This is a genomic window from Pseudomonas sp. CAU 1711 (assembly GCF_039888625.1).
In the GTDB taxonomy this organism is placed as follows: domain Bacteria; phylum Pseudomonadota; class Gammaproteobacteria; order Pseudomonadales; family Pseudomonadaceae; genus Aquipseudomonas.
The window spans coordinates 163781-214050 of sequence record NZ_JBDQQT010000008.1 but is presented as its reverse complement, the minus strand read 5'-3'; the positions used below and the strand labels follow the sequence as shown (position 1 = coordinate 214050).

The following is a 50270-nucleotide window of genomic DNA, read 5'->3' as shown; positions in this document are numbered from 1 at the left end:
AACTCAGCAGTGAAACGACGCATCGCCGATGGTAGTGTGGGGCTTCCCCATGTGAGAGTAGGTCATCGTCAAGCTCCTATCCCCAAACCCCCAGTCGAGACATCGGCTGGGGGTTTGGCTTTTGCGCGCGGGAAAAGCGACGAGCAGGCTAGTGCGCTATGCGTTAGGCTTGCGCCAGCCCTGTTGTCAGCCAGTGAGACTAAAAGCGGCTAACGAGACGCCTCCAGGCCTGCACTCTGGAAAATGGAGCCTTCCTGCATGACCGAGCTAAGTTCAGCGAAGACCCGCCGTACCACCAACTGGTCTGCCATCTGGATACTGCCGTTGATCGCCCTATTGATCGGTGGCTGGCTGGCCTGGCGGGCCTACGCGCAAGCGGGTATCGAGATTCAGATCTTTTTCCCGTCGGGGGATGGCATCCAGGTCAACAAGACCGAGGTCATCTACAAGGGCATGTCGATAGGCAAGGTGATCGGCATGGAGCTGGACGATCAGGGACAGCAGCGCGGCGTCAGGGTCACTCTGGAGATGGACAAGCGGGTCGAGCTGCATCTGCGCAGCAACACGCGCTTCTGGCTGGTCAAACCCAGCGTTTCCCTGGCTGGCATCACAGGCCTCGAGACCCTGGTCTCGGGCAATTACATCACCGCCAGCCCCGGGGATGGGGAACCGACTCGCAAGTTCGTTGCGCTGACCGAGGCGCCGCCACTGGCCGATAGCGTGCCCGGCCTGCATCTGACCCTCAAGGCCGAGCGCTTGGGGTCTCTCAATCGCGACAGCCCGGTGTTCTACAAGCAGATCCAGGTCGGCCGGGTGAAGAGTTACCAACTGGCCGAAGACCAGAGCACGGTGGAGGTCAAGGTCTTCATCCAGCCCGAGTTCGCCGGCCTGGTGCGCAAGCACACGCGCTTCTGGAATGCCAGTGGTGTGTTCATCGATGCCGGGCTGTCGGGGGTCAAGGTTCGCACGGAGTCGCTCACCAGCATAGTGGCCGGCGGCATAGCCTTCGCCACGCCGGAGCACCGCAAGGACAGTCCCCCCACCGATCCGGCCCTTCCTTTCCGCCTGTATGAAGACTTCGATGCCGCCCAGGCCGGCATCAAGGTGGCGCTCAAGCTGGCGGATTATGAAGGTGTCGATCCGGGCCGCACCCCTGTCATGTACAAGGGGGTGCGTGTGGGCACCCTGAAGACCATCAAGGTGGCCGAGGATCTCAACTCGGCTTCGGTCGAGCTCACCCTCGATCCGCGCACCGAGGACTATCTGACCGAGGGTGCCGAGTTCTGGATGGTCAAGCCCTCGATCTCCCTGGCGGGCATCACCGGGCTTGAGGCGCTGGTCAAGGGTAACTACATCGCCATCAAGCCAGGCCCCAAGGGCGGCACGGCGCTGCGCGACTTCGTCGCGCGGGCCAAGGCGCCGCCGCTGGATGTCGATGCGCCGGGGCTGCATCTGGTGCTATTCGCCGACAACCTGGGCTCCCTCGAGGTCGGCAGCCCGATTCTCTACCGTCAGGTCCGGGTCGGTTCGATTCAGAGTTACCAGTTCTCCCGGGATCGCAAGCGGGTGGTGCTGGGAGCTCATATCGAGCCGGAGTACGCCAGTCTGGTGAACAGTTCCACGCGCTTCTGGAACGCCAGTGGAATCACCCTCAAGGGCGGCATCTCCTCCGGGATAGAGGTCAAGAGCGAGTCGCTGCAGACCCTGCTGGCCGGAGGCGTGACTTTCGAAACGCCTAATCCCAAGGCATCGGTTACGCGCAAGGTGCAGCGCTTCACCCTGCATTCGAGTCGGGAGGCGGCGGTGCAGGAGGGGGTGGCGATCCAGATTCGGGTGCTCAGCGGGGATGGCATCAATCCGGGCACTGCGATTCGCTACAAGGGCATAGAGGTCGGTAAGGTGGAGAGCGTCGAGCTGACCGACGATCTGCAGGCCGTGCTGCTCAACGCTCGCATCGTCAAGGCGAGCGGGCGTATCGCCAGCGTCGGCAGCGAGTTCTGGGTGGTCAAGCCGGAGCTCGGTCTGATTCGTACCGCGAACCTCGACACGTTGGTCAGCGGCCAGTATCTGGAGGTTTTGCCGGCGCCCAAGGCTGGCAAACAGCAGCTCTATTTCGAGGCGCGCAAGCAGGCCCCGAGCCTCGAGGTGCGCGAGGACGGGCTGCGCCTGGTCCTCAGCACGCTGCGCCGGGGCTCGATCAAGCCCGGCGTGCTGGTGAGCTATCGCGAGGTGCCGGTGGGCAAGGTCACCGACTTCGAGCTGGGGCCGACTTCCGACCGGGTGCTGATCCATGTGTTGATCGAGCCGCGCTATGCGCCCCTGGTGCGCTCCGGAACGCGCTTCTGGAATGCCAGCGGCATAGGTGTGGAGGCGGGGCTGTTCAAGGGCGTGAAGGTGCGCACCGAGTCCCTGGAGGCACTGCTGGAGGGCGGCATCGCCTTCGCCACGCCGAACAATCCGGAGATGGGCGGGCCGGCCCAGCCGGGGCAGACCTTTGCCCTGCACGATGAGCCCCAAGAGCTCTGGCTGCACTGGGCGCCGAAGATTGCGTTGGAGAACAAGTAGCCAGCTCGGGCAAGCAAAGTGACAAGGGCCGCATTAGCGGCCCTTTTCGTTTACCTGAAACTCAGGCCGGCTCGGCTTCCTCGACCGAGGCCGTGCGCGTCTCGCGACGCTTGATGAACTTCCAGTCCGCTTCGTCGATGTAGATGCCGTTCGGCCCGCTGCCGCCTTCCAGGTCGATGGCCACGTGGGCCGAGACCTGCGGCTTCACCGAGGCGAGGATCGGCACGAAGCCCAGCTGCAGGCTGGTCTCGATCAGTGCCTGCTGGTTGCGCTCGTCGATATCCGCCGCCTCATCCAGGTAATACGGCAGACGGACCTTGCCGGCCTGCTCGCGGTCCATCAGGTGCAGCAGCAGGTACATGTTGGTCAGTGCCTTGATGGTCATGGTGGTGCCGTTGCTTGCTGCGCCATCGATGTCGGTGTGCATCACCGGTTGACCACCGACCTTGGTGATCTCGAAGGCCAGCTCGAACAGGTCCTTGAGGCCCAACTGGTTGCCGTTGGCGGCGACCAGGCGCGACAGGTAGTCCTTGGCCTCTTCGTTCCTGGCGTCCTGTTCGGCCGACTGCGACAGGTCGAACACCGACAGGGTCTCGCCTTCCTCGTACTGGCCGGCGCTGTGGATGATCTGGTCGATGTGCTTGAGCGCGTCGCGGTTGGGCGCCAGGACGATGCGGAAGCTCGAAAGGTTGGAGACCTGGCGCTTGTTGATCTCGCGGTTGAACAGCGCCAGCTGGTGTTCCAGGTTGTCGTAGTCGCTGCGGATGTTGCGCAGGGTGCGGGCAATATCGGTGACCGCCGCTCGTCTGGCCTTCGCTAGAGTGAGGGCCTCGTCCTGGCGATGCGCATAGGCGTTGACCAGCAGCTGCAGGCGGCGCTCCGGGTCTTCCTCGCTGTCGAACTTGGCCACGCCCTTGAGACGCACCTGGGCGTACAGTGCGTCGATCTGGCCGTCGATGCGCTGCAGCGCCTGCCAGGTGTCCTGATAGTCGTTGAGTAGTGGCAGCAGGTTGTCCAGCGAGTCGTCCACCGGCTCAAGGAAGGGCGTGCCGAATGGCAGGTCGGCCGGCAGCAACTGGCGACGGCGCAGGGCGTCTTCCAGGGTGCGTTCCTTGGCTTCCAGATCGGCCAGTTGGCGGCCGATCAGCTGCAGCTTGGCGGACAGCTGCTGCACGCGCTCGGCGAAGGCGTCGGCGGCGCGCTTGAGTTCGTCCTGCGCCGCTTCGGCCTGGGCCAGCTGTTCCAGCTTGGTAGGCTCCTCGACCGAGAGGGTCTGGCACTTGCGGAAATCTTCCAGGGCCTTCTGTGCATCCAGCACGGCCTGGTACAGCTGCTCGGCCTGGGCCTTGCTCGCCGCGCGGTCGCCCGCCACCGCCTGCTGGGTCTTGAGCTGCTTGAGCTCGCGTTCCAGGCGATCCTTCTGGTCGCGCAGGGCTGCGCGGTCGGCCAGGGCCTGCAGGGCCGGCGGCTCGATGTGCGAGAGGTCGATGGACAGGCCCGGCACGGCGAAGGTGTCGCCTTTGAAGCGATCCAGCACCGCCTCGACGGCCTTGACCCAATCCTCGCCCTCGGCCTGGATGCCTTTCTCGCCGAGCGGCAGGCTGAACAGCTGGCCATTGAACAGGCGCATCAGGCGATCGACGTCGGCCTGGCTGAACTCCTCGCGCAGGCGCGAGTAGCTGTTGTTGTCGGCGTGATCGAGCTGCTGCCTGACCGACTTCAGGCGCTTCTCCAGATCGCGCACGCGCTCGTCGAGGTCCTCGCTGGAGAACTGACGTGACTGGGCCAGGGCGCCGGCCAGTTCGTCGTGGGCGTCCTTGGCGGCGAGCAGCTGCTCTTCCAGTACCTTGGCATCCGTGACCAGGGCGAAGCGGTTCTTCAGCACCGCCAGCTCGCCGAGCCAGCGCTGGATCTCGCTGATCTCGCGCTCCAGGCGCATCAGTTCGGCGGTGCCGCCGCGCTGTTCGTTCTGCAGGCCGTCCTGCTCGCGCCTGTAGTGTTCGGCCTGGATCACCAGCTCTTCCTTGCGCGCATCGGCGTAGTCGTGCCAGGTGCCGAGAAGATTATCCAGCAGCGGCGAGAGGCGATGCAGCTTGCCGCGCAGCACTTCGCGCTGGGCCACGCCACCGGACAGCGCCTCGACCAACGGGCCGGCAGCGACCAGCGCCTGGTAGTCCTGCTCCATGCGGCGCACATCGCGGAAGGCCTCTTCGGTGGCGGCGATATAGTCGACGCTGCCCGAACGCAGGCTGTGTTCGAAGGCATCGAGGAACAGCTGCTTCAACTTCGCAGCGGTGATCTCGCGCATATGCAGCAGGTTGATAAACAGCGCGCGGAAGGTCTTCAGGCTCTGCTCGCTGGTGGAGCGCAGCGGGATGAGGCACAGGTCCAGCGGGATGCTGGTATGCCCGCCGACCAGCAGGCGACGCAGTTCCTCGGGCTTGAGCTCATAGGGGGTGATGCCGGCCTGGCCGAGGTTCTTGAACAGCTCGCGTTGGCGCAGGCACACGCCGTCCTGCTGGTAATGCTGCAGGTCCAGCTCGCCCTGGTAGGCGAAGAACTGGTGGCCGAAGCCGCCGCCCGGGCCGCGCCCGGCCACGCCGATCACGTGCGGGCCGTGGGGCAGGGCGACCTCGACCAGGATGTAGCTGGTGTCGGAAGCGAAGTAGAACTTGCGCGACTGCTCCAGGCTGTACTTGCCGAAGCTCATGTCGGACATGCGCGCCAGGATCGGGAACTGCAGCGCGTTGATCGACGCCGACTTGCCCAGGTTGTTGGCGCCATACACCGACAGCGGGTTCTCCAGCGGGAAGATGCCGAGGCTGTAGCCGGCGGTGTTCATCAGGGCAAAGCGGCGGATGCCGTAGCGTTCCTGGCTCATGCGTCGATCTCCTGGGCTTCACGTTCCTCGGCCATGGCGCGGGCCAGGGCGTCTTCCTCGGACTCTTCTGCAGTGGCGGCGACGGGCTCGGCCGGCGGCTCGATGCGCACGATCTCATCCTCGGCCTCGTCCACCACCAGTTCCGGCGTCGGCAGCGGCAGGTTGCTGTGCAGGCTGGCCGCCAGGTCGCGGTCCTGCTGCACCGACAGGCACACGTCGAGGAAGCGGTGCATCGGCGCGAGGAAGCGATACACGCCGTTTTCTTCAATGGCGAAGCCGAGCTGGGTCAGGCGGCGCATGACTTTTTCCTCCAGCTCCTCAACGCTGATCACTTCGGCCTGGAGGAACAGGTCCTTGTACTTGTCCAGCAGCGGCGGCAGCTCGTCGCGGCCCAGGCTGCCGCCATCGAGCACGGCCAGCGGGTCGCGGCCCTGGTCGGCCAGGTGCTCGACCAGGATGAAGGTGAACAGCGCCAGGCGCTGGGCGGTCTTGTTGACCTGCGCGCCCATCTGCTCGGGGACGAAGTAATAGAAGCCGCGGCTGTCGCAGACCAGTTCGTAGCCGAGCGACTTGAACAGCGCGCGGTAGGCGTCCTGCTGGGCGCTGAGCTGGGTGTACAGCTCGGGGGCGGCGCGGCTGATGTGGTAGCCCTTGAACAGCTCGCGGAAGATCGGGGCGAGCTGGGTGAGTTCTTTCAGATCGATGTTCATGCGGTCACTCGCAGGTGCGACTCCCCTCTGCCGTCGGGAGAGGGGCTGGGGGTGAGGGACTTCGAGGCGGGCGGCTGGCCCTCACCCCGGCCCTCTCCCAGGGGGAGAGGGAGGCAAGCGGTGTGGAGCTCAGGCATGGGGGCGGCCCACCAGGGCATAGGAGCTCAGGCTGACCTGGTGCTCGCGGGTGAGGTAGTCGCGGCGCTCGAGGCGCTCGCGCTGGAAGCGGCTGTCGCGCGACAGGCGCGAGAACCAGTAGAGCAGCTCGTCGGTGGCGCCTTCCGGTTCCTGCTCCAGCAGCCAGGTCATCAGGTCCGGCAGCGGCAGGGCCTGCTCGCAGCGCTCGATCATCTCGCGCGCGGTGCGTGGCGCCTGCGGTGCGGCGCCCTTGCGGGTGCCGCTGGCCTTGGGGAACTGGTTGGGCTTGGGCTGGAAGCGCGCCAGGGCGTAGACGTAGCTTTCCACCTGGCTGGCGGTGCCGAGGAAGGTGCTCTGCGGGCGGCTGAACAGCGGCATCGAGGCCTGCGGCAGGGCGTCCAGGCCCTTCTTGCGGATCACCGACAGGGCCAGCGCGGCGCCACGGGTCACGGCGTTGTGCCGGCGCGCTTCCTCGCGCAGCGGCAACAGCAGCTCGCGGGCCTTGCGCAGGGTCAGCTGGGCGACGGTCTGCATTTCCAGGATGCGCGCGTGGGTGCGCAGCAGCAGGTCGTCGTCGACCAGCTGGCCGAGGCGCTGCTGCTCGCCGAGCAGCTTGAGCAGCACCTGCTCGACGCGGCGCACGCCCTGTTCGAAGGCGCCATCGGCGGAGACCAGCTGGATCATCGGTTCGACGTATTCGTCCCAGGTCGCCAGCACTTCGGCGTAGCGTTGGCGTAGCGGAATCTGCCGATCCGAGGTCTTGGCCCGCTCGGCCACGCCGACCAGGGCCTGTTCGTCGTTGCCTAGCTTCTTCAGTACGTCGCGCACGCGCATATCGAGCAGGCGCAGCTGGCGCGCCAGGTCGTTGCCGTCGCGCACTTCGAAGGCGTCCTGGATATAGCCGGCCAGGCGTTCCAGGTGGCGCAGGTAGGCCTCGATCTCCAGGCACAGGCCCAGGCGGTGCTCACGTCGCAGGTAGGCGAGGAAGTCGTGGATCTGCGCATTGAGCTCGAAGCGGTTGGGGCTCTTGGCCACCGGCACCAGGATGTCCAGGCGAATCCACTGGTCGAGCAGGGCGGTGATGTCGGCGGCAGAGCCTTCGGGCAGCTGCGTGCCGAGCTGGTTGCGCAGCTCGACCAGGCTCAGGGTGCCGGTGTCGAAACGCTCGCACAGCGGTTCGAGCAGCGTCCAGTGCTCGGCGAGGGCGCGCAGTACGCGCTTGGGATCGATCATCGCGAGGCCGTGATATCCGTCAAAAGGGGGCGATTGTAGCGTATCGATCCGGGGGCGATACCCGCGTCCGTCATGTCGCGGTCATGCCCCTGCGGCAGGCTGAAAATACGCCCCCATTGATCGAAAAATGCACACTGCTCTTTCGATATGCGCCGGTTGTCGGCACAATTCGCGTCCTCTTTTTCTTGGGGGGGCCAAAACCCTCCTTTGGTCGACCTTGCCGGGGCTACGAGATGATCAAGACGCCGTACTACTTCATCGACAAGCAGAAGCTGCTGGTCAATCTGGAGAAGATCGCCTACGTGCGCGAAAACTCCGGGGCCAAGGCGCTGCTCGCGCTCAAGTGCTTCGCCACCTGGTCGGTGTTCGACCTGATGCAGCAGTACATGGACGGCACCACGTCCTCCTCTTTATATGAGCTCAAGCTCGGCCGGCAGAAGTTCGCCGGCGAGACCCATGCCTACAGCGTGGCCTGGGCCGACGACGAGGTTGAGGAGATGGTCGCCAACTGCGACAAGATCATTTTCAACTCGATCGGCCAGTTGCAGCGTTTCGAGGCGCAAACCTCCGGCACCATCCGCGGCCTGCGGGTGAATCCGCAGGTGAGCAGCTCCGACTACCTGCTGGCCGACCCGGCGCGGCCGTTCAGCCGCCTGGGCGAGTGGGACCCGGAAAAAATTGCCGGTGTGATGGGCAAGATCAGCGGCTTCATGTTCCACAACAACTGCGAGAACGGCAGCTTCGAGCTGTTCGACAAGATGCTCGGCACCATCGAGGAGCGTTTCGCTCATCTGCTTGAGCGGGTCGAGTGGGTCAGCCTCGGCGGCGGCATCCACTTCACCGGCGAGGGCTATCCGCTGGATGCCTTCTGCGCGCGGCTGAAGGCCTTCTCCGAGAAGTACGGCGTGCAGGTTTACCTGGAGCCGGGCGAGGCGGCGATCACCATGAGTGCGTCGCTGGAGGTCACCGTGCTCGACACCCTGTACAACGGCAAGAATCTTGCGGTGGTCGACAGCTCGATCGAGGCGCACATGCTCGATCTGCTGATCTACCGCCTCAACGCCAAGATGGCGCCCAACGAAGGCGAGCACACCTACATGGTCTGCGGTAAGTCCTGCCTGGCCGGCGACATCTTCGGCGAGTACCAATTCGATCGTCCGCTGGCCATCGGCGATCGGCTGTCGTTCATCGACGCGGCAGGCTACACCATGGTCAAGAAGAACTGGTTCAACGGCCTGAAAATGCCGTCCATCGTGGTGAAGCAGCTCGACGGCAGCGTCGAGGTGGTTCGCGAATTTACCTTTGACGATTACCTCTCCAGCCTCTCCTGAGGCTGGTGTACGGGTAAAGGAGAGATAACGAATTGAAGAAGAACGTTCTTATCATTGGTGCAGGAGGTGTTGCCAAGGTGGTGGCCCATAAGTGCGCGCAACACAATGACGAGTTAGGTCGCATTGCAATTGCGTCGCGCAACATCTCCAAATGCCAGGCCATCATCGACAGCGTGCAGGCCAAAGGAAGCCTGAAGCAGCCCGCGGAAATCCGGGCCTACGCGCTGAATGCTCTGGACGTGGAAGCGACCAAGGCGCTGATCCGCGAGACCGAATCGCAGATCGTCATCAACGTTGGCTCGGCCTTCCTCAACATGTCCGTGCTGCGCGCCTGTATCGATACCGGCGTGGCTTATCTGGATACCGCGATTCACGAAGATCCGAGCAAGATCTGCGAAACCCCGCCGTGGTACGGCAACTACGAGTGGAAGCACCTGGCCGAATGCCAGGACAAGGGCATCACAGCGATTCTCGGCGTCGGCTTCGACCCGGGCGTGGTCAACGCCTATGCCGCTCTGGCGCAACAACAGTACTTCGACAAGATCGAGTCGATCGACATCCTCGACGTCAACGCCGGTTCGCACGGCAAGTACTTCGCCACCAATTTCGACCCGGAAATCAATTTCCGCGAATTCACCGGCACGGTCTGGAGCTGGCAGAACAGCCAGTGGACCGCCAACAGCATGTTCGAGGTCAAGCGCACCGACGACCTGCCCGTGGTGGGCGAGCAGAACCTGTACCTGACCGGCCACGATGAAGTGCACTCGCTGTCCAAGCATCTCGATGTGCCGAACGTGCGCTTCTGGATGAGCTTCGGCGACCACTACATCAACGTGTTCACCGTGCTGAAGAACCTCGGCCTGCTCTCCGAGCAGCCGGTGACCACCGCCGAAGGGCAGCAGGTTGTGCCGCTCAAGCTGGTCAAGGCCGTGCTGCCGGATCCGGCCTCGCTGGCCCCGGGCTACAGCGGCAAGACCTGCATCGGCGACCTGGTCAAAGGCACCAAAGACGGTAAGCAGACTGAGCTGTTCATCTACAACGTGGCCGACCACGAAGAGGCCTTCGCCGAGACCGACAGCCAGGGCATCTCCTACACCGCCGGCGTGCCGCCGGTCGCCGCTGCCCTGCTGGTGGCGCGTGGCGAGTGGGATGCGCAGCGCATGGTCAACGTCGAGGAGCTGCCGGCCGAGCCGTTCCTCAAGCTGCTTGATGTGATGGGCCTGCCCACCCGCATCAAGGACGAGCACGGCGACCGTCCCTGGGATCAGGCGCTCTGATCCGCCGAGCAAGGCCCGCCCCATGGCGGGCCTTGTGCATTCTGAGCCGTTCCCCTCCCCCTGCGGGAGAGGGGCAGGGGTGAGGGTGGCTGGAGCCACTCACCGCTTCCCCTCACCCCAGCCCTCTCCCAAGGGGAGAGGGGGAAGGTATTGTCCGCACCCTCTTCGTAGCCTGGATGCAATCCGGGAAGCCGGCAACTCCGCCCCAGATTTCATATGGACTAAGGTGCTAGATCCTTCCCCTCTCCCCTTGGGAGAGGGCCAGGGGCGAGGGTGTCTGGAGCCACTCGCCACTTTCCCTCACCCCAACCCTCTCCCGGCGGGAGAGGGGGGGTCAGTGCCGTCTGCACCCTCTTCGTAGCCCGAAGCCGGCAACTCCCCGGGCTACAACGCTTATCTCCCCTCGCCCGTGTACGGGAGGGGGGCGGGGGAGAGGGGCTTTGCTTTGGGCGGCTTTCCGCTCGCCGCGTTTCACGCGACAATGGCCGCCTTTGTGTCATCCCCGAGGCCCGAGCCTTTGAGCCGCATCCCCTTGACTCCGCGTCCGCAGGTTCGCTCTTGATCAGCGAGCTGCGCCGCCGTGCCTATCTGAGCGCCATGCAGGTGGCCAGCTGGCTGCCGCGTGTGGAGCTGCCCTTCGCCGCACCCTCGCGAGCCGAGCTGTTGCAGCCGCCCGAGCCGGAGCTGGAAGTCGCGCCTGTCGGTTCTGTTCCCGAGCCGGCCGCCGCGCCCGCTCCTGTGCAGCAGCCGGCGGCCCGCCCGGCCATCGAAGTGCCGCGCCCGACGTCGGCGGCCAAGGTGTTCGCCAAGCCCGAAGCCAAGCCCGAGCCGGAACAAGCGCCGGCCGTCGAGGCCAAGCCTGTCGCCCCGCCGCCACGCTTCGCCCTGCAGCTGTTGCGTGCCGGCGACTGCGCGCTGCTGGTCGAGCTGGCCACCGGCGAGCCGTTCCAGAGTCGCGACCCGTCCTACTTGCTGCTCAAGGACCTGCTGCGCGCCGCCGGCCTGCCGGATGCGCCGCAGCAGGTCGGCGACGGTTCGCCGATCCGCTGGCCGCTGCTGGCGCGCGGCAACATGGATCAGGGCCCGGACGCCGCCCGCGACTATGTGCAGGGCGTGCTGGCCGGGCAACTGGAGGCCGAGCCGTGCCGCTGCCTGTGGCTGATCGGCCTGCCCGCCGTGCGTTTCGCCGGCGAGGCGGACGAGGAGGCCTACTGCCGCGAGCTGCAGGTCGAGGGCCTGGGCGCCGCCTGGGCACTGCCGAGCCTGGAACTGCTGCAGGACGAGCCCGAGCGCAAGGCCGATGTCTGGCGTGCCATGCGCCGCATCATGCCGCGCTGGAAAGCATCCGTATGAACGGCGCCATCAGCTTCCGCCCGATGACCGAGGCGGACCTCGACCGCGTGGTGCAGATCGAGAACGCCGCCTTCAGCCATCCCTGGAGCCGCAGCCTGTTCGCCGACGGCCTCAAGTCCTACGACTGCTGGCTGATGTTCGACGGCGACGAGCAGATCGGCCATGGCATCATCCAGATCATTCTCGACGAGGCGCACCTGCTCAACATCACCGTGCGCCCGCAGAGCCAGGGCAAGGGCCTGGGCCTGCTGTTGCTGGAGCACCTGATGCGCCGCGCCTTGGAGCTCCAGGCTGGGGTGTGCTTTCTCGAAGTGCGTGCCAGCAACCAGAGCGCCTACCGCCTGTACGAGCGCTACGGCTTCAACGAAGTGGGCCGCCGCCGCGACTACTACCCGGCCGCAGGCGGGCGCGAGGACGCCCTGGTGATGGCCTGCACCCTGCTCGACTGAGCGCTACCGACACTGAACCGAGCGAGCGGTGGCGCATGGCGCCGCTGTCGCTCCGGAGTTCGCTTGTAAATCCCCGACGCCCTTCGTAAGGTGCCCGGCGAACCCGGAGGTGAGCATGAACGATGCGCAACAGCCAGCCCGAACCCTGGTCGCGGGCCTGAGCCGCGGTGCCGTTCTGGCCTGGGCCGGGCTGGCCATGGCGAGCCTGTTCTGGGCCGGCAACTCGCTGGTGGCGCGCGCCTTCACCGGCGCCATTCCACCGCTGTCGCTGGCCTTCTGGCGTTGGGCCGTGGCCCTGGCCATCCTCCTGCCGCTGGTCACGCCCTCGCTCTGGCGGCATCGGCACAGCCTGCGCCAGGCCGGCTGGCGCCTGTGGGTACTGGCCGCGCTGGCCATCACGGCCTACAACTGCCTGCTCTACACCGCCGCGCAGAGCACTGCGGCGATCAACCTGAGCCTGGTCAGCACCTGCCTGCCGCTGGCCACTTTCATCGGCGCCGGCCTGCTGCTCGGCGAGTGGCCGGCGCGCAAGGCCTGGCTCGGCCTGCTGCTGGCGCTGCTCGGCCTGCTCTGGCTGATCGCCCAGGGCGACTGGCAGGTGCTGGCCAGCCTGTCCTTCGCCGAAGGCGATCTGCTGATGGTGCTGGCCACCCTCGACTGGGCCCTGTACTCGCTGCTGCTGCGGCGCTGGAGCGCGCACTTCCAACTGCCGCCCCTCACCCTGCTCGGCGCGCTGGTGCTGCTCGGCCTGCTGATGCTGGCGCCGCTGTACGCCTGGGAGCTGTGGCAGGGGGCGCGCTTCGAGCCCAACCTGGCCAACCTCTCGGCCATCGGCTACACGGCGCTGTTCGCCTCGGTGCTGGCCTACCAGCTATGGAACATCGGCCTGCGCGAACTGGGCCCGGCCCGCACGGCCATGAGCAACTACCTGATGCCGGTCTTCACCGCCATCCTCGGCTGGCTGTTGCTGGGCGAAAGCCTGCAGTCTTATCACTGGCTGGGCGGTGCGCTGATCGTCAGTGGCTTGCTGCTGGCCGGCCGTGGCGGTGGTCGCTAGGCCGCGCGCCACCGTCATTTCGCGTCTTTACTCGGGGAGAGCGTTCACCGCGTGGAGGTCCGTCATGCCTGCTTCACTCATTCGTACCGCCCTGGCCTGTCTCTTTCTGCTTCAGGCAGGCTGCGTCTATTACCCGGCAGACTCGCGGCATCGCGATCAGCATGGCTACGAGTCGGATCGCTGTTATGACACCGAATATGGCCGGCGCTGCCGATCCGAGCGGGAGAACGAGCAAGGAGAGAATGAGCAGAACTAGCGATCACTGCCGCCGCGCACGGGGCAAGCAGCGGAAGGAACAGGCCATGCCCCACGCCTGCGCATTGCTGTTGAGCCCGTGGAGCGACGAAGGGCATTACTCCTGGTCTAGCAGGTCGGCCAGGACCGGCGCGAAGCTGAAGTTGTATTGCTGCAGCGCAGGGTTTTCGGCCTTGGAGAACTGCCGGAAATTAATCTTATGGAAGTTCTCCGGCGTGAAGGCGCGTAGATATGCCGCGCTGTCACGCTGGGACAGCGCGGTCATCTTGGTCTTGAAGCTTACGGCTTCGCTGGCAAAGTCGCGCTGCTTGAAATAATCGTGCAGCAGCACCATCACCCAGCCGGCTTCCATGAAATGGCCACCCTGGGTGGTGACCAGGCGATTATTGGCCACCTCATGCAGGGCCTCGGGAACCCAGTCGATAGAGCCCACGAGCATGTCCTTGCCTGGCACCAGGCCCCGCTCCAGCATGCCATCCAGGGCGCCCAGCCCCATCGGGTCGTTGGCCGCCCAGACCGCCTTGGCTTGCGGGTAGCGCCGGCTCAGGCCGAGGAACACCAACTTGCCTTGCTCGCGCTGCCAGTTAGCCGAGGTGAGTTGCTGCAGCGCGATACCCGGCTCTTGCTGCATGGCCAGTTGCAGGCCGGCTGCCCGCTCGATAGCCGCGCCATCCGCCACCGCGCCGTTGATCGCCAGGAATTGCACTTTTCCCGCATGGTCGACCAGCCCTCTGCTGAGCGCCTCGCGGTAGAGCGTTAGAGCCAGATCATGGCCGGCGGCCTGATCATCCGGCAGCATCTGCCCGATCCAGTACTTGAAGCGCTCGCGCGGGCCACCGTGGCTCCGGGTCTGCTCCGCCGTCAGGCCGGCGTTGAACATAAAGGCGGGAATCTTGCCTTGCTCGGCAAGTTTGAGCATCCCGACTCCATTTTTCTTCAGGCTCTGAAAGACCACCGCATCGGGGCGGAGCGAGCCGTTGATGACGGACTCGAAGTGCTCCAGCATGCCGATATGGTTGCGGTTTACGTAAACGACCTCAAGCTCCAGGCCCAAGTCGTCGCAGGCCGCCTGCATGATCTCGGATGTGGTGTGCCACCAGTGATCCTCTGGTGTTGCCGAGTTGTAGTAAAGAATGCGTGGCCGCTGGTCCGGAGCCTGGGCTTTCTGCGCCATGGCCGCCTCCGGCATTTCGCAGAGCAGCAACGCGCAAACGAGCCCGAGCATGCGCTGGCACTGGTAAAAAAAACGCCCCATGAGCACGCCTTCAACCCTGAGTATTCATAACGGGCGATATCCTTTCCCTGCGTTTGAGAAGAGCACTCACACTGCGGCACAAGCTGCCCCAGTGTTTGGCAGTTTAGAGCAAGAGCGGGAGCGTGGCTTTCGTAGGGCGCATCGGCGGTTAGTCCGCGTTTCGCAGCGCACAGCCAACCCTGGGCCATTTCTCGATCAGCATGGCAGATGACCCATATCCTGCGTCATACCTTTGCCAGTCATTACATGATGGTGGGTAGCGATATTCTCGGCTTGCAGCGGATCTTGGGCACTCATTGATCACGATGTCCATGCGCTGCCGGATCATCTGGAGTCTGCGTTACGCCTTTCGCCTCTGCATTAGAGTGGTCCTGCCGCATGCATGTGACCTGTGTGCATGTATGATATCAATGATTGCACTGATTTCATCGGAGGGCGAAATGGCCAGCATCACAATTCGCAACCTAGACGACGACCTCAAGGCGCAGCTGCGTGTTGTGGCTGCCAGTCATGGCCGTTCTATGGAAGAAGAGGCCCGTATGATTATTCGCCAAGCGCTCTCTCGTCATCAGAAGCGCGGTGGTTTGGGGAGCCGTATCCATGCTCGCTTCGCTGCTGTGGGTGGTGCCGATCTGGCAGTCCCTGAGCGCAAGGATAAAGCCCGAGCAGCGAGCTTTGATGAATGATCCTGCTCGATACCAACGTACTGTCCGAGCTCATGCGAGCGAAGCCAGATCCTCGTGTTCTGGAGTGGGCAGATGCTCAGCCAGCCAATGAGCTGGTCATCTGCTCGATTACTGTTGCTGAGATTCTGTATGGCATCGCACGTATGCCGGATGGGAAGCGCAAGCAAGGTCTGTTGGATCTGGCGTCGGCAATGTTCGATGAAGACTTTGCGGGCAATATCCTGCCCTTCGATGCCGATGCTGCGGTTCATTACGCAGAGATCGCGGCAGAGAGTGAGGCGCGGGGTAGGGTGGTTGAAATGGCGGATGCGCAGATTGCCGCTATTGGCCGGCTGCATGATGCGGTAGTTGCTACTCGCAACACCCGTCATTTCGAATCGCTTGGTGTGAATCTGGTCGATCCCTGGACAGCCTAAAATAGCCCGGTAGTCTGTTTGTAGTCTGGATCCAGAAACGACAAAGGGTTAGCCGAAGCTAACCCTTTGATTTGTATGGTGGCTACACCGGGACTTGAACCTGGGACATCAGCATTATGAATGCTGCGCTCTAACCGACTGAGCTATGTAGCCGAGTGGCGCGCATTATTCTCTTGTCGGGGTTGGCTGTCAACCCCTTCTGGGGGATAAATTGATGCTTTATCAAGCGCTTAGCTGTTGTGGCGGTAGAAATGCAGAGCCCCGCGATAGCGGGGCTCCGGTCGGGCTCAGACGTTGAAGCGGAAGTGCATCACGTCGCCGTCCTTGACGATGTAGTCCTTGCCTTCCAGGCGCCATTTGCCGGCTTCCTTGGCGCCGCCTTCGCCCTTGTATTGGATGAAGTCGTCGTAGGCCACCACTTCGGCGCGGATGAAGCCCTTCTCGAAGTCGGTGTGGATCACGCCGGCGGCCTGCGGGGCGGTGGCGCCGATGCGCACGGTCCAGGCGCGGACTTCCTTCACCCCGGCGGTGAAGTAGGTCTGCAGGTTGAGCAGGCCGTAGCCGGCGCGGATCACGCGGTTCAGGCCCGGCTCTTCCATGCCCATGGTCTCGAGGAACATCTGCATCTCTTCCAGATCGTCCAGTTCGGCGATCTCGGCCTCGATCTTGTTGCATACCGGCACCACCACGGCGCCTTCTTCCTCGGCGATGGCGCGCACCACGTCGAGGTGCGGGTTGTTCTCGAAGCCGTCCTCGGCGACGTTGGCGATGTACATCACCGGCTTGGTGGTGAGCAGGTGGAAGGTCCTGGCCAGGCGTTTCTCGTCGTCGCCCAGGTTCTTCAGCAGGCTGCGCGCCGGTTTGCCTTCGGTGAAGTGCGGGATGAGTTTCTCCAGCAGGCCTTTCTGCGCCACGGCTTCCTTGTCGCCGCCCTTGGCGGCGCGGGTGACGCGCTGCAGCTGCTTCTCGCAGCTGTCGAGGTCGGCCATGATCAGTTCCAGCTCGATGATCTCGATGTCGCGCTTGGGGTCGACGCTGTTGGCCACGTGGATGACGTTGTCGTCCTCGAAGCAGCGCACCACGTGGGCGATGGCATCGGTCTCGCGGATATTGGCGAGGAACTTGTTGCCCAGGCCTTCACCCTTGGAGGCGCCCGCCACCAGGCCGGCGATGTCGACGAATTCCATGGTGGTGGGGATGACCTTCTCCGGTTTGACGATGGCCGCCAGGGCGTCCAGGCGCGGGTCGGGCATCGGCACTATGCCGCTGTTCGGCTCGATGGTGCAGAAGGGGAAGTTCTCCGCGGCGATGCCGGACTTGGTGAGGGCGTTGAACAGGGTGGACTTGCCGACGTTGGGCAGGCCGACGATGCCGCAGTTGAATCCCATGGTGTATCCCTCGCGCAGATGAAGTCGTGAAAAGGGGTCAGGCTTTCTGGCTGTGCAGTTTCTGCATGGCGCGGGTCCAGTCGCCGGCGAGCATCTCGGGCAGCACGCCGAGGGCGTGGTCGATGCTCTTGTCCAGTAGCTCCTGCTCGCTGCGCGGGGCGCGGCCGAGGACGAAGCCGGAGACCAGGCTGGCGTGGCCGGGGTGGCCGATGCCGAGGCGCAGGCGGTGGAAGCCGTTCTGGTTGCCGCACTGGGCGATGATGTCGCGCAGGCCGTTGTGCCCGCCGTGGCCGCCGCCGGTCTTGAGTTTGGCGGCGCCGGGGGGCATGTCGAGTTCGTCGTGGGCCACCAGCATGGCGTCGACCGGGATGCGGAAGAAATTCGCCAGCGCCGCCACGGCCTGGCCGCTGCGGTTCATGTAGGTGGTGGGGATGAGCAGACGAACGTCGCGGCCCTGATGGCTGAATTTACCCACCAGGCCGAAATATTTCTTGTCGAGGGCGAGGCTGATGCGTTGGCTGTCGGCCAGGCGCTCAACGAAAAGGGCCCCTGCGTTATGCCGGGTCTGGTCGTATTCGGGGCCTGGGTTACCCAGGCCGACGATCAGTTGGATGGCAGTCACGTCAGGGGCCCTTTTACGGGAAGCAGCGGTCGAGTATTACTCGGCGCTTTCTTCCTTCACGCGGGAGGCGTGGATGTTGGCGACTGCCAGGTCGTTGCCGTGGGCCAGGGCCACCAGCTCGACGCCTTTCGGCAGCTTGATGTCGGACAGGTGTACGGTCTGACCGACTTCAACGGCGGCCAGGTCGACTTCGATGAATTCCGGCAGGTCTTGCGGCTGGCAGGAAACTTCGACTTCGCTGACGGTGTGGGAGATCTCGCCGCCCTGCTGCTTGACGCCAACCGAGGTGGCTTCGTTGATGAAGTGCAGCGGAACGTGGGCGCTCAGCTTCTGGCCGGCGACGACGCGGACGAAGTCGGCGTGCATCACGTAGCCTTTGGCCGGGTGGCGCTGCAGGGCCTTGATCACCACGTTCTCGGTGGCGCCGGCGACGTTCAGGGCCAGCACGTGGCTGAAGGCGGCTTCGTTTTCCAGCAGCTTGGCGATGTCCTTGGCCAGCAGGCTGATGGACTGGGCCGGCTTCTCGCCGCCGTAGATCACGGCGGGAACCAGGTTTTCGTTACGACGCAGGCGGCGGCTCGCACCTTTCCCCAGGTCGGAACGCACTTCGGCATTCAGGGCAAAATCAGTCATTACAGTTCTCCAAAATAACCACTCCGTCCTAGGCGCTTGCGACCAGCGTTCGGGCGGTAGGGCAAAAAGCCCCGCGCGGGGCGGGGCGCTTGTCGTACAGGCATGTTCCGCTTAGCGGAACATCGCGCTGATCGATTCTTCGTTGCTGATGCGGCGAACCGCTTCGGCGATCACCGGGGCCATGTCCAGCTGACGGATGCGGGAGCAGGCCTGGGCGGCGGCGGACAGCGGGATGGTGTTGGTCACCACCAGGGCGTCCAGCACGGAATTTTCCAGGTTCTCGATGGCGCGGCCGGACAGCACCGGGTGGGTGGCGTAGGCATAGACCTTCGAGGCGCCGTGCTCCTTCAGTGCCTTGGCGGCATGGCAGAGGGTGCCGGCGGTGTCGACCATGTCGTCGACCAGCACGCAGGTGCGGCCTTCGACATCGCCGATGATGTGCATGACTTCGGAGTGGTTGGCCTTCTCGCGACGCTTGTCGATGATCGCCAGGTCGACGCCCAGGCTCTTGGCCACGGCGCGGGCGCGGACCACGCCGCCGATGTCCGGGGAGACGATCATCAGGTTCTCGAAGCGCTGGTCCTGGATGTCGTCGGTCAGCACCGGGGAGCCGTAGATGTTGTCCACCGGGATGTCGAAGAAGCCCTGGATCTGGTCGGCGTGCAGGTCGACGGTGAGCACGCGGTCGATGCCGACCACGGTCAGCATGTCGGCCACCACCTTGGCGCTGATCGCCACGCGGGCGGAGCGCGGGCGGCGGTCCTGGCGGGCATAGCCGAAGTAGGGGATGACGGCGGTGATGCGTGTGGCCGAGGAACGGCGGAAGGCGTCGGCCATCACCACCAGCTCCATCAGGTTGTCGTTGGTCGGTGCGCAGGTCGGCTGGATGATGAAGACATCCTTGCCGCGCACGTTCTCGTTGATCTCGGCGCTGATTTCGCCGTCGGAGAACTTGCCTACGGAGGCATCGCCCAGCGGGATGTGCAGTTGACGCACGATGCGCCGGGCCAGATCGGGGTTGGAGTTCCCCGTGAAGACCATCATCTTGGACACGCGCAGTACCTGCCTGGGAGTGGTTCCGATGAACAAAAAGCTGTTCAGAAAGCGGGCTTCCTGAACAGCTTCCGAGTGTATGGCAGGGGCGGCTGGATTCGAACCAACGCATGGCAGGATCAAAACCTGCTGCCTTACCGCTTGGCGACGCCCCTAGAGTATAAGTCGAATGCTGGGAGGTTAATGGCAGGGGCGGCTGGATTCGAACCAACGCATGGCAGGATCAAAACCTGCTGCCTTACCGCTTGGCGACGCCCCTGTATCGCGTCCCGCATTCACTTCCGAGTTGCCGTTTCGAGCCTGCGGTGCAAGGGAGACCTGTTGCAGCCGCGAGCGACGAAGCTCGGCAGGGTGGCCGGAAGTTGGCGCGAGACTTTATCAGCATCGGCCTGGTTTGGGAAGCTCCCAAACACGCAAGCTCCGGTTCCGGTCATCTTGGCTGCAACAAATTTGTTGAGCGTTATCAAAGCGTTACGCACTTCGGGGTAGCGCTTCTCGACAACCGGTTGGCAGTCGTTACGACCGCCCCCCTCGGGAAGGCTGCGAACTGTAATGGCGGGGGTATCACGTGTCAACTCGGGGTCGGCAAAAACTTCCGCGGTGCTGATGCTGACCTGCGGGATGGCCACCAGAAACCAGGGCTCGGGGAGCTCGACCGGTTGCAGCTGCTCGCCCACGCCTTCGGCGAATGCCGCGCGGCCACGGACGAACACCGGCACGTCGGCGCCCAGCTCCAGGCCCAGCTGGGCCAGGCGCTCCTCGCCCAGGGCGGTGCGCCACAGGTGGTCGAGGCCGACCATGGTGGTGGCCGCGTCCGAGCTGCCGCCGCCGATGCCGCCGCCCATGGGCAGGCGCTTGTCCAGCCAGATATCGGCGCCATAGGCGGTGCCGCTCTCGGCCTGCAGCTTTCTCGCGGCGCGCACGATCAGATTGCTGTCGTGCGGCACGCCGGGGACTTCGCTATGCAGGACGATCTCGCCGTCGTCGCGGCGCGAGAAACCCAGTTCGTCGCCGTGGTCGAGGAACTGGAACAGGGTCTGCAGCAGGTGATAGCCGTCGGCGCGGCGGCCGAGGATATGCAGCATCAGGTTGAGCTTGGCCGGGGCGGGCAGGAGCAGCTCGGCGTGGGCGGGGATGGCGGTGGTGGTCATGGGGTGTTCGATGTGGTGGCGGCTGTGATCACCCCTCTCCCGCTCGCGGGAGAGGGGTTGGGGGAGAGGGTTGATGTGCAGCCCCCTCTCCCTGGCCCTCTCCCCGAGGGGAGAGGGAATAACGGATTACTGACCCAGCTGGCGCGGCTGCCAGTCCTTGATCACCAGGGTGATGTCGAGGTCCTTGCCGTGCAGCTTGATGCGTTCGGGCAGGCGGTAGCCGTTCTGTTCGACATAGCTCAGGTACTGCAGCTGCCAGCCGTCCTGCTCCAGGCGCGCCAGCTGGCTGTCGCTGTCGAGGGTCACGCGGCTCTGGCTGTCCGGCGCGGGCAGGCCGCGCACCCACCAGAACAGGTGGGAGACCGGCAGGCGCCAGCCGAGCTGTTCTTCCAGCAGGGCCTCGGGCGAGGCGGCCTGATAGCGGCCCTGGTTGGCCACTTCCAGCAGCACGTCGCCCTCGCGCCCGGTCAGGCGCGCGGCGCCCCGGCCGAGTGGCCCGGACAGGCGGATGTCGTAGTAGCCCTGGCGTTGCAGCCAGAACAGCGTGCCGCTGCCGGAGTCCTTCGGCGCGCGGATGCCGACCTTGCCGCTGATCTGCCAGGCGTCGAGGCTGGCGATCCGGCCCTTGTGCGCCTGCCAGAGCTTGGCGTCGCCCTGGCCTTCGACGGCTTCGCGGCTGGTGAGGCCGGCGCAGCCGGCGAGGAGGGCGATGAGGCTGAAAACGAGGAGGTGACGAAACATGGATCAGAGTTTCTCGGAACCGGTCAGGCGCTGGATGGTGGAGCGCAGTATGGGGCTGTCGGGCTGGGTCTTCAGGGCGCCGGACCAGACCTTGCGGGCCTCGCGCTGCCGGCCCTGGGCCCAGAGCACCTCGCCCAGGTGGGCGGCGACCTCGTGGTCGGGGAACTTGGCCAGGGCCGCGCGCAGGTAGCGCTCGGCCTCCTCCAGGTTGCCCAGGCGGTAGTTGACCCAGCCCAGGCTGTCGAGGGTGGCGGCGTCCTCCGGGTTGAGCCGGTGGGCGCGCTCGATCAGGGCCTTGGCCTCGTCGTAGCGGGTGGTGCGGTCGGCCAGGGTGTAGCCGAGGGCGTTCAGCGCCGTGGCATTGTCCGGTTCGCGTTCGATGATGTCGCGCAGGTCGCGCTCCAGGCCGGCCAGGTCGCCACGCTTCTCGGCGAGCATGGCGCGGGTGTAGAGCAGGTTGGTGTCGCCGGGGAACTGCTCCAGGGCCTGGGCCATGACCTGCCAGGCCTGCTCGTGCTGCTGGCGGTTGGCCAGGGCCTCCGCTTCGATCAGGTACAGCTGGATGGCGTAGTCCGGTTGGCTTTCGCGGCTGCGCGCCAGGCGGTTGCTGGCTTCCGCGGCGCGCTCGCTGGCGAAGAGGATCTCGGTCTGGCGCACCTGGGCGGGCAGGTAGTCGTCGCCCGGGCCGACCAGGGCGTACTCGATCAGCGCGCTCTCCGAGTCGCCGCGCCGCTCGTAGAGGCGGCCCAGGTTGAAGTGCGCGGCGTCGGCATGGGCGCCGCGCGCCACCAGCTCCTCCAGGTAGGCGGCGGCCTCGTCCCAGGACTCGGCCTCCATGCACACCAGGGCCAGGGAGTAGCGCAGGTCGTCGTCGTCCGGGAACTGCTGGACCAGGCCGGAAAACTCGCGCTTGGCGTCGTCCAGGCGCTTGGCCTCGACCAGCTGGCGGGCATAGGCCAGGCGCAGGCGTTTTTCGTCGGGGTGCTTCTCCAGGCCGCTCTCCAGCAGCGGCAGGGCTTCCTCGCCACGCCCCAGGCCCTGCAGCAGGCGGGCGCGCAGCAGCAGCGGCGGCACCTGCTGCTCGCTGGCCTTGTTGCCTTCGAGCAGCTCCAGGGCTTCCTCGGGGCGACCGTCCTGGTGCAGCAGCAGGGCCTTGCCGAACAGCAGCTGGCCGTTGTTCGGGTGCTTCTGCAGCAGGCGCTCGAAGCTCTGCATCAGGCCGGCGCGGGTGTCCGGGTCGGTCTCGGCGGCGGACAGGGCGAGGAAGTCGAAGTGGGTGTCGCCCTGGCCCTGCAGGACCTTCTCCATGTGGAGCATGGCTTCGTCGTAGCGACCGGCGCGGGCCAGCTGTACGGCGGCGGCGCGCTGGGCGTCGACGCTGTCCGGCGCGCTCTGCGACCAGATCAGCGCGCTGTCCAGGGCGGCCTGCTCGGCGCCCAGGTATTCGGCGATGCGGAAGGCGCGCTCGGCCACGCCGGGGTCGCGGGTGGCGTTGGCCTGTTGCACGTAGTTGCCCAGGGCGATGTCGAAGCGGTCGCGCTGCCCGGCCAGCTCGGCGGTGAGCAGGGCGTACAGGGTCTCCTCGCTGAACGAGGCGTACTGCTTGGGCTGCGCTTTGCTCGTCGCGCTCTCGGCGCTCTCCACCGGCGGGCTGCCGTCCGGCGTGGGGGCCAGGGTCTGGCAGCCGGCGAGCAGGAGGGAGGCGGTGAGCAACGCGAGGGATTTGTTCATAAGGAAAGCTGCGGTCCGTGGCGTGGCCGCATCATGACATAAAAGCCCGGAGTACAGGCCTAATGCTGTTCACTTGGCGACATCGCGTTCGGCCGAACCTTGATTGAGTCGGCACGGTGGCTGTTGTTCTCCCTCTCCCTCTGGGAGAGGGTCGGGGTGAGGGCCAGGCAACGAGTAGGCGATAGTCCCTCACCCCCAGCCCCTCTCCCGGCGGGAGAGGGGGCGCTCTCAAGGCGCCGCGACATCCAGGCCATGGTATTGCGCAGTGTCCTTCCGCTGCTGGCCAAGCCAGAAAACGCCGCGGCTCTGTAAAGAAATCGCGGCGTTTTCTTAAGTGAGCAGCATTACGTAGTACAGGCCGGTTTCTCGGGGCTTTGCCTATTGGGTCAATTTGTCGCGCCAGTTGTCCTGCCTCGGGTGACGTAGGACAATTGCCGGTCTTTCGAACCTGTCTAGCGACCCTGCATGGCCTTCCTCGCCCTCGGCATCAACCACAAGACCGCCTCGGTGGACGTCCGCGAACGCGTGGCCTTCACCCCCGAGCAACTGGTCGAGGCCCTGCAGCAGCTGTGTCGCGTCACGCCCAGTCGCGAGGCGGCGATCCTCTCCACCTGCAATCGCAGCGAGCTGTACCTGGAGCAGGACCGCCTGGACGCCGACGAGGTGCTGCGCTGGCTGGCCGACTACCACCGCCTGAGCCTCGACGAACTGCGCGCCTGCGCCTACGTGCACGAGGACAACGAGGCCGTGCGCCATATGATGCGGGTGGCCGCGGGGCTGGACTCGATGATCCTCGGCGAGCCGCAGATCCTCGGCCAGATGAAGTCCGCCTACGCCGTGGCGCGCGAGGCCGGCACCGTCGGGCCGCTGCTCGGCCGCCTGTTCCAGGCTACCTTCAGCACCGCCAAGACGGTGCGTACCGACACCGCCATTGGCGAGAACCCGGTGTCGGTGGCCTTCGCGGCGGTCAGCCTGGCCAAGCAGATCTTCGCCGACCTGCACCGCAGCCAGGCCCTGCTGATCGGCGCCGGCGAGACCATCAGCCTGGTCGCCCGCCACCTGCACGACCAGGGGGTCAAGCGCATCGTCGTCGCCAACCGCACCCTGGAGCGCGCCAGCCAGCTGGCCGAGCAGTTCGGCGCGCATGCCGTGCTGCTGGCCGACATTCCCCAGGAACTGGCGCACAGCGACATCGTCATCAGCTCCACCGCCAGCCAGCTGCCCATCCTCGGCAAGGGCGCGGTGGAGCGCGCGCTCAAGCAGCGCAAGCACAAGCCCATGTTCATGGTCGATATCGCCGTGCCGCGCGACATCGAACCGGAGGTGGGCGAGCTGGACGACGTCTACCTCTATACCGTCGACGACCTGCATGAGGTCATCGAGGAAAACCTCAAGAGCCGCCAGGGCGCCGCCCAGGCCGCCGAGGAACTGGTGGCCGCCGGCGCCGAGGACTTCATGCTGCGCCTGCGCGAACTGGCCGCGGTGGACGTGCTCAAGGCCTACCGCCAGCAGGCCGAGCGCCTGCGTGACGAGGAACTGAGCCGCGCCCAGCGCCTGCTGGCCAATGGCGCCAGCGCCGAGGAGGCCCTGGCCCAGTTGGCCCGCGGCCTGACCAACAAGCTGCTGCACGCGCCCAGCGTGCAGCTGAAGAAAATCTCCGCCGACGGCCGCTTCGAAGCGCTGGCCGTGGCCCAGGAACTCTTTGCCCTCGACGAGGGCCCGAGCAAGCCATGAAAGCCTCACTGCTGAAGAAACTCGACACCCTCCAGGACCGCTTCGAGGAACTCACCGCGCTGCTCGGCGATGCCGAGGTGATCAGCGACCAGGCCAAGTTCCGCGCCTACTCCAAGGAGTACGCCGAAGTGGAGCCGGTGATCCTCGCCTACCGCGAGCTGCGCAAGACTCAGGACGATCTGGAGGGCGCCCAGGCGCTGCTCAAGGACAGCGACCCGGACCTGCGCGAGATGGCCGAGGAGGAGGAGGCCCAGGCCAAGGAGCGCCTGGCCTCCCTGGAGGACAGCCTGCAGCGCATGCTGCTGCCCAGGGACCCCAACGACGGGCGCAACGTGTTCCTGGAAATCCGCGCTGGCACCGGCGGCGACGAGGCGGCGATCTTCTCCGGCGACCTGTTCCGCATGTACTCGCGCTACGCCGAGCGCCAGGGCTGGCGGGTCGAGATCCTCTCCGAGAGCCTCGGCGAGCACGGCGGCTATAAGGAAGTGATCTCGCGGGTCGAGGGCGACAATGTCTACGCCAAGCTCAAGTTCGAGTCCGGCGCCCATCGCGTGCAGCGCGTGCCGGAGACCGAGTCGCAGGGGCGCATCCACACCTCGGCCTGCACCGTCGCCGTGCTGCCCGAGCCGGACGAACAGCAGGCCATCGAGATCAACCCGGCCGACCTGCGCGTGGACACCTACCGCGCCTCGGGCGCCGGCGGCCAGCATGTGAACAAGACCGACTCGGCGATCCGCATCACCCACCTGCCCACCGGCCTGGTGGTCGAGTGCCAGGAGGAGCGCTCGCAGCACAAGAACCGCGCCAAGGCCATGGCCTGGCTGGCGGCCAAGCTGCAGGACCAGCAGGACGCCGCCGCGCACAAGGAAATCTCCGACACGCGCAAGCTGCTGGTGGGTTCCGGCGACCGTTCCGAGCGCATCCGCACCTACAACTTCCCGCAGGGTCGGGTCACCGACCACCGCATCAACCTGACCCTGTACTCGCTGAACGAGGTGATAGGCGGCGCGGTGGAACAGGTGATCGAGCCGCTGCTGCAGGAATACCAGGCCGACCAGCTGGCGGCGCTGGGCGATTAAGAGCAGCTTCAAGCCACAAGCTGCAAGTGACTTGAAGCTTGGAGCTTGAAACTTGAAGCTAACCGCTATGCCCACCATCCAATCCCTGCTCGACAGCGCCGACCTGCCCGCCTCGCCGAGCGCGCGGCTGGATGCCGAGCTGCTGCTGGCCGCCGCCCTGGGCAAGTCGCGCAGCTACCTGCGCACCTGGCCCGAGCATGAGCCAACGGCCGAGCAGCTGGCTGCTTTCGAGCAGATGCTCGAGCGTCGCCGCTGCGGCGAGCCGGTGGCCTATATCCTCGGCCACCAGGGCTTCTGGAGCCTGGACCTGGAGGTGGCGCCGCACACCCTGATTCCCCGCCCGGATACCGAACTGCTGGTGGAGACCGCCCTGCAACTGGCCCCGGCCACGCCGCGGCGGGTGCTCGACCTGGGCACCGGCACCGGCGCCATCGCCCTGGCCCTGGCCAGCGAGCGCGGCGGCTGGCGGGTGACCGGCGTCGACCGGGTCGCCGAGGCGGTCGAGCTGGCCGAGCGCAATCGCCTGCGCCTGGGGCTGGGCAATGCCGAGTTCCGCCGCAGCAGCTGGTTCGCCGCCCTGGCCGGCGAGCGCTTCGACCTGATCCTCGGCAACCCGCCCTATATCGCCGCGGACGACCGCCACCTGGGCGAGGGCGATGTGCGCTTCGAGCCGGCCAGCGCCCTGATCTCCGGTGCCGACGGGCTGGACGATATCCGCCAGATCGTCGCCGAGGCGCCCCGGCATCTGCAGCCCGGCGGCTGGCTGCTGCTGGAACACGGCTTCGATCAGGCCGGCGCCGTGCGCGCGCTGCTCGCCGCCGCCGGTTTCGTCGCGGTGGAGAGCCGTCGCGACCTGGGCGATCATGAACGCATCTCACTGGGACAATGGCCGCTATGACCCTGGAACTCACCGACGACGAACTGCTGCGCTACAGCCGGCAGATCCTCTTGCCGCAGATCGACGTGCCCGGCCAGCTGCGCCTCAAGCAGAGCCGCGTGTTGATAGTCGGCCTCGGCGGCCTCGGTTCGCCGGTGGCCCTGTACCTGGCCGCCGCCGGTGTCGGCGAGCTGCACCTGGCCGACTTCGACCGGGTCGACCTGACCAACCTGCAGCGCCAGATCATCCATGACTGCGAGCAGATCGGGGTGAGCAAGGTCGACTCGGCCATGGCTCGCCTGGCCGCGCTCAACCCGCAGGTCAGGTTGCTGGCGCATCACGCCGCACTGGACGAGGACTCGCTGGCCGCCGCGGTGGCGGCGGTGGACCTGGTGCTGGACTGCAGCGACAACTTCGCCACCCGCGAGGCGGTCAATGCCGCCTGCGTGGCCGCCGGCCGGCCGCTGGTGAGCGGCGCGGCGATCCGCCTGGAGGGCCAGCTCGCGGTGTTCGACCCGCGCAACCCGGCCAGCCCCTGCTACCACTGCCTGTACGGCCACGGCAGCGAGGCCGAGCTGACCTGCAGCGAGGCCGGGGTGGTCGGCCCGCTGGTGGGCCTGGTCGGCAGCCTGCAGGCGCTGGAGGCGCTCAAGCTGCTGGCCGGTTTCGGCGAGCCGCTGGTGGGCCGCCTGCTGCTGGTCGACGCCCTCGGCTCGCGCTTCCGCGAGCTGCGCGTCAAGCGTGACCCGGCCTGCGCGGTGTGCGGAGGGCGGTCATGAGTCGAGCGCCGGTCGGCGTGTTCGACTCCGGCGTCGGCGGCCTCTCGGTGTTGCGCGAGATCCGCGCGCGCCTGCCGCAGGAGGACCTGCTCTACGTCGCCGACAGCGGCCATGTGCCCTACGGCGAGAAGAGCGCGGAATTTATCCGTGAGCGCAGCCAGCACATCGCCGAGTTCCTCCTGGCGCAGGGCGCCAAGGCGCTGGTGCTGGCCTGCAATACCGCCACCGCGGCGGCGGTGGCCGAGCTGCGCGAGCACTATGCCGAGCTGCCCATAGTCGGCATGGAGCCGGCGGTGAAACCGGCGGCGGCGGCCACGCGCAGCGGCGTGGTCGGCGTGCTGGCCACCACCGGTACGCTGAAGAGCGCCAAGTTCGCCGCCCTGCTGGATCGCTTCGCCAGCGACGTGCGGGTGGTCACCCAGCCCTGCCCGGGGCTGGTCGAGCGGATCGAGGCCGGCGAGCTGGACGGTCCGCACACCCGCGCGCTGTTGCGCGGCTGGGTCGAGCCGCTGTTGGCCGAGGGCTGCGATACCCTGATCCTCGGCTGCACCCACTATCCCTTCATCAAGCCGCTGCTGCGCGAGCTGGTGCCGGAGTCGGTACGCCTGGTGGACACCGGCGCGGCGGTGGCGCGGCGTCTGGAACAGGTGCTGGGCGAGCGTGGCCTGCTGGCCGAGGCGGGTGGCGAGAGCGCGGTGCGCTTCTGGTCCAGTGGCCGGGCCGAGCAACTGGCGCGGGTGCTGCCGGCGCTCTGGGGCGAGGCCTGTGCGGTGTCGTCGCTGAGCTGATTCTTTGGCGGGAAACGGCTTTCCTTAAGAACCTCGGCTTCTATACTCTCCCACAGCGACAATACCGTTACCTCTCAGTACAGGACGTATAAGAATGAAGAAGATCCTTTCTCTGGCCGCCGCTGCGGCCCTGGCAATGGGGAGCCTGTCCGCCCAGGCCGTCGACTTCAGCGCCGCCATCGGGCAGAGCGGCGATTCCACCATGGTCTATCGTCTCGGCGCGCAGTGGGACTGGAACACCAGCTGGTGGCAGAGCGGCGTCGGCCGCCTGACCGGCTACTGGGATGCCGGCTACACCTACTGGGACGGCGACGACACCTCCAGCAACCACAGCCTGTCCTTCACCCCGGTGTTCGTCTACGAGTTCGCCGGTGAGAGCGTGCGGCCCTATATCGAGGCGGGCATCGGCGTGGCGGCCTTCTCCAGCACCGAGCTGGAAGACAACGACCTGGGTTCCTCCTTCCAGTTCGAGGACCGTATCGGCGCCGGCCTGCGCTTCTCCGGCCAGGAGATCGGCATTCGCGCCGTGCACTACTCCAACGCCGGCATCAAGCAGCCCAACGACGGGGTCGAGGCCTACACCCTGCATTACCGCACCAGCTTCTGAGGCGGCGGTAAGTCGACAAGCCGGGCCCAGTGCCCGGCTTTTTCATGGGCGAGTTCTGTGCACAGGTGTGAGCGGCGTTTGTGGGTTAGCCGCAAGCCGGCGCAACCCACCAGCGCTGTCGCGCGCTAGCCAGGGGCGTCGCGCAGGCGCTTGCGGAAGGCGCCGGGCGTCTCGCCACAGAGCTGCTTGAACAGCCTGGCGAAGGTGGCGCGGTCGGCGTAGCCGACCTGCGCGGCGACCCGCTCCAGCGAGTGCGCGGGATTGCGCAGGGCGTGCTGCGCGGCGTCGATGCGCAGGCGCTGCAAGTAGTCGTTGGGCGTCAGCCCGGTGGCCGCCTTGAAGCGCCGCAGCAGGGTGCGGGTCGAGCAGCTGGCGCGTTCGGCCAGGCAGGCCAGGTCGATGGGCTCGGCATGATGCCGGGCCATCCAGCGCAGCAGCGGGGCGATCTGCGCATCGTCCTGGCCTCGGCTCGGCAGCAGCGGGGCGTAGCGCGACTGCGGGCCGCGCCGCTGATCCACCACCAGTGCGGCGGCCACCCGCTGCGCCAGCCAGTCGTCGGCATGGCGGGCGATCAGCCGCAGGCACAGGTCGAGGCCGGCCTGGGCGCCACCGGAGCAGAAGCGGTTGCCGTCCTCGGTAAACATCGCCTCGATGTGCAGTCGCACCCGCGGGAAACGCCGGCGAAAGGCGTCGGCCAGGGCCCAGTGGGTGGTGGCGCGGCGACCGTCCAGCTGGCCGGACGCGGCCAGCAGGCAGGCGCTGCTGCACAGGCTGGCCAGGCTCTGCCCGACGGGGCGCGCGGCCAGCCAGGCGACCAGCTCGGCGTTGTCCTCGAGGCTCTTGTCCAGATCGCTGCCGGTGGCCGGAATCAGCAGCAGCTCGGCGCTCTCGGCCAGGCGCAGATCGCCGTCGACGCTCAGCTGTGCGTAGTCCAGCTGTACCGGCCGGCCGTCGGCGCTGATCCGTACCGGCTCGAACAGCGCCTCGCCGGCCAGACGATTGGCCAGGCGGAAGGCGTCGTCGGCCATGCTCAGGCTGGACAGCACGGTCTGTGGACAGGTGTAGAGGGCGATGCGCGGCATATGGCTATTATGAACACAAAGTTGTCATTAGCGCCAATCGTCGCCCGTCGTCGCCCCGGCCATACTCTGTCCCATCCTCATCCATCGCGGAGTCCACCATGGCGCACCCCAATGCCGAGCTGATCGAGCGTTTCTACCAGGCCTTCCAACGGCTCGACGCCGAGGCCATGGCAGCCTGCTACGCCGCCGACGTGCAGTTCTCCGACCCGGCCTTTCGCGACCTGCGCGGCCGCGACGCCGGCGACATGTGGCGCATGCTCTGCGCGCGGGCCAGGGACTTCTCGCTGAGCTACCAAGTGCTGGAGGCGGACGAGCGCCAGGGCCGTGCGCGCTGGGTGGCGAGCTATCTGTTCAGCGCCACCGGGCGGCGGGTGGAGAACCACATCGAGGCCAGCTTCCGTTTCGCCGACGGCAAGATCGTCGAGCATCGCGACCATTTCGACCTGTGGCGCTGGATGCGCCAGGCGCTGGGCGCCAAGGGCCTGCTGCTGGGCTGGCTGGCGCCGGTGCAGGCGGCGGTCGGCAGGCAGGCCATGGCCGGGCTGCGCGCCTGGCAGGCGGGACGCTGACTGGGTAAGCTCGGCGGCCATGACCGATATGCCGCCCGCCAAACCCTGGTTCGTCTACCTCGTCCGCGCCGAAAGCGGCGCGCTCTACTGTGGCATCAGCGACGACCCGCAGCGGCGCTTCGAGCAGCACCGCAGCGGCCGGGGCGCACGCTTCTTTCATTCCAGCCCGGCGCTGGCCCTGGTCTACGTCGAGGCCTGCACCGACAAGGGCGCCGCGTTGCGCCGCGAGATCGCCATCAAGCGCCTGAAGAAGGCGGCCAAGGAAGCGCTGATAGTCGCCGCCCCGGGGTAGGCCGCGGCGCCCGCTGCGGCTAAGCTGCGACCTCGACTCAATTGCAGCGGAGCCCTGTCATGTCCGAACTGATCCTGCACCACTACGACGCCTCGCCCTTCGCCGAGAAGGCCCGCCTGATGCTGGGCTTCAAGCAGCTGTCGTGGCGCTCGGTGGAGATCCCGCGGATCATGCCCAAGCCCGATCTGCTGGCGCTCACCGGCGGCTATCGCAAGACGCCGGTGCTGCAGGTCGGTGCCGACATCTACTGCGACACCGCGCTGATCGCCCGCCGCCTGGAAGCGGAGAAGGCCATTCCCAGCCTGTTCCCCGAGGGCCAGGAGTGCGTCGCCGCCAGCTTCGCCCAGTGGGCCGATGCCGTGGTGTTCCAGCACGCCGTGGCTCTGGTGTTCCAGCCCGAGTCCATCGCCGTGCGCATGGGCCAGCTGCCGCCGGCGGCGCAGAAGGCCTTCGTCGCCGACCGTGCCGCGCTGTTCTCCGGCGGCAGCGCCAGCCGCCTGCCGATCGAGCAGGCCAAGCTGCAGTGGCCGGTGCTGATGGCGCGGCTGCAGCAGCAGCTGGCGCGCGAGGAGGGCGACTTCCTGTTCGGCGAGCCTTCGGTGGCCGACTTCGCCATGGCCCACCCGCTGTGGTTCCTCAAGGGCACCCATGTCACCGCGCCGCTGGTCGATGGCTACCCCGAAGTCGCCGCCTGGCTGGGCCGCGTGCTGGGCTTCGGCCATGGCGCGCACAGCCCGCTGAGCGGCGAGGAGGCCATCGCCATCGCCCGCGAGGCGACGCCGGCGCCGCTGCCAGAAGAGGACTTCAGTCAGGCGCTGGGCTTGACGCCCGGTCAGCGGGTCAGCGTGGCGGCCACCGACTACGGCGTCGACCCGGTGCAGGGCGAGCTGCTCTGCGTGGCGGCCGAGTCCATCGTCCTGCGCCGCGAGGACGAGCGCGCCGGCACGGTGCATGTGCACTTCCCGCGGCTGGGCTTCCGCATCGACGCGCTGTAGCGGTTGCCCCTCTCTCTTTGGGAGTGGGTTGGGGTGAGGGAGCGGAGTCGCCTATGAGCTCCCTCATCCTACGCGGCCCGCCCCGGCCCCTCTCCCGGGGGAGAGGGGAGTGCGAACGCCGGGCAGTGCCTGGCGTTTGCGTTTCTGGGCGGCGCCGGGCTCAGTCCTTGCGGCGCTTGAGCTGGTCTTTCAGCTGGGTCGGCAGCTGGCGGATGATCAGCATGTCGCGGCCCTCGTCGTACTCGATCTTCGAGCCCAGCAGATGCGCCTCGAAGCTGATCGACAGGCCCTCGGCGCGGCCGGTGAAGCGGCGGAATTGGCTGAGGGTGCGCTTGTCCGCCGGAAATTCCGGGGCCATGCCGTAGTCCTTGTTGCGGATATGTTCGTAGAACGCCTTGGGCCGGTCTTCGTCGATCAGCCCGGAAAGTTCTTCCAGGGTGATCGGCTCGCCCAGCTTGGCCTGGCTGGTGGCGTAGTCGACCAGCGCGTCGGTCTTCTCGCGGGCCTTCTCCTCGGCCAGGTCCTCGCTCTCGACGAAGTCGCTGAAGGCCTTGAGCAGGGTGCGGGTCTCGCTCGGCGCGTCGACGCCCTCCTGGCAGCCGATGAAGTCGCGGAAGTAGTCCGAGACCTTCTTGCCGTTCTTGCCCTTGATAAAGGAGATGTACTGCTTGGAGTGCGGGTTGTTGCGCCACTCGCTGATATTGATGCGCGCCGCCAGGTGCAGCTGGCCGAGGTCCAGGTGCTTGGCCGGGGCCACGTCGAGCGCCTCGGTCACCGCCACGCCCTCGCTGTGGTGCAGCAGGGCGATGGCCAGGTAGTCGGTCATGCCCTGCTGGTAGTGGGCCAGCAGCACGTGGCCGCCGGTGGACAGGTTGGATTCCTCCATCAGCTTGCGCAGCTGCTCCACGGCCTGGCGGCTGAAGGCGGTGAAGTCGCGTTCACCGTCCAGATAGGCCTTCAGCCAGCCGCTGAAGGGATAGGCGCCGGATTCCTCGTGGAACAGGCCCCAGGCTTTGCCCTGCTTGGCGTTGTAGCTCTCGTTGAGGTCGGCCAGCAGGTTTTCCATGGCCTGCGAGGCGGCAAGCTCCGAGTCGCGGGCGTGCAGCACGGCGGGGGAGCCGTCGGGCTTCTTGTCGATCAGGTGGACGATGCAGTGGCGGATCGGCATGGGTGTTCTTCGCGCGGGTACGGAATGGGGAGCGCAGAGTCTACCCGAGTGCGGCGCGGGCTTCAGGTCCCGGGGCGGCAGCTGGGTGCGGATGCTGGCGCTTTACTGGCTTTATCGGCCATCTCCGGTGATTCAGTGCAAATTTCTGCAGAAAACTTCGCGCGTTCGCAAATCAGCGTCTAGTTTCTCTTGCGTCCAAACGACGCAGTAAAGGGACGACTCGTGGTGGCGCCACAAGTGCTGCCGCATCCACATGCTCCAAATACGGAATTGGAGAGACAAACCCATGCATCACAAGAAACGTCAGTTGCTGTTCGCTTCCCTACTGGCCAGCGTCACCGCACCGGCCATGGCCGCCGAGACACAAGACCTCTCGCAATTGTTCGACAAGCTCTGGAGCCCTTCGCGACTGGGGCCGATGGAGTGCCGCGCCGGTCTGCTCAACAGCTCGCCGCTGCTGCTGCCGCGCTGCATGCAGGCGCAGAACACCCAGCAGCACCTGCAGATGCTCCACGACGTGGCGCTGGCCAATGGCGGCAATCGTGCCGCCGGCCTGCCGGGCTACAACGGCTCGCTGAACTACGTGAAGGAAACCCTGGAGCGCGCCGGCTACAGCGTCAGCCTGCAGGCCTTCCCGTTCAGCGCCTTCTACCCGCAGGGCCCCGGCCAGTTGAACGCGGTGGCGCCGACTCCCGTGACCTATGAGTGGGACGTGGACTTCACCTACCTGTCGCAGACCGATGCCGGCAATGTGACCGCCGCGGTGGCTCCGGCGGACCTCGCCCTGGGCCTCGGCAACGCCTCCACCAGCGGCTGCGAGGAGGCCGATTTCGCCGGCTTCCCGGCCGGTGCCATCGCCCTGCTGCAACGCGGTGCCTGCAGCTTCCAGGTCAAGGCGGAGAACGCCGCGGCGGCGGGGGCCTCCGGGGTGATCATCTTCAACCAGGGCAATACCGAGGATCGCAAGGGACTGATCAACGCCACTCTGGGCGATGGTTATTCCGGCGGCATCCCGGTGATGTTCACCACCTATCAACTGGGCGAGAGCCTGGCGCAGACCGCCGAGTTGCAGCTGCACATGTTCACCGACGTGGTGCGCGAGCGTACCGAGACCCACAACCTGGTGGCCGAGTCGCGGCATGGCAACCCGGACAACGTGGTGATGGCCGGCGCTCACCTCGACTCGGTGTTCGAGGGCGCGGGCATCAACGACAACGGTTCGGGCAGCGCCGCGCTGCTGGAGCTGGCCGTGCAGATGCGCAAGGTCAAGCCGAAGAACAAGCTGCGCTTCGCCTGGTGGGGCGCCGAGGAATCGGGGCTGGTGGGCTCGACCTACTACGTGACCCAGCTGCCGCCGGAGGAGAAGGCCAAGATCAAGGCCTATCTGAACTTCGACATGATCGCCTCGCCGAACTTCGCCTACTTCATCTATGACGGCGACGGTTCCGACTTCGGTCTCGAAGGCCCGCCCGGCTCCGCCGCCATCGAGCGTCTGTTCGAGGAGTACTACCGGCTGCGTGGCCTGCCGTCCGAGGGCGACGAGATCACCTTCCGCTCCGACTATGCACAGTTCTTCACCGACGGCATCGCCTTCGGCGGACTGTTCACCGGCGCCGAGGTGCTGAAGACCGAGGAGCAGGCGGCGCGCTACGGCGGCACCGCGGGTATCGCTCTCGACCCCTGCTATCACGCCGACTGCGACAACCTGAACAACATCGAGATGCGCGCGCTGGAGGTCAATGGCGATGCCATGGCCTTCGTCACCAGCTGGTTGTCGCACTCCACCAAGGTCATCGACGACGAGATCGAGGGGAGCAAGGCCGGCGCCGGCAAGAGCCTGATGCGGGCCGCCAAGGCCTACGACATCACCCACTGGGGCAAGCACTGGATCAAGTGATCCGCGCCTGAACCGAGCCCCGCCACTGGCGGGGCTTTTTCATTGCGCGGCCAGGCGCCGCCGCTGCACGGCATACAGGCGCTCGATCATGTAGCGCAGGTGCATGTGCAGTTCGTACAGTTCGCTGGAATAGGACAGCGGCACCTCGATGCGCGCCAGCTCGTCCTCCAGCGTTTCCAGGCGTTCTATCTGCGCGCCCAGCTCGCCGTCCAGGCTGCCCTGGTAGAGCTGCTGGTCGATTTCGCGCAGGTGCTTGTACCAGCGGTAGATGCGCGCGCGGATGCGCCACTGGTAGATCGGCCCGATGGCCTTGAACAGCGGAAACAGCAGCAGCACCAGCGGGATGGCGAGAATGATGTAGCGGTCGGCCAGCGAGGCGATGCGAAACGGCAGGTAGCGCTGCAGGATCGGCAGGCCCTTGGCGTAGTAGTACTCGGCCTCGGGGAGAGTCGCCAGCGAGCGTGGTGGGCGCTGCGGATAGCTGCCCGCCGGGTCGAGCAGGCTGCCGTTCTCCAGCACCTTGCGCGCGGCTTCGAGGATCAGCGGGGTGAGCGAGGGGTGGAAGTCCTCGCCGGCCACCAGGGTGGCCACCGGGCCGAGGGTGGCGATGGCGCGGTTCGGCGTGTTGTGGGCCAGGTCGAGCATGCCTTCGCCGACTTCCAGCCGGCTCAGGTAGGGCAGGCGCGCCAGGTAGGCGTCGATGCGCCGCAGGCCGACCAGGCGCACCCGGTGCTCGGCGGCCAGGCGCTGGATCAACGGGTTCTCCGCCGGGCCGACGAAGAAGGCGGCATCCAGCCGGCCTTCGATCAGCGCCTCGGCGGCGCGGCTGCCGCCCAGGGCCTGCCAGCGCTCGGGGTAGTCGGCCGGGGCGATGCGGTTGGCCTGGAGCAGGGCGGCGGTCACCGCCTGGGTACCGCTGTTCGGCGAGCCGATGGCCAGACGCAGCTTCATCAGGTCGGCCAGGCGCTCGAACCTGACCTTGCGCCCGGTGAACAGCCACAGGGGTTCGCGGTACATCACGCCGAGGCCGGCCAGCCTGTCGCGTTGCTGCGCATCGAGGCTCTGTTCCTGGCCGCTCTGCACCAGGGCCAGTTCCACCGAGCCGTCGACCAGCCTGGCCAGGTTGTCCTGCGAGCCCTGGCTGGGCACCAGTTCGAGCTCGAAGCCGTCCTTCTCCAGTTCGGCGCGCAGGCGCTCGGCGAAGGCGTGGTAGCCGCCGCCGGCGGCGCCGGTGGCCAGGCGCGCGTGCATCGGCGGCGGCGGGGCGACGAAGTAGAACAGTGCGCCGACCAGGCCGGCCAGCACCGGCACCAGCCACAGGTTGGCGAGGATGAGGATCTTCAGGTCATGGAGCAGGCGGCGCATGGTCGGTCCTTGTGGCTATCCGAAGGGTGAGGATAGCCGCAACCGTCTCAGCCCTGCAGATTCGGCAACCCCGTGCGGCGCTCGCGCCAGCGGTCGAGCAGGGCGATGGCGCCGAGCAGGCCGAGGGCGTACAGCGCATCCAGGCCCAGGGCCAGCAGCACCAGGGCGCAGAGCAGGGCGCTGAAGGCCGCGATCCAGCGCCAGGGCCCGCGCAGCAGCAGCACGCCGGCGGCCATGCTGAGCAGATAGACCAGGATGAAGTTGCCGTTGGCGTAGCGGATCAGGTCGTCCACCGACAGCTGCAGCACGGCGGCCAGCGCGGCGCACAGGGCGCAGATCGCCACCACCAGCAGCAGGGCGCGGGCCGGCACGCCATGGCCGTTGCGCGTGGCCAGCGGCGCCGGCAGCTTGCCCTCGTCGGCCAGGCTCCAGATCAGCCGGGCGAAGCCCTGCACATAGACGTTCATCGAGGCGAAGCAGGCCAGGTAGCCGACCACCGCCACCAGCCAGCGCGCCTCATCGCCCAGCAGCATGTGCATCAGGCGCGGCAGCGAGGCGGCGTCGCTGTGCTCGTCGCCGTACACGCCGAAGCTCAGCACCGCCACCGAGAAGGCCCAGTACACCAGGCCGGCGAGCAGCACGCCGAGCAGCAGGGCCAGGGGGAAGTCGCGCTGCGGGCGTTTGAATTCCTCGCCCAGGTGGGTGAAGGCCTCGATGCCGACGAAGCACCAGAACATCACCCCCAGGGCGGCGGTAATCAGCTGCCAGGAGTCGCCGATCCGTGGCAGCAGCGGCTGGCTGGCGCGCGGCAGCTCGCCGGCCCACCACACCAGGGCCACGGTGGCGAGGATGGCCAGGGCGATCAGCCCCTGGACCCAACCGCTGGCGCGCGGTGGGCGCTGGCCGAGCAGCAGCATGGCGGCGAGGGTGGCGAACTGGACCAGCAGCGCCTCGCCGCGCCCCATCGGCAGCACGGCCTGCCAGAAGCCGGTGGCGATGTTCAGCGCGGCCGGCAGGCCGACCGGCAGGACGGCGAGGAACAGCATGGCGATCAGCCGTTCGCTGCGCGCGCCGAAGGCGCGGCCGATCAGGTGCGGCGCACCGCCGGCGTGGGGGAAGCGCTTGCCCAGCTGGGCGAAGGTGAAGGCCACCGGCAGCACCAGGGCGATCAGCAGCAGCCAGGCCCACAGCGAGGCCTGGCCGGCGGCGGTGGCGGCCAGCGCCGGCACCACGAAGATGCCGGTGCCGAGCAGCGAGGTGCTGAGCAGGGCGACGCCTTGCAGCAGGCCCAGTTCCTTGTTCAGACGGCTCATGAGGTATGCTCGTGCGATCCTTTCGATCCCGCCATGTTAAGCCCGTCGTTGCGGCCAGGTTGCCGCCGATCACCGGCGAAGCGGCGGAATCGCCCGTCAGTTCGCCGGAGCCCTTCGTGGACAAGTTCGACCGCCAGATTCTCGCCCTGCTGCGCAGCGACGCGCGCACCCCCGTCAGCCAGATCGCCCGCGAGGTCAACCTGTCGCGCTCGGCGGTGGGCGAGCGGATTCGCCAGCTGGAGCAGGCCGGGGTGATCCGCGGCTATCACGCCCGGGTGGTGGAGACGGAGGGTGCCGCAGTGAAGGCCTTTCTCGAGCTCTTCTATACCAACGGTCGCTGCCAGGACTACGTCGAGCGCATGCGCGCGCACCCGGAGATCCGCCAGTGCTGCGGCATCAGCGGCGAGACCGACATGCTGGTGCAGGTGGAGGCGGCGAGCATGGCGCGCCTGGCCGAGATTCGCGGCGAGATCGAGAACTACCCGGGCATGCAGCGGGTGAAGACGCACATGGTGGTCAACGAGTGGGCGATGTGAGCGCGGCCGGGCGCGTCAGGGGCCGGTCGAGGCCTGTTCCGCGTCTTCCTCGGTGAGCATGTACTTGCCGGCCTGCAGGTCGCGGAAGTAGCGGTCGTAGCGACCGCTGTCGCGCATGGCCTGCAGGCGCTGGTTGAAGCGCTGCATCAGCTCCTGGCTGGCGGCCAGGCGTTTGGGCAGCATCAGGTAGCTCTGGTTGACCAGCAGCGGTTTCGGATGGTGGGTGATGCGCGCCCGCTCGGCCGGGGTGAAGTGGCTGCGCAGCGCCGCGTAGCCCACGTTCATCTCCTGCGGATAGAGCACGATGCGCTCCTTGAGCAGTTTGTCGAAGTTCTGCTGGTCGCTGGAGACCCGCTCCATCTTCACCTTGCCCTGGGCCAGGAAGGCGTCGAAAGCGGGGCCGTAGCTATATTCCAGGCCGCCGCCGAGGGTCATCCCGGCCAGGTCGTCGAAGCTCTGCCAGTCGAAGGGTTGCGACTTCAGGTGGAAGAACACGAACTGCTCGTCGAGCAGCGGCGCGCTGAACAGGAAGTCGTCCTCGCGTTCGTCCTTGTGCATCCACACACCGGTGGCGTCGTACTGGCCCGCCGCCGCGGTCGAGTAGGCGCGGGGCCAGGGCAGAAAGCGGAAGCTGACCTGGTAGCCTTCCTCGGCGAACAGGTCACTGATGATATGGGCGATCACGCCATTGTGGCGCTGGTCGGTGGACAGGTAGGGCGGCCAGTCGCCGACGCTGATCTGCAGCTCGCGCGGCTCCGCCTGGGTACTCAGGCACCAGGACAGGCAGCAGAGGGCCAGCAGACTCTTCCAGCGCATGGGGACTCCCGGACTCCCGAAGCTGTGCGACAGCACACCGTTAGCATAGTCATGTCGGGGCTCCGCTGGCGATAGCGCTGAGCCAGGCGCGACGCGCGGCGACCTCCTGAAAGGTCCAGGCGACGAAACGGCTCTGCTTGTTGCCCTGGGCCATGTCGACTTGCCGCACTTCCAGTGCCCCGGCGCGCTGCAGGGCGGCCTTGAAGGCGGCCAGATTGGCGGCCTTGGACACCAGGCTGCTGAACCACAGCACCCGATCGGCCACGCCCGCGCTCTCCCGCGCCATGCGGGCGAGAAAGGCCGCCTCGCCGCCGGCGCACCACAGCTCGTTGCTCTGCCCACCGAAGTTCAGCTGGGGCAGCTTGCGTCTGGGGTCGAGCTTGCCGAGGTTCTTCCACTTGCGCGTGCTGCCGCTGGCCGCCTCGGCGGCCGAGGCGTGGAAGGGCGGGTTGCACAGGCTCAGGGCGAAGCGCTCCTCGGCGCCCAGCAGCCCCTGGAAGATATGCTCGCAGTCGCGCTGCCGGCGCAGCTCGATGGCCTGCGTCAGGCCGTTGGCGCGCACTATGGCGGCGGCCGACTGCAGCGCCAGCGGGTCGATGTCCGAGCCGAGGAAGCGCCAGCCATAGTCGCTATGGCCGAGCAGCGGATAGATGCAGTTGGCGCCGGTGCCTATATCCAGCACGCGCACCCCGGCACCGCGTGGTATGACGCCGGCATTGCTCTCGGCCAGCAGGTCGGCCAGGCCGTGCAAGTAGTCGGCGCGACCGGGGATCGGTGGGCACAGGTAGCCCGGCGGAATGTCCCAGTGATGGATGCCGTACAGCTGGCGCAGCAGCGCGCGGTTGAACACGCGCACCGCCTCGGGGTCGGCGAAGTCGATGCTCTGCTTGCCATAGGGGTTGAGGATGACGAAGCGGCTCAGCTCGGGGCTGGCGGCGATCAGCCTGGGGAAGTCGTAGCGGCCCTGATGGCGGTTGCGCGGGTGCAGCTGGCCCTTGGTGACGGCCTTGGGTTGGCGGGGTGGATGGGCTTTCTGGCGCATGACGGGGGGCTTCGACGGGCTGGGCGGGCATTGTCCCACAGCCCGGCGGCATTGTAGCGAGGCTTTGGCAGGGCCTGTTTCGCGAGCGGAGCCCGCGCCTACAGGCTGCGGTGCTGCAGCAGTCGCCGTGCCGCCTCCTGGCCGCTGAGCCAGGCGCCTTCCACCCGGCCGGACAGGCACCAGTCGCCGCAGGCGTACAGGCCCAGGTCGGCGTCGGCCAGGGTGCCCCACTCGTGCGCGGCGGCAGGCCGGGCGTACAGCCAGCGATGGGCCAGGCTCATGGCCGGGGCCGGCAGGGCGCAGCCGATCAGCTCGGCGAAGGCGCCGTGCAGGCGCTCGATCACCGTTTCCTTGGGCAGGTCCAGGTGCTGCTTGCTCCAGGCGCTGCTGGCGTGCAGCACCCAGGTGTCGAAGGCGCCATCGCGCCCCGGCTTGCTGCGGTTGCGCGCCACCCAGTCGAGCGCGCTGCCCTGCACGAAGCAGGCCTCGACGCGGGTCTGCAGGGGCGTGGCGAAACCCAGGGCCACCGCCCAGGTCGGCTCCATGACCACGTTGGCGGCGGCGCTGGCCAGCTTGGGCGCGGCGCTGAGCAGGCCGGTGGCCTGCGGCGCCGGGGTGGCGACTATCACCGCGCTGTAGGGGCCGTGAGCGTTGCCATCGGCGTCCTGCAGCTGCCAGTTCTGCTCGCCGCGGAACACCTCGGTGATACGGCAGGAGAAGTGCACCGGCAGGGCGCCGAGCAGGGCGCGGCTGATGGCGCTCATGCGCGGGGTGCCGACCCAGCGCACCTGCTCGTCCGGCGAGGGCAGCAGGCCGCTCTGGTTGCTGTGGTAGAGCTCGGGGTCCCATTCGGCGACCCAGCCGCGCGCCTGCCACTGCTGCACGACGTCGACGAAGCGGCGGTCGCGGGCGGTGAAGTACTGGGCGCCGAGATCGAGCGAACCGGCGTCGCTGCGCTTGCTGGCCATGCGTCCGCCGCTGCCTCGACTCTTGTCGAACAGCTCTATCTCAATGCCCGCGGCGTGCAGTGCCTGGGCGGCGGAGAGCCCCGCCAGGCCGGTGCCGATGATGGCGATGGGTGCATTCATGGTCTACCTCGTTTCCTTTACCTCAGGCTACGCTTTAGACAAAACCTATACAAATTCATATTTCTGTATAGGTATGCTGGGTTCCAATCGCAAGACCTCTTGAATCTGCGACGCTGGTTGCGGGCAGACAAGGCACGCGACAGCGCCATAATTCAGACTAGGGCCAGATTGCTGGTTAACGCCATGCGAGGAGGATGCCATGCACATTTTGCTGACCGGCGGCACAGGATTGATCGGTCGCGCGCTCTGCCGTCACTGGCTGGCGCAAGGACATGTGCTGACTGTCTGGAGTCGTAGCCCGCAGCGCGTCGCCCGGCTCTGCGGGACGGCGGTGCGCGGCATCGGCCGGCTCGAGGACTTCGGCGCCGGCCCGCTGGACGCGGTGGTCAACCTGGCCGGCGCGCCCATCGCCGACCGGCCCTGGACGCACAAGCGCAAGGCGCTGCTGTGGGCCAGCCGCATCACCCTCACCGAGCAATTGCTGGCCTGGCTGGCGGGGCGCGAGAGCAGGCCGCGGGTGTTGATCTCCGGCTCCGCCGTCGGCTGGTATGGCGACGGCGGCGAGCGCGAGCTGCACGAGAGCGACCCGCCGGTGTGCGAGGACTTCGCCGCTCAGCTGTGCGGTGCCTGGGAGGAGACGGCGCAGCGCGCCGAGGGCCTGGGCATTCGCGTGGTACTGCTGCGCACCGGCCTGGTGCTGGCGCCCGATGGCGGCTTCCTCAAGCGCCTGCTGCTGCCGTTCCGCCTGGGCCTGGGCGGGCCGATCGGCAATGGCCGACAGTGGATGCCCTGGGTCCATCTGCGCGATGAAGTCGGCCTGATCGATTTTCTCTTGCAGCGGGAAGACGCCAGCGGTCCCTATAATGCCTGCGCGCCGCAGCCGGTGCGCAACGGCGACTTCGCCCGCGCCCTGGGCCGCGCCCTGCACCGCCCGGCCCTGCTGCCGGTGCCTAGCCTGGCGCTGAAGGTCGGCCTGGGCGAGCTCTCCGAACTGCTGCTCGGCGGGCAGAAGGCCCTACCCGAGCGCGCCCAGGCGCAGGGCTACGAATTCCGTATCACCGATATCGACTCGGCCCTGGCCGACATCCTCAAGGATCCCGCATGACCGATCACGCCCTGCTGTTGCTCAACCTGGGCTCGCCGGCCTCCACCGAGGTCGCCGACGTGCGTCGCTATCTCGACCAGTTCCTCATGGACCCCCATGTGGTCGACCTGCCCTGGCCGCTGCGCCGCCTGCTGGTGTCGCTGATCCTGATCAAGCGCCCGGCGCAGTCGGCGCATGCCTACGCCTCGATCTGGTGGCCGGAGGGCTCGCCGTTGATCGCGCTCAGCCGGCGACTGCAGCAGGCGATGCTGCCGCACTGGCCGCACGGCCCGGTGGAGCTGGCCATGCGCTACGGCCAGCCGTGCATCGAGAGCGCGCTCAAGCGCCTGGTCGGGCAGGGCGTGCGCCGGGTGACCCTGGCGCCGCTCTACCCGCAGTTCGCCGACAGTACCACCACCACCGCGCTGCAGGAGGTGCGCCGGGTGGTGCGCGAACACAAGCTGCCGTTGCAGTTCGCCAACCTGCCGCCGTTCTACGACCAGCCCGAATACCTGGATGCCCTGGTGGCCAGCGCCAGGCCCTATCTGGAGCAGGGCTTCGACCACCTGCTGCTGAGCTTCCACGGCCTGCCCGAACGCCATCTGCACAAGCTCGACCCGAGCGGCCACTGCCTGAAGGGCGCCGACTGCTGCCGCACGGCCTCGGCGCAGGTGCTCGCCACCTGCTACCGCGCCCAGTGCCTGCGCAGCGCCGAGCTGTTCGCCGCGCGCGCCGGGCTGCCGGCGGACAAGTGGTCGGTGTCCTTCCAGTCGCGCCTGGGCCGCGCCAAGTGGATCGAGCCCTACACCGAAACGCGGCTGGATGAACTGGGCAAGCAGGGCGTGAAGAAGCTGCTGGTGATGTGTCCGGCCTTCGTCGCCGACTGCATCGAGACCCTGGAGGAGATCGGTCAGCGCGGCCAGGAGCAGTTCCGCGAGGCCGGTGGCGGAGAGCTGGTGCTGGTGCCCTGCCTGAACGATCACCCGCAGTGGGTGGCGGCGCTCAAGGCGCTGTGCGAGAGGGCCCCGGCGGGGTTGTGAGGGATGTCTGCCAGGCTCTGGCTGTGCATGTCGTTAGCCATCGTAGTGGGCCAGGCACAGGCCGAGCTGCGCCTGTGCCAGCACAATCCGGCGCAGTACGCCTTCCGTCTCGAACTGGTCGAGCTGATTCTGCGGCGCACGGCCGATCAGTACGGCGCGCTGCGGGTCGCTGCGCCGCGTGGCGCGGACCCGGCGCAGAGCCGCTGCCTGGCGCTGCTCAAGGACGGCCAGGTGGACCTGGCCTATGTGCCGCCCAATGCACAGCGCCTGCGTGATTTCGCCGCGATCCGCTTCGACATTCAGGGCGGGCTGACCAGCTACCGCCTGTTGCTGATTCACCGCGACGATGCGCCGCGTTTCGCCGGGGTGCGTGACCTCGACGACCTGCGCGCCCTGCGCGGTGGCTTCGGTAATCAGTGGAGCGACTTCCCGCTGTTCGCTCTCAATCGCCTGCCCGTGATCGGCAGCGCCTATCCGGAAAACCTGTTGGCCATGCTCGAGCAGCGGCGCTTCGACTATTACCACCGGGGCCTCAACGAGGCCTGGAACGAGGCGCGCGAGCACCCGCAGCTGATGGTCGAGCCGCACCTGGCGCTGTCCTACCGGCAGCCGGTGTACTTCATCTTTCGCCGCGACAATCACGCGTTGAAAGAGCGCTTCGAGGAAGGCCTGCGCGAGGTGCTGGCAGACGGCAGCTTCCAGGAGCTGTTCCGCCGTCACTTCGGCGAGTTGATCGAGCGCAGCCGGCTCGACCAGCGCCGCGTGCTGCAGTTGCGCGACGAGCTGCCGCCAGACGAGCCGCCGGTGAAATTGCTGCTGCCGTGAGGCGCTCGCGGTGCTTTACCGCTGCACGTCATACAGGGCCCGAGTCTTCATTGTCGGTGTGGAAGTTCTGTTCTGCGTGACGGCAGCGAAGGTGTCTTCGCCGGTCAGGGAGCGCGCCTGAGGTGCTGTACGGGGCTCACTTGGCGGGGCCGGGCTGCGTTTTCCGGATGCTGCTGAGTTGTGCGAGTTCCGTCGCCGACGTGCTAAGCCGGCCGAGTAGCAAGCCCGCTTGAAACCATTGCGCCGGCGCCCCGAATCGGGCCGCGATTCGCTGCGCGGGCAGGATGAGCACATTTCGGGCCCTGTTGGTCGAGGCCTTGAACTCTTCGTTGTCTATCGGGTGGCCTGCGGTTAGTCCTACGCCGCAGGGGCTGCAGCGAGGTTTCAGTATCCCGGGGCTGTCATACCCAACTGCCGCTCTGGCAGGCCCGTTCGCAACGCGTCAGGCCAGAACGAAAACGCAGGCCTGGGCCTGCGTTTTGCGCTGCTGCGGCGAGGGCCTTACAGCACCTCGAACAGCCCCGCCGCGCCCATGCCGCCGCCGACGCACATGGTGATGACCACGTACTTCACGCCGCGGCGCTTACCCTCCAGCAGGGCGTGGCCGACCATGCGCGCGCCGCTCATGCCGTAGGGGTGGCCGATGGCGATGGCGCCGCCGTTGACGTTGAGCTTGGCCGGGTCGATGCCGAGCTTCTGCGCGCTGTACAGCACCTGGCAGGCGAAGGCCTCGTTGAGCTCCCACAGGCCGATGTCGTCGACGCTCAGACCGTGCTGCTTGAGCAGCTTGGGCACGGCGAACACCGGGCCGATGCCCATCTCCTCCGGGGCCAGGCCGGCCACGGCGATGCCGCGGTACAGGCCCAGTGGCTGGATGCCGCGCTGGGCGGCCAGGGCGCCGCTCATCAGCACGCTGGCGCTGGCGCCGTCGGACAGTTGGCTGGCGTTGCCGGCGGTGATGCAGCCGCCTTCGATCACCGGCTTGAGCTTCTGCAGGTCGGCCAGCACGGTCTGCGGGCGGTTGCCTTCGTCAAGGCTCAAGGTAACGTCCTCGAAGCTGACTGCGCCGCTTTCCTTGTCGACCAGCTTCTTGCGCGCGCTGACCGGCACTATCTCGTCGGCGAACAGGCCGGCGGCCTGGGCGGCGGCGGTGCGTTTCTGCGATTCCAGCGAGTAGGCGTCCTGCGCCTCGCGGCTGATGCCGTAGCGCTTGGCCACCAGTTCGGCGGTCTGCAGCATCGGCATGTAGGCATGTTCGGCCATCTTCACCACGGCCGGGTCGTAGTCGCTCGCGGTCCACTTCATGTGGGTGTTCTGCACCAGGCTGATCTGCTCCTGGCCGGCGCCGACGGTGACGGCCATGCCGTCGACCATGATCTGCTTGGCGGCGATGGAGATGGCCATCAGGCCGGAGGCGCACTGGCGGTCGATGGTCTGGCCGCTGACCGTCAGCGGCAGGCCGGCGGCCAGCAGCGACAGGCGACCGAGGTTGGTGGAGGCGGTGCCGCCCTGCATGGCGGTGCCCATCACCACGTCCTCGATTTCACCGGGCTCGATGCCGGCGCGCTCGACGGCGGCGCGCAGGGCGACGGCGGCCATGGACGGCGACTTGAGGTCGTTGAAGGCACCGCGGAAGGCCTTGGCGATCGGCGTGCGGGCGGTGGATACGATGACGGCGTCTTGCATGGCGAGCTCCTGATGGTCAGTCGCGCAGCAGGCGGGCCAGGGCCTCGCGCAGCGCAGGGGGGATGGACACCGGGCGATTGCTCGCACGGTCGACGAACACATGGACGAAGCGCCCGGCGGCGCAGGCTTCCTCTTCGCCTTGCTTGAAGATGGCCAGCTCGTACTGCACCGAGCTGGTGCCCAGCTTGCCGACGCGTAGGCCGACCTCGATGCGTTCGGGGAAGGCGATGGAGGCGAAGTAGTCGCAGGACGAGCTGACCACGAAGCCGATGACCTGGCCGTCGTGGATATCCAGGCCGCCGTGCTCGATCAGGTAGGCGTTCACCGCGCTGTCGAAGTAGCCGTAGTAGACGACGTTGTTGACGTGGCCGTAGAGGTCGTTGTCGTGCCAGCGCGTGGTGATCGGCTGGAAGTGCAGATAGTCGGCGCGCAGGTGCTGGGGTTGGTTCATGCTCGGTCCTCGGGCTTGCGCATCACCCTAAGGCCTGGGGCGGTGCGCGGGATACTTCGATTCGTGGGCTGTATTGCGGCTTATCGATCAGGCGGAACTCCGTTACGTCGTGCGCTGAAGCCTGTGCCTGCGCTTGGCAGAGACGCGCGCAGGGCAGGGCGAGTATGCCGTGGCGCGGAAAATCCTCTACACCACGGCCAGTTGGCCACAGGCGGGACTGGATCTGTTCGAGCTGCCGCTCGAGCCCGCCCAGGCCGTCCCCCCGGGCCCGGCGGTCGTGCTGGCGCGCGATGCCCTCACGCAAGCCCCAGGCTCCAGTCGCTACCTATACTCTGTTCCATCGACTGCGGGGAGGTGGTTATGGGCAAGCGCTTGTGGGCACTGCTGCTGGCCGGCTGCTGCCTGTCTGCGATGGCGGAAACCCTGGAAGTCCGGCTGAGCGACAAGCGTGGCCGGCCTCTGGCCGATGCCGTGCTATGGATCGCACCGGGGCCGCTGGCGGCAAATCCGGCGCCAAGCCATGTCGACCAGCGCAAGCGTCAGTTCGTGCCCTATATCCTGGCGGTGCAGACGGGCACGACGGTGAGCTTCCCCAATACCGACCCGATCAACCACCATGTCTATTCCTTCTCCCCGGCCAAGCGCTTCGAGCTGCGCCTGCAGAAGCGCAGCGAGACGCCCCAGGAAGTGCTGTTCGACCGGCCCGGCCTGGTCACCCTGGGCTGCAACATCCACGACTGGATGCTCGGCTTCGTGCTGGTGCTGGACAGCCCCTGGTTCGCCCAGACCGACGCCGCCGGCGTCGCGCGCATCGACTACACGCCCGCCGCCGGGCAGCGCCTGCACCTGTGGCACCCGCGCATCGCCGATGCGCCCGAGCGCCTGCAGCGCGAGTTGAGCAGTCCGGGAAAATTGAGCTGGCAGCTGTCCGAGCCGCTCAAGCGCGACCCTCGGCCCAAGCAGCCCAAGAACCGGCCGCAGGGCAAGGGCGGTTACGTGCCATGACCCTGCGCGGCAAGATTCTGGTCTTCTTCCTGCTCCTGCTGTTGGCGCTGATGGGCCTGCTGGCCGCGTTGGTGTATCGCTCCACCCTCGCTTCCAGCCTGCAGCAGGTACAGGCGCGGCTGGGCTTCGCCTACCGCGTGCTGGACAACGAGCTGCACAGCCGGCGGCAGACGCAGAGCGCCATGGCCGAGCTGATCGCCAAGGACTTCACCCTGCTCGGCGAGATCGCCGATCTGGTGGCCAGCCCGCAGCAGGAGGCGCAGTCGCTGTCCGCCGCGCTGGAGTCCTTCGCCGCGCGCAGCCAGGCCGGCTTCGCCCTGGTGCTGGCGCCCGATGGCCTGGTGCTGGCCGGCACCAGCGAGGAGCTGGTGCCCGGCGCGCGCCTGCCCTGGGGCGGCCTGTTCGACGGGGCCGAGCCGGACAACGCGGAGCGCCTGGTGGTGCTCGGCGGGCGGGTGCTGCACGTCAACCTGACGCCGATCTTCGCGCCGCGTCCCAACCTGATGGGCTGGCTGCTGATGGCCTTCGAGCTGGACGACGCGGCCGCCGGCCACTTGGCCGAGCTGATCGGCGCCGACGTGGCCCTGCTCGATGGCGCGCCGGGCGCCTACCGGGTGTTGGCCAGCAACCTGAGCGGGCTGCCGCGCGCCGAACTGGGCGGCAGCCGCCTACCGGACAGCCAGGGGGTGTTCCGCTTCCCCCTGCAGGGCCTGGAGCAACTGGCCCTGCGCGCGCCGCTGGCGGGCACCAACGGCGACCTGCAGGTGCTGCTGATGCGCTCGTTGTCCACCGAGCTGGCGCACTTCCGCCCGCTGCAGTGGCAGCTGGCGGCCATCTTCGCCGCCGCCCTGCTGCTGGCCGGGCTCGGCGCCCTGTGGATCGCCAACACCATCAGCCGGCCGTTGGCGCAGATGGTGGAGAACGTGCGGCGCATCGCGGCTGGCGACTACCAGGCCAGCGTGGCCACCGCCGCCGGTGGCGAGGTCGGCCTGCTGGCCCGCGAGTTCGCCGCCATGCAGCGCGGCATCGCCGAGCGCGAGCAGACCATCGGCTTCCTCGCCTACCGCGACCCACTGACCGAGCTGGCCAACCGCAACCGCTTCGTCGCCGAGCTGCAGCAGGCCCTGCGCCAGTGCCCGCCCGGCGCGGGCGTGGCGGTGCTGCTGATGGACCTGGACAACTTCAAGGACCTCAACGACACCCTCGGCCACGAGGCCGGCGACCAGCTCCTGCGCCTGCTCGCCGCGCGCCTGCAGGAGCGCCTGCGCGACGGCGAGCAACTGGCGCGCCTGGGCGGCGACGAGTTCGCCGTGCTGCTGCCGCGCTGCAATCCCGGCGACCTGGTGCCGGCCGCCGAGCACTATCGCGCGGCGCTGCTGGAGCCCTTCGAGGTGCGCGGCATCGGCATGACGCTCAACGCCACCCTCGGCATCGCCCTCTATCCGGACCACGGCGAGAGCGCCGGCAGCCTGCTGCAGCACGCCGAGGTGGCCATGTACTGGGGCAAGGCGCAGCACGCCCCGCACACCCTCTACCGCCCGGAGCTGGATCGCCACAGCCTGGTGCGCCTGGCGCTGATGAGCGAGCTCAAGGGCGCGGTGGAGCAGGGCCAACTGAGCCTGTATTTCCAACCCAAGCTGGAGATCCGCTCGCGCCGCCTGCTCGGCGTGGAATGCCTGGTGCGCTGGATTCACCCGGTGCATGGCTTCGTCCCGCCGGACGAGTTCATCCCCCTGGCCGAGCAGACCGGCAACGTCTGCGCCCTGACCCGCTGGGTGCTGCGCACGGCCCTGGCGCAGTGCCGCGCCTGGCACGAGCAGGGGCTGGCGTTGAAGGTGGCGGTCAATGTATCGGCGTTGGACCTGGCCGACCCCGGCTTCGCCGGCCATATCGCCGCACTGCTCGAGGAGCATGGTGTGGCGCCGGCCGGCCTGGTGGTGGAGATCACCGAGAGTGCGGTGATGGCCGATCCGGAGCAGGCGCTGGGGCAGCTGCAGCAGCTGTGCGAGCTGGGCGTGCGCCTGTCGATCGACGACTACGGTACCGGCTACTCCAGCATGGCCCAGCTCAAGCGCCTGCCGGTGCACGAACTGAAGATCGACAAGTCCTTCGTCCAGGACCTGCTGAGCAACCCGGACGACGACATCATCGTGCGTTCCACCGTCGAGCTCGGCCACAACATGGGCCTGCGCGTGGTGGCCGAGGGCGTGGAGACGGACGCCATCCTGCAGCGCCTCGACCAGCTCGGCTGCGACATCGCCCAGGGCTACCTGCTGAGCAAGCCGCTGGCGCCGGCGGCCTTCGCCGAATGGCTGGAGAAGACCCATTGGACGTTGCCCAGGCTCTGACGGAGGCAGGGCATGGGTTGTCAAGCTGTCAATAACGTACTAGCTTATTTAGCTAATTAGCTAAACGTTTGGAGGTCCGATGGTCGATCCATTCAAGGCGCTTGCCTCCAATACCCGTCGACGCATTCTCAATCATCTGTCTATGGGGCCTATGAATGCTGGACAGATTGCCGAGCAGTTCGACATGGCCAAGCCATCGATCTCCAAGCATCTCTCGGTATTGCGCGAGGCGGGGCTGATAAGCGAGGAGAAGCAGGGCCAGTTTGTCATCTATAGCCTGGTCGAGGACAACCTTACCAACGCGCTCTATGACTTTCTCAGTCGCTTTTGTCCTGAGGCTCGCCGCATCAAGGGACGCAAGCAAACACAGGAGTAAATATGGACACGGAGTCCGCTCAACGGGCCTACCCCTACGCTGACACCAGACTACGGCTGTCCTGGCATGGCCACAGCGCCAGGCTTGTGATCGCCGCTGCCCTACTGGCGACTACCTATGCGACCTGTTCGCACGGACTCCCGCTGCATAGGTTCCATCTACTGGTCCTGCATGTCTGGCTGCCCTGTCTGTTGGCCGTTTTGCTCACCATCGCGCCTGATCCACTCACGCTTGGTGGGCGTGCTGCGAAGCGAGCCATTGCCCTGGGCACCGGCTTGTCCGTTCTGCTTCCCGCATGGCAGCCGGTGCTCATCCTCTGCACACCGCTGCTGTTGGCCATGGGCGCGGCAATTAACCTGTCGCAGGAGAGGCACCATGTCGCTTGATCTGTGGCTGAACCAGGAGCAACTGCTTTCCATGCAGCGCGCATTGCTGCTGCTGATGCCTTGCGTCGCTACGGTGTTGCTCTGGCTGATGCGCCCGCCGACGGCTCGCGTGGCAAC

Annotated in this window: 47 protein-coding genes, 3 tRNA genes and 1 pseudogene (1 of these 51 cut by a window edge); 28 read left to right on the top strand and 23 right to left on the bottom strand. The window is 67.0% G+C overall.

Annotated features, from left to right (window positions below; all coding sequences use genetic code 11):
* The first annotated feature begins 258 nt into the window (after window positions 1-258).
* The gene (locus AAFN46_RS11470) at window positions 259-2565 is read left to right on the top strand and encodes an MlaD family protein (protein WP_347808819.1); all 2307 of its coding nucleotides are present in this window, start codon (window positions 259-261) and stop codon (window positions 2563-2565) included.
* Window positions 2566-2626: 61 nt separating this feature from the next.
* Here AAFN46_RS11470 and mksF read toward each other — a convergent pair whose 3' ends face one another.
* The 3 genes from mksF to mksB form a co-directional block, all read right to left on the bottom strand.
* The gene (gene mksF / locus AAFN46_RS11465) at window positions 2627-5446 is read right to left on the bottom strand and encodes an Mks condensin complex protein MksF (protein WP_347808818.1); all 2820 of its coding nucleotides are present in this window, start codon (window positions 5444-5446) and stop codon (window positions 2627-2629) included.
* Window positions 5443-6156 (bottom strand): Mks condensin complex protein MksE, encoded by a 714-nt coding sequence (mksE, locus tag AAFN46_RS11460; RefSeq protein ID WP_347808817.1) that lies wholly within the window; start codon window positions 6154-6156, stop codon window positions 5443-5445. The genes mksF and mksE overlap by 4 nt, the downstream gene beginning before the upstream one ends.
* Window positions 6157-6285: 129 nt before the next feature.
* Window positions 6286-7527, bottom strand: coding sequence for an Mks condensin complex protein MksB (gene mksB, locus AAFN46_RS11455; protein ID WP_347808816.1), 1242 nt, complete (start codon window positions 7525-7527; stop codon window positions 6286-6288).
* A gap of 233 nt (window positions 7528-7760) precedes the next feature.
* Between mksB and AAFN46_RS11450 the strand changes: the two genes are divergently transcribed.
* From AAFN46_RS11450 to AAFN46_RS11430, 5 genes are all read left to right on the top strand, one after another.
* Window positions 7761-8858 carry a carboxynorspermidine decarboxylase gene (locus tag AAFN46_RS11450; RefSeq protein ID WP_347808815.1) on the top strand — a complete coding sequence of 366 codons (1098 nt, stop codon included), beginning with the start codon at window positions 7761-7763 and terminating at the stop codon, window positions 8856-8858.
* Between the two features lie 32 nt (window positions 8859-8890).
* On the top strand, window positions 8891-10135 hold the full coding sequence (locus AAFN46_RS11445; protein WP_347808814.1) for a saccharopine dehydrogenase family protein: 1245 nt from the start codon (window positions 8891-8893) through the stop codon (window positions 10133-10135).
* A gap of 558 nt (window positions 10136-10693) precedes the next feature.
* Entirely contained in the window at window positions 10694-11488 is a 795-nt protein-coding gene (locus AAFN46_RS11440) for an energy transducer TonB (RefSeq protein ID WP_347808813.1), read from the top strand.
* Window positions 11485-11937 (top strand): ribosomal protein S18-alanine N-acetyltransferase, encoded by a 453-nt coding sequence (gene rimI / locus AAFN46_RS11435; RefSeq protein WP_347808812.1) that lies wholly within the window; start codon window positions 11485-11487, stop codon window positions 11935-11937. Before AAFN46_RS11440 ends, rimI begins: the two co-directional genes overlap by 4 nt.
* 115 nt (window positions 11938-12052) lie before the next feature.
* Window positions 12053-12994, top strand: coding sequence for a DMT family transporter (locus AAFN46_RS11430; RefSeq protein ID WP_347808811.1), 942 nt, complete (start codon window positions 12053-12055; stop codon window positions 12992-12994).
* A gap of 352 nt (window positions 12995-13346) precedes the next feature.
* Here the strand turns inward: AAFN46_RS11430 and AAFN46_RS11425 are convergent, their stop codons facing one another.
* The gene (locus tag AAFN46_RS11425) at window positions 13347-14504 is read right to left on the bottom strand and encodes an ABC transporter substrate-binding protein (RefSeq protein WP_347808810.1); all 1158 of its coding nucleotides are present in this window, start codon (window positions 14502-14504) and stop codon (window positions 13347-13349) included.
* A 204-nt stretch (window positions 14505-14708) separates the two neighbouring features.
* On the opposite strand from AAFN46_RS11425, the pseudogene AAFN46_RS11420 reads away from it, so the two are divergent.
* The 3 genes and pseudogenes from AAFN46_RS11420 to AAFN46_RS11410 form a co-directional block, all read left to right on the top strand.
* Window positions 14709-14868: pseudogene (locus AAFN46_RS11420) on the top strand (integrase); the annotation flags it as partial.
* Between the two features lie 76 nt (window positions 14869-14944).
* Window positions 14945-15190 carry an Arc family DNA-binding protein gene (locus tag AAFN46_RS11415; RefSeq protein ID WP_347808823.1) on the top strand — a complete coding sequence of 82 codons (246 nt, stop codon included), beginning with the start codon at window positions 14945-14947 and terminating at the stop codon, window positions 15188-15190.
* A complete protein-coding gene (locus AAFN46_RS11410; RefSeq protein WP_347808809.1) occupies window positions 15187-15606 on the top strand; it encodes a type II toxin-antitoxin system VapC family toxin in 420 nt (139 codons plus the stop codon). Before AAFN46_RS11415 ends, AAFN46_RS11410 begins: the two co-directional genes overlap by 4 nt.
* A gap of 76 nt (window positions 15607-15682) precedes the next feature.
* Here the strand turns inward: AAFN46_RS11410 and AAFN46_RS11405 are convergent.
* From AAFN46_RS11405 to AAFN46_RS11360, 10 genes are all read right to left on the bottom strand, one after another.
* Window positions 15683-15759 (bottom strand) — tRNA-Met (locus AAFN46_RS11405).
* Between the two features lie 134 nt (window positions 15760-15893).
* Window positions 15894-16994, bottom strand: coding sequence for a redox-regulated ATPase YchF (ychF, locus tag AAFN46_RS11400; RefSeq protein WP_347808808.1), 1101 nt, complete (start codon window positions 16992-16994; stop codon window positions 15894-15896).
* Window positions 16995-17031: 37 nt separating this feature from the next.
* Window positions 17032-17616 carry an aminoacyl-tRNA hydrolase gene (gene pth / locus AAFN46_RS11395; protein ID WP_347808807.1) on the bottom strand — a complete coding sequence of 195 codons (585 nt, stop codon included), beginning with the start codon at window positions 17614-17616 and terminating at the stop codon, window positions 17032-17034.
* Between the two features lie 36 nt (window positions 17617-17652).
* Window positions 17653-18249 (bottom strand): 50S ribosomal protein L25/general stress protein Ctc, encoded by a 597-nt coding sequence (locus AAFN46_RS11390; protein ID WP_347808806.1) that lies wholly within the window; start codon window positions 18247-18249, stop codon window positions 17653-17655.
* Between the two features lie 111 nt (window positions 18250-18360).
* Window positions 18361-19302, bottom strand: a complete 942-nt coding sequence (locus AAFN46_RS11385) for a ribose-phosphate pyrophosphokinase (protein ID WP_277690005.1) — start codon at window positions 19300-19302, stop codon at window positions 18361-18363.
* An 80-nt stretch (window positions 19303-19382) separates the two neighbouring features.
* Window positions 19383-19457 (bottom strand) — tRNA-Gln (locus AAFN46_RS11380).
* Between the two features lie 29 nt (window positions 19458-19486).
* A tRNA-Gln gene (locus AAFN46_RS11375) sits at window positions 19487-19561 on the bottom strand.
* 16 nt (window positions 19562-19577) lie between these two features.
* Complete coding sequence (gene ispE / locus AAFN46_RS11370) at window positions 19578-20453, bottom strand: 4-(cytidine 5'-diphospho)-2-C-methyl-D-erythritol kinase (protein ID WP_347808805.1); 876 nt, start codon at window positions 20451-20453, stop codon at window positions 19578-19580.
* Window positions 20454-20579: 126 nt separating this feature from the next.
* Window positions 20580-21194 carry a lipoprotein insertase outer membrane protein LolB gene (lolB, locus tag AAFN46_RS11365; protein WP_347808804.1) on the bottom strand — a complete coding sequence of 205 codons (615 nt, stop codon included), beginning with the start codon at window positions 21192-21194 and terminating at the stop codon, window positions 20580-20582.
* Window positions 21195-21197: 3 nt separating this feature from the next.
* Complete coding sequence (locus tag AAFN46_RS11360) at window positions 21198-22925, bottom strand: tetratricopeptide repeat protein (protein ID WP_347808803.1); 1728 nt, start codon at window positions 22923-22925, stop codon at window positions 21198-21200.
* Window positions 22926-23390: 465 nt separating this feature from the next.
* On the opposite strand from AAFN46_RS11360, the gene hemA reads away from it, so the two are divergent.
* The 6 genes from hemA to AAFN46_RS11330 all read left to right on the top strand — a co-directional run bounded on the left by hemA (window position 23391) and on the right by AAFN46_RS11330 (window position 28789).
* The gene (hemA, locus tag AAFN46_RS11355) at window positions 23391-24659 is read left to right on the top strand and encodes a glutamyl-tRNA reductase (protein ID WP_347808802.1); all 1269 of its coding nucleotides are present in this window, start codon (window positions 23391-23393) and stop codon (window positions 24657-24659) included.
* The gene (gene prfA, locus AAFN46_RS11350; RefSeq protein ID WP_347808801.1) at window positions 24656-25738 is read left to right on the top strand and encodes a peptide chain release factor 1; all 1083 of its coding nucleotides are present in this window, start codon (window positions 24656-24658) and stop codon (window positions 25736-25738) included. The genes hemA and prfA overlap by 4 nt, the downstream gene beginning before the upstream one ends.
* Before the next feature lie 67 nt (window positions 25739-25805).
* On the top strand, window positions 25806-26636 hold the full coding sequence (prmC, locus tag AAFN46_RS11345) for a peptide chain release factor N(5)-glutamine methyltransferase (RefSeq protein WP_347808800.1): 831 nt from the start codon (window positions 25806-25808) through the stop codon (window positions 26634-26636).
* Window positions 26633-27394 carry a molybdopterin-synthase adenylyltransferase MoeB gene (locus tag AAFN46_RS11340; protein WP_347808799.1) on the top strand — a complete coding sequence of 254 codons (762 nt, stop codon included), beginning with the start codon at window positions 26633-26635 and terminating at the stop codon, window positions 27392-27394. The genes prmC and AAFN46_RS11340 overlap by 4 nt, the downstream gene beginning before the upstream one ends.
* Window positions 27391-28182 (top strand): glutamate racemase, encoded by a 792-nt coding sequence (murI, locus tag AAFN46_RS11335; protein ID WP_347808798.1) that lies wholly within the window; start codon window positions 27391-27393, stop codon window positions 28180-28182. The genes AAFN46_RS11340 and murI overlap by 4 nt, the downstream gene beginning before the upstream one ends.
* 94 nt (window positions 28183-28276) lie before the next feature.
* On the top strand, window positions 28277-28789 hold the full coding sequence (locus AAFN46_RS11330) for an acyloxyacyl hydrolase (RefSeq protein WP_347808797.1): 513 nt from the start codon (window positions 28277-28279) through the stop codon (window positions 28787-28789).
* Between the two features lie 125 nt (window positions 28790-28914).
* Here the strand turns inward: AAFN46_RS11330 and AAFN46_RS11325 are convergent, their stop codons facing one another.
* Window positions 28915-29871 carry a helix-turn-helix domain-containing protein gene (locus tag AAFN46_RS11325; protein WP_347808796.1) on the bottom strand — a complete coding sequence of 319 codons (957 nt, stop codon included), beginning with the start codon at window positions 29869-29871 and terminating at the stop codon, window positions 28915-28917.
* Window positions 29872-29969: 98 nt separating this feature from the next.
* Between AAFN46_RS11325 and AAFN46_RS11320 the strand changes: the two genes are divergently transcribed.
* Genes AAFN46_RS11320 through AAFN46_RS11310 form a run of 3 tightly spaced genes read left to right on the top strand, consistent with a single transcriptional unit; the run spans window position 29970 to window position 31727 of the window.
* On the top strand, window positions 29970-30440 hold the full coding sequence (locus tag AAFN46_RS11320) for a nuclear transport factor 2 family protein (protein ID WP_347808795.1): 471 nt from the start codon (window positions 29970-29972) through the stop codon (window positions 30438-30440).
* 19 nt (window positions 30441-30459) lie between these two features.
* Window positions 30460-30732, top strand: a complete 273-nt coding sequence (locus tag AAFN46_RS11315) for a GIY-YIG nuclease family protein (protein WP_347808794.1) — start codon at window positions 30460-30462, stop codon at window positions 30730-30732.
* Between the two features lie 59 nt (window positions 30733-30791).
* Entirely contained in the window at window positions 30792-31727 is a 936-nt protein-coding gene (locus AAFN46_RS11310; protein WP_347808793.1) for a glutathione S-transferase family protein, read from the top strand.
* 160 nt (window positions 31728-31887) lie between these two features.
* Here AAFN46_RS11310 and yejK read toward each other — a convergent pair whose 3' ends face one another.
* Window positions 31888-32895, bottom strand: coding sequence for a nucleoid-associated protein YejK (gene yejK / locus AAFN46_RS11305; RefSeq protein ID WP_347808792.1), 1008 nt, complete (start codon window positions 32893-32895; stop codon window positions 31888-31890).
* A gap of 286 nt (window positions 32896-33181) precedes the next feature.
* Here yejK and AAFN46_RS11300 point away from each other — a divergent pair, with 286 nt between their 5' ends.
* Complete coding sequence (locus AAFN46_RS11300) at window positions 33182-34792, top strand: M28 family metallopeptidase (protein ID WP_347808791.1); 1611 nt, start codon at window positions 33182-33184, stop codon at window positions 34790-34792.
* 39 nt (window positions 34793-34831) lie between these two features.
* On the opposite strand, the gene AAFN46_RS11295 is transcribed toward AAFN46_RS11300, so the two are convergent.
* Together AAFN46_RS11295 and yjeH are read right to left on the bottom strand one after the other, a co-directional pair.
* Entirely contained in the window at window positions 34832-36157 is a 1326-nt protein-coding gene (locus AAFN46_RS11295) for a TAXI family TRAP transporter solute-binding subunit (protein WP_347808790.1), read from the bottom strand.
* A gap of 47 nt (window positions 36158-36204) precedes the next feature.
* Entirely contained in the window at window positions 36205-37470 is a 1266-nt protein-coding gene (gene yjeH, locus AAFN46_RS11290) for an L-methionine/branched-chain amino acid transporter (protein ID WP_347808789.1), read from the bottom strand.
* A 116-nt stretch (window positions 37471-37586) separates the two neighbouring features.
* Here yjeH and AAFN46_RS11285 point away from each other — a divergent pair, with 116 nt between their 5' ends.
* A complete protein-coding gene (locus AAFN46_RS11285) occupies window positions 37587-38006 on the top strand; it encodes an Lrp/AsnC family transcriptional regulator (RefSeq protein WP_347808788.1) in 420 nt (139 codons plus the stop codon).
* Window positions 38007-38021: 15 nt separating this feature from the next.
* On the opposite strand, the gene AAFN46_RS11280 is transcribed toward AAFN46_RS11285, so the two are convergent.
* The 3 genes from AAFN46_RS11280 to AAFN46_RS11270 all read right to left on the bottom strand — a co-directional run bounded on the left by AAFN46_RS11280 (window position 38022) and on the right by AAFN46_RS11270 (window position 40952).
* Window positions 38022-38822 (bottom strand): transporter substrate-binding domain-containing protein, encoded by an 801-nt coding sequence (locus AAFN46_RS11280; RefSeq protein WP_347808787.1) that lies wholly within the window; start codon window positions 38820-38822, stop codon window positions 38022-38024.
* Window positions 38823-38871: 49 nt separating this feature from the next.
* On the bottom strand, window positions 38872-39864 hold the full coding sequence (gene rlmF, locus AAFN46_RS11275) for a 23S rRNA (adenine(1618)-N(6))-methyltransferase RlmF (protein WP_347808786.1): 993 nt from the start codon (window positions 39862-39864) through the stop codon (window positions 38872-38874).
* A gap of 98 nt (window positions 39865-39962) precedes the next feature.
* Window positions 39963-40952 (bottom strand): FAD-dependent oxidoreductase, encoded by a 990-nt coding sequence (locus AAFN46_RS11270; protein WP_347808785.1) that lies wholly within the window; start codon window positions 40950-40952, stop codon window positions 39963-39965.
* A 199-nt stretch (window positions 40953-41151) separates the two neighbouring features.
* Between AAFN46_RS11270 and AAFN46_RS11265 the strand changes: the two genes are divergently transcribed.
* From AAFN46_RS11265 to AAFN46_RS11255, 3 genes are read left to right on the top strand one after another with little or no spacing between them, the layout of a single operon-like run.
* The gene (locus AAFN46_RS11265; protein WP_347808784.1) at window positions 41152-42057 is read left to right on the top strand and encodes a TIGR01777 family oxidoreductase; all 906 of its coding nucleotides are present in this window, start codon (window positions 41152-41154) and stop codon (window positions 42055-42057) included.
* Window positions 42054-43076: a ferrochelatase gene (gene hemH, locus AAFN46_RS11260; protein WP_347808783.1), complete on the top strand. Its 1023-nt coding sequence runs from the start codon at window positions 42054-42056 to the stop codon at window positions 43074-43076. Before AAFN46_RS11265 ends, hemH begins: the two co-directional genes overlap by 4 nt.
* Window positions 43077-43103: 27 nt before the next feature.
* Window positions 43104-43901, top strand: coding sequence for a transporter substrate-binding domain-containing protein (locus AAFN46_RS11255; protein ID WP_347808782.1), 798 nt, complete (start codon window positions 43104-43106; stop codon window positions 43899-43901).
* Between the two features lie 501 nt (window positions 43902-44402).
* Here AAFN46_RS11255 and AAFN46_RS11250 read toward each other — a convergent pair.
* On the bottom strand, window positions 44403-45587 hold the full coding sequence (locus AAFN46_RS11250) for an acetyl-CoA C-acyltransferase (RefSeq protein WP_347808781.1): 1185 nt from the start codon (window positions 45585-45587) through the stop codon (window positions 44403-44405).
* Window positions 45588-45603: 16 nt separating this feature from the next.
* Window positions 45604-46038, bottom strand: a complete 435-nt coding sequence (locus AAFN46_RS11245) for a thioesterase family protein (protein WP_347808780.1) — start codon at window positions 46036-46038, stop codon at window positions 45604-45606.
* Between the two features lie 360 nt (window positions 46039-46398).
* Between AAFN46_RS11245 and AAFN46_RS11240 the strand changes: the two genes are divergently transcribed.
* The 5 genes from AAFN46_RS11240 to AAFN46_RS11220 all read left to right on the top strand — a co-directional run.
* Window positions 46399-47043 carry a methylamine utilization protein gene (locus AAFN46_RS11240; protein ID WP_347808779.1) on the top strand — a complete coding sequence of 215 codons (645 nt, stop codon included), beginning with the start codon at window positions 46399-46401 and terminating at the stop codon, window positions 47041-47043.
* The gene (locus AAFN46_RS11235) at window positions 47040-49391 is read left to right on the top strand and encodes an EAL domain-containing protein (protein ID WP_347808778.1); all 2352 of its coding nucleotides are present in this window, start codon (window positions 47040-47042) and stop codon (window positions 49389-49391) included. The genes AAFN46_RS11240 and AAFN46_RS11235 overlap by 4 nt, the downstream gene beginning before the upstream one ends.
* Window positions 49392-49470: 79 nt before the next feature.
* A complete protein-coding gene (locus AAFN46_RS11230) occupies window positions 49471-49767 on the top strand; it encodes a metalloregulator ArsR/SmtB family transcription factor (RefSeq protein ID WP_347808777.1) in 297 nt (98 codons plus the stop codon).
* 2 nt (window positions 49768-49769) lie between these two features.
* Window positions 49770-50153: a hypothetical protein gene (locus AAFN46_RS11225; RefSeq protein WP_347808776.1), complete on the top strand. Its 384-nt coding sequence runs from the start codon at window positions 49770-49772 to the stop codon at window positions 50151-50153.
* Window positions 50143-50270 carry the start of a hypothetical protein gene (locus AAFN46_RS11220; RefSeq protein ID WP_347808775.1) on the top strand. The gene runs 1174 nt beyond the window's last position, so 128 of the gene's 1302 nt are visible here — the first part of the coding sequence; the start codon lies at window positions 50143-50145; its stop codon lies beyond the right edge, outside the window. Before AAFN46_RS11225 ends, AAFN46_RS11220 begins: the two co-directional genes overlap by 11 nt.

Coding starts and splice junctions, on each gene's coding strand:
- AAFN46_RS11250 (WP_347808781.1), bottom strand. CDS start 45,587: ATGCAAGACGCCGTCATCGTATCCACCGCCCGCACGCCGATCGCCAAG.
- AAFN46_RS11325 (WP_347808796.1), bottom strand. CDS start 29,871: ATGCCGCGCATCGCCCTCTACACCTGTCCACAGACCGTGCTGTCCAGC.
- AAFN46_RS11245 (WP_347808780.1), bottom strand. CDS start 46,038: ATGAACCAACCCCAGCACCTGCGCGCCGACTATCTGCACTTCCAGCCG.
- yejK (WP_347808792.1), bottom strand. CDS start 32,895: ATGCCGATCCGCCACTGCATCGTCCACCTGATCGACAAGAAGCCCGAC.
- AAFN46_RS11225 (WP_347808776.1), top strand. CDS start 49,770: ATGGACACGGAGTCCGCTCAACGGGCCTACCCCTACGCTGACACCAGA.
- AAFN46_RS11410 (WP_347808809.1), top strand. CDS start 15,187: ATGATCCTGCTCGATACCAACGTACTGTCCGAGCTCATGCGAGCGAAG.
- AAFN46_RS11240 (WP_347808779.1), top strand. CDS start 46,399: ATGGGCAAGCGCTTGTGGGCACTGCTGCTGGCCGGCTGCTGCCTGTCT.
- mksE (WP_347808817.1), bottom strand. CDS start 6,156: ATGAACATCGATCTGAAAGAACTCACCCAGCTCGCCCCGATCTTCCGC.
- AAFN46_RS11470 (WP_347808819.1), top strand. CDS start 259: ATGACCGAGCTAAGTTCAGCGAAGACCCGCCGTACCACCAACTGGTCT.
- AAFN46_RS11280 (WP_347808787.1), bottom strand. CDS start 38,822: ATGCGCTGGAAGAGTCTGCTGGCCCTCTGCTGCCTGTCCTGGTGCCTG.
- prfA (WP_347808801.1), top strand. CDS start 24,656: ATGAAAGCCTCACTGCTGAAGAAACTCGACACCCTCCAGGACCGCTTC.
- ispE (WP_347808805.1), bottom strand. CDS start 20,453: ATGACCACCACCGCCATCCCCGCCCACGCCGAGCTGCTCCTGCCCGCC.
- AAFN46_RS11255 (WP_347808782.1), top strand. CDS start 43,104: ATGTCGTTAGCCATCGTAGTGGGCCAGGCACAGGCCGAGCTGCGCCTG.
- ychF (WP_347808808.1), bottom strand. CDS start 16,994: ATGGGATTCAACTGCGGCATCGTCGGCCTGCCCAACGTCGGCAAGTCC.
- AAFN46_RS11270 (WP_347808785.1), bottom strand. CDS start 40,952: ATGAATGCACCCATCGCCATCATCGGCACCGGCCTGGCGGGGCTCTCC.
- AAFN46_RS11430 (WP_347808811.1), top strand. CDS start 12,053: ATGAACGATGCGCAACAGCCAGCCCGAACCCTGGTCGCGGGCCTGAGC.
- mksB (WP_347808816.1), bottom strand. CDS start 7,527: ATGATCGATCCCAAGCGCGTACTGCGCGCCCTCGCCGAGCACTGGACG.
- AAFN46_RS11230 (WP_347808777.1), top strand. CDS start 49,471: ATGGTCGATCCATTCAAGGCGCTTGCCTCCAATACCCGTCGACGCATT.
- AAFN46_RS11235 (WP_347808778.1), top strand. CDS start 47,040: ATGACCCTGCGCGGCAAGATTCTGGTCTTCTTCCTGCTCCTGCTGTTG.
- AAFN46_RS11315 (WP_347808794.1), top strand. CDS start 30,460: ATGACCGATATGCCGCCCGCCAAACCCTGGTTCGTCTACCTCGTCCGC.
- AAFN46_RS11295 (WP_347808790.1), bottom strand. CDS start 36,157: ATGCGCCGCCTGCTCCATGACCTGAAGATCCTCATCCTCGCCAACCTG.
- AAFN46_RS11320 (WP_347808795.1), top strand. CDS start 29,970: ATGGCGCACCCCAATGCCGAGCTGATCGAGCGTTTCTACCAGGCCTTC.
- mksF (WP_347808818.1), bottom strand. CDS start 5,446: ATGAGCCAGGAACGCTACGGCATCCGCCGCTTTGCCCTGATGAACACC.
- murI (WP_347808798.1), top strand. CDS start 27,391: ATGAGTCGAGCGCCGGTCGGCGTGTTCGACTCCGGCGTCGGCGGCCTC.
- AAFN46_RS11300 (WP_347808791.1), top strand. CDS start 33,182: ATGCATCACAAGAAACGTCAGTTGCTGTTCGCTTCCCTACTGGCCAGC.
- yjeH (WP_347808789.1), bottom strand. CDS start 37,470: ATGAGCCGTCTGAACAAGGAACTGGGCCTGCTGCAAGGCGTCGCCCTG.
- AAFN46_RS11340 (WP_347808799.1), top strand. CDS start 26,633: ATGACCCTGGAACTCACCGACGACGAACTGCTGCGCTACAGCCGGCAG.
- AAFN46_RS11425 (WP_347808810.1), bottom strand. CDS start 14,504: ATGGGGCGTTTTTTTTACCAGTGCCAGCGCATGCTCGGGCTCGTTTGC.
- hemA (WP_347808802.1), top strand. CDS start 23,391: ATGGCCTTCCTCGCCCTCGGCATCAACCACAAGACCGCCTCGGTGGAC.
- AAFN46_RS11450 (WP_347808815.1), top strand. CDS start 7,761: ATGATCAAGACGCCGTACTACTTCATCGACAAGCAGAAGCTGCTGGTC.
- lolB (WP_347808804.1), bottom strand. CDS start 21,194: ATGTTTCGTCACCTCCTCGTTTTCAGCCTCATCGCCCTCCTCGCCGGC.
- hemH (WP_347808783.1), top strand. CDS start 42,054: ATGACCGATCACGCCCTGCTGTTGCTCAACCTGGGCTCGCCGGCCTCC.
- rimI (WP_347808812.1), top strand. CDS start 11,485: ATGAACGGCGCCATCAGCTTCCGCCCGATGACCGAGGCGGACCTCGAC.
- AAFN46_RS11330 (WP_347808797.1), top strand. CDS start 28,277: ATGAAGAAGATCCTTTCTCTGGCCGCCGCTGCGGCCCTGGCAATGGGG.
- AAFN46_RS11310 (WP_347808793.1), top strand. CDS start 30,792: ATGTCCGAACTGATCCTGCACCACTACGACGCCTCGCCCTTCGCCGAG.
- AAFN46_RS11360 (WP_347808803.1), bottom strand. CDS start 22,925: ATGAACAAATCCCTCGCGTTGCTCACCGCCTCCCTCCTGCTCGCCGGC.
- AAFN46_RS11265 (WP_347808784.1), top strand. CDS start 41,152: ATGCACATTTTGCTGACCGGCGGCACAGGATTGATCGGTCGCGCGCTC.
- AAFN46_RS11390 (WP_347808806.1), bottom strand. CDS start 18,249: ATGACTGATTTTGCCCTGAATGCCGAAGTGCGTTCCGACCTGGGGAAA.
- rlmF (WP_347808786.1), bottom strand. CDS start 39,864: ATGCGCCAGAAAGCCCATCCACCCCGCCAACCCAAGGCCGTCACCAAG.
- AAFN46_RS11415 (WP_347808823.1), top strand. CDS start 14,945: ATGGCCAGCATCACAATTCGCAACCTAGACGACGACCTCAAGGCGCAG.
- prmC (WP_347808800.1), top strand. CDS start 25,806: ATGCCCACCATCCAATCCCTGCTCGACAGCGCCGACCTGCCCGCCTCG.